Genomic DNA, 57,671 nt, shown 5'->3' on the forward strand with positions numbered 1-57,671 from the left:
CATCCGCGAACGCGGCCACAGCAGTACTGCCAGCTTCAACATTCTCGCCAGAAAGCTGGCCAGGATCGCTTGGGGCGTCTTCAAGAGCGGCCGGGACTTTGACCCGGCCATGCTGAAAGTGGGTCAAGTCTGCTTCGAGCAGGCTTGACCGCGAACATAGCATCTCGGCTCTACAAGAGCCGCTGCCGCCGCACGCGACGACGCGGACAAAACAGTTCCGCGCGCGGTTGTCGTGATCGTGTCACTACTTCGTGCGCCGTTCTCTCAGCGATGTGTCGCAACTCTTTGATTGTTTTGGATGCCGACGGTCGTTAGCGGCATACCGCCGGCTGTTGTTGCGCCGCCGCATGCCGGGCGTGGTTCAGCTGTGCTTTAGTTTGGATCGATCCACAGGGGAGGTGCCCAGATCGGTCGTGAACCGATCCAGGCGCCTGGATCCGTCGTAGTGCCGCGCCACCGTCCGCCCGTGCGTCCACATCTTCGAAGAGCAACCACCCATGGCTCAGATCGTCCACAAGCGTCGCCACCTGCTGTCCCAGGCCCTGATCCTGGCCCTGCTTCCCCTGGCTGCCAATGCGCAGCAAGCCTCAAGCTCGTCTACCAAGGACCTCGACGCGGTCACCGTTACCGGTTCGCGCATCAAGCGCGCCGCGGTCGAAGGCCCGGCCCCGGTCAACGTGATCACCGCGCAGCAGATCCAGAAAGAGGGCTTCGTCAGCGTGTATGACGCGCTGAAGACGCTCACCGAAGCGACCGGTACCGTCGAAGCCGCCTCGCAGTGGGGTTCGCATACGCCCAATGCCAGCGGGCTGAACCTGCGCGGGATGGGGCCGAACCGCTCGCTGCTGCTGGTCAACGGCCGCCGCGTGGCCGATTACCCGCTGCCATACGGCGGTGAAACCAACTTCTCCAACTACGGCAACATTCCGGCCGCGGCGGTGGAGCGGATCGAAGTGCTGACCGGTGGCGCCTCGGCCATCTACGGCTCGGATGCGATCGCCGGCGTGGTCAACGTCATCCTCAAAACCAACTACGACGGTGATGAAGTGCGCGTGCGCGGGGGCACCTCCACCGAAGGGGGACGCGATACCTGGGACCTGTCCTGGGCCGGCGGCAGGACAGGGGACAACTGGAGCGTGACCTATGCGTTGCAGTACACCAAGCGCGATCCGTTGTTCGGCCGCGATCGCCCGCAGATGGACGATGCCGATGATGCACCGTATGCGTCCTGGAACATGGAGCAGCGCAAGGTCGGCTTCCGTCCCACGGCCGGGCTGGCGCTGATCGATCCGACGACGGGCCAGCGCCTGGCGCCGCCCACCGGTACCTGCGAGAAGTTCGACGGTGAGTACTACACGGCCGATCGACTGGTATACAACTACGCCGCCAACCGCATCACCAACACCGGCCGCCTGTGCGGCATGAGCGCCGACTACGCCAACTGGCTGCTGACCGGTGGCGCCGAGAACGTGTCCGGCAACCTGTATGCCACCTTCGATTTCAGCAGCGACCTGCAGGCCTGGACCAACCTGGCGGTGTACCGCTCCGAAGCAATCTGGGGCACCAACCCGCCCAGCGTCTCGCTGATCGACGACGACAACGGCTATTACTGGGATGCCAATCGCAACCGCCCGATCCTGGGCGTGCGCCAGTTCACTCCGAACGAAGTCGGTGGCCTGGACACCCTGCGCAACACCAACCGTGAGCTGTCCTGGGACTGGAGCGCGGGCCTGCGTGGCCGCCTTGCCGATCGATTCGACTGGAGCGCCACGGTGGGCCGTTCCTACTATCGCGTGGAAGAACGGCAGAACGTGGTGGACGAGCAGAAGTCGTATGACTACTTCCTCGGCCCGCGCCTGGGCACCACCGCCGATGGCGAGGCGATCTACGCGTTGAACGAATCGCGCTGGTGGAACCCGCTGACGCCTGACCAGTACTGGCAGATGGGCACAGTGGCCAGGAACCGCGCGTCATCGTGGGTCAACCAGGCCTCGGCGGACATCACCGGCGAGCTGTTCCAGGGCTGGGCCGGCCCGATCTCGTTCGCCGCCGTGGCCGAAGTCGCGCAGCAGGGCTATCACCTCAGCCCGGACCCGCGCGCCGGCATCGACTTCGATCTGCAGAACGTCGATCGCGGTGGCGGCGAGCGCACCCGTTACTCGGCCGGCGTCGAGTTCAAGATCCCGCTGCTGGAGAGCGTGACGGCCACCGCCGCCGCCCGCTACGACCGCTATGGCAACTACAAGGCCGATGGCAGCAGTGAAGCGCTGGATATCGGCAGCCAGAAGGAGACCACCTGGAACGTCGGCCTGGAATGGCGCCCGGTCGAATCGCTGCTGGTGCGTGGCTCGTATGCCACCAGCTTCCACGCGCCGGACATGCACTACCTGCTGGGCCAGCCGAGCAGTTCCGAAGTGCAGACCTATGACCGCCTGCGCTGCATCCAGAGCGGTGCCTACCTGGTCAACAACTGTGGCGTGGGCAACACCGATGTCTGGTACACCTTCGACGTGAACCGTCGTGGCACGCCGCTGCTGCGCTCGGAGACCGGCGATTCGTGGACGGTCGGCTTCGTCTGGGACGTGATGCCCAATCTGTCGGTCAGCGCCGACTACTGGGCGATCAAGCTGGAGGACATGATCGTCGACGTCGGCGCCGACGAGGTGCTGGCCAGCGAGGCCGGCTGCCTGACCGGCAAGAACATCGATGGCACGCCGTGGGCCAATCCGGCCGGTGGCGATTATTGCGCCGGCATCCTGGCCCGCGTGAACCGTGACAGCAACGGCCGCCTGGTATCGATCGAGCGCGGCCCGTTCAACCTGGCCAGCCGGGAAGTGCGCGGCATCGACCTGACTGCTCGCTATCGCCTGGAAACCGCGCAGTGGGGCAGCTTCCAGCTGGGCCTGAACTACACCAACCAGATCTCGACCAAGGAGCAGCGCTACGCCAACGACCCGAATCCGGAACGCCGCGATCGTGACCTGCGCAGCAAGCTGCGCGCGAGCCTGGCTTGGCAGCGCGGCAACTGGAACGCCAACGTCTATGCCGACCGCGTGGGCTCGGTGCCGGGCGTGCGCTATCACTGGGGCGCCGATCGCCTGGACAATCCCGGCGGCTGCCTGCCGTTCGCCGATGGCTACGTGCCCAGTGACAGTCCCGCGCTGAACTGCCTGGAACCGGCGCGGCTGCCGGATGGTTCGGTGAATCCGAACCCCAACGCGGGCCAGCAGACCTCGCGCTACTTCGGCCGGGTTGGGCCGTTCATCACCTGGAACGTCAACGTGGGCTACCAGGTGACCGAGCACGCCAAGGTCAATGTCTACGTCAACAACGTGTTCAACTCGGCCAGCTGGAACCACAAGGACCCGTACAAGCTGGATTATGACTTCGCCCCGACCCGGTTGCTGAGCGCGGTCGGCCGCGAGTTCGCGTTGGAGTATGTGTTCACCTTCTGAGGAGACCGACCTCCGCCGCTGGATCCACGCCATGCGTGGATGCGGAAGCGGACCACCGGGGCGGCGCCCCCTTCAGGCATGCGGACAGGCTGGATTTGACCTTCCCACGGTGGCAAGGTTTAGCCTGTCCGCATCCAGAAGGAAACCCGGGAATCCGATCATGAGCACGCCGCGCGCCGCTGCCGCCCCTGCCAGCCCCTCCACCATCAGCCTGCCCATCGAGGGCATGACCTGCGCCAGCTGCGTGGGCCGGGTCGAGGCAGCACTGTCCAGGGTCGAGGGCGTGGGCAGTGTCTCGGTGAATCTGGCCACCGAGCGGGCGGACATTCGCCCGTCGGGCCCGGTGGATCGCGCGGCGCTTATCCGGGCGGTGGAGCGGGTGGGCTATGACGTGCCTGCGGCTACCACCGAACTGGCGGTCGAGGGGATGACCTGCGCTTCCTGCGTGGGCCGTGTCGAACGCGCGCTGCTGGCCGTGCCGGGCGTCAGCCAGGCCAGCGTCAACCTGGCCACCGAGCGGGCCACGGTGCGTGGCATGGCGGACGTGGCTGCGCTGGTCGCAGCGATCGACAAGGCCGGCTATGACGCACGTGTGATCGAGGCGGGTGTGCAGTCCGATGATCAGGCTGCGGAAAAGAAGGATGTCGAGCGCGCCGAACTGAAGCGCGACCTGATCGTGGCCACCGCGCTGGCACTGCCGGTGTTCGTACTGGAAATGGGCTCGCACCTGATCCCCGGCATGCACGCATGGGTGATGTCCACGATCGGCATGCAGGCCAGCTGGTACCTGCAGTTCGCACTGACGCTCCTGGTGCTGGCCATCCCCGGGCGCCGCTTCTACCAGAAGGGCGTCCCCGCATTGCTGCGCCGTGCGCCGGACATGAATTCACTGGTGGCGGTGGGCACCGCTGCGGCGTTCGGCTATTCGGTGGTGGCGACGTTCCTGCCGAGGCTGCTGCCGGCCGGTACGGTGAACGTCTACTACGAAGCGGCGGCGGTGATCGTCGCACTGATCCTGCTCGGCCGCTTCCTGGAGGCCCGGGCCAAGGGCCGCACCTCCGAAGCGATCAAGCGCCTGGTCAACCTTCAGGCCAAGGTGGCCCACGTGATCCGTGACGGTCGCGCGGTCGACATCCCGGTCAATGAAGTGCAGAGCGGCGACGTGGTGGAAGTGCGCCCGGGCGAGCGCGTGCCGGTGGATGGCGAGGTGGTTGAAGGCCGCAGCTACATCGATGAATCGATGATCAGCGGCGAGCCGATTCCGGTCGAGAAGCTGCCGGGCAGCAGCGTGGTGGGTGGCACGGTCAACCAGAAGGGCGCACTGACGGTGCGAGCCACGGCCGTGGGCGCGCAGACCCTGCTGGCGCAGATCATTCGCATGGTCGAACAGGCGCAGGGCTCGAAGCTGCCGATCCAGGCGGTGGTCGACAAGGTCACGTTGTGGTTTGTGCCCGCGGTGATGCTGGCCGCAGTGGCGACCTTCGCGGTCTGGTTGATTGTCGGGCCCTCGCCGGCACTGAGCTTCGCGCTGGTCAATGCGGTGGCGGTGCTGATCATTGCCTGCCCGTGCGCGATGGGCCTGGCCACGCCGACCTCGATCATGGTCGGAACCGGTCGTGGCGCCGAAATGGGCGTGCTGTTCCGCAAGGGTGAAGCGCTGCAGCTGTTGAAGGATGCACAGGTGGTGGCGGTGGACAAGACCGGCACGCTGACCGAAGGCCGCCCGCGCCTGACCGACTTCGAGATCACGGACGGTTTCGATCGCAGCGCAGTGCTCGCGGCAGTGGCCGCAGTGGAGTCGCGCTCGGAGCATCCCATTGCCCGCGCGATTGTTGATGCCGCGACCGGGCAGGGCATCGTGTTGCCGGGCATGGTCGACTTCGAATCGGTCACCGGCATGGGCGTGCGGGCCAGTGTCGAGGGTGCACGCGTGGAGGTCGGTGCCGATCGCTTCATGCGCGACCTGGGTGTGGACATCACTGCATTCGCAGCATTGGCGGCGGAACTTGGCACGCAGGGCAAGTCACCGATGTACGTGGCCATCGATGGACGCCTGGCCGCGATCATCGCGGTATCCGATCCGGTCAAGCCGAGCACCCCGGCAGCGATCGCGGCACTGCATCGGTTGGGCCTGAAGGTGGCGATGATCACCGGCGACAACGCCGGGACCGCGCAGGCGATCGCGCGCCAGCTCGGCATCGATGAAGTGGTGGCCGAGGTGCTGCCGGAGGGCAAGGTCGAGGCCGTGCGCCGGCTGAAGGCCACGCATGGCCACGTCGCCTTCGTCGGCGACGGCATCAACGATGCCCCTGCGTTGGCTGAGGCTGATGTCGGCCTGGCCATTGGTACCGGCACCGATATCGCGGTGGAGTCGGCCGACGTGGTGCTGATGTCGGGTAGCCTGCAGGGCGTGCCCAATGCCATTGCACTATCCAAGGCAACACTGGGCAACATCCGGCAGAACCTGTTCTGGGCGTTCGCCTACAACACGGCGTTGATTCCGGTGGCGGCTGGCGTGCTGTACCCGGTCTGGGGCGTGCTGCTGTCGCCGGTGTTCGCTGCCGGTGCGATGGCGCTGTCCAGCGTGTTCGTGCTGGGCAACGCGCTGCGCCTGCGCCGCTTCCAGCCGCCGATGGCGGATGCCCACGCCGCGACCCATTGAAGGAGAACCGCATGAACATCGGTGAAGCCGCCAAGGCCTCCCGTGTGTCGGCGAAAATGATCCGCTACTACGAACAGATTGGCCTGATTCCTGCGGCCGATCGCACCGAGTCGGGCTACCGGGCGTACTCGCAGGCAGACATCCATCGCCTGCGTTTCATCCGCCGCGCGCGCGATCTCGGCTTCCAGGTGGCCGAAATCAGTGAACTGCTGGGCCTGTGGAACGACACCGCGCGGCACAGTGCCGACGTCAAGCACCTGGCCGAGCAGCACATCGCCGACCTGGAACAACGCATCGAGAGCATGCGGCAGATGGTCGACACGTTGAAATCGCTGATCCGTTGCTGTGCGGGCGACGAGCGGCCGGAGTGCCCGATCCTGGAGCGGTTGGGTGAAGACGATGAGGCCCCGCTGCCGGTCGATGTAGCGAAGACCGGCGCGGTGCGGCGGCGCGCGCGCAAGCGCTGAGTTTCCATGTCGCGTGCAAAAAAAAACCGCCCGGTGACAGTGCACGGGGCGGGCTTCGCTGTGGCAGAAGAGAGGGGATCAGGCAGTGCGCGGCGGGAAACCCGCATCGTTCAGCGCGGCGAACACCTGCTCCTGTGATGCGGTGGTCTGCACCTTGACCAGGCCGGTCGGCGGATCGGCCACCACACTGGCGTTCGGATCGATCTGCTGGATCGCGCGCGTCACGCTGCGCGCGCAGCCGCCACAGGTCATGCCGTCAACGTGGAATTCCATCTGTAGCTCCTTAGGTGCTCGTGAGGTGGAACCAGTGTGCACCTTCCAACGATGGCAGGGTCAAGCAGATGGCTGAACGGCGGCGCAGGCACCAATGAAAACGGCAGCCGCCTGTACCAGCGCGGCTGCCGTGGAGGACCATTTCCGCCGGGGCGGGCAAGACTGCGCCGGGCAGGCCCGGCGCCGCCTCAGAACTTCCAGTTCACGCCGAAGTACAGCTGGCGGCCGGCGTACAGGTTTGACAGCAGGCGAGCCTGGCTGTCGTTGCCGATGTAGCTGCGCAGCTCGGACTTGGTGGCGTTCAGTACGGCGGCGGTCACCGTCCAGTCCGGGGTGAGGTTGTAGGCCACGTTCAGGTCAAGCTGGCTGTAAGGCTTGGTGTAGGTGGTCATGCCATTGTTCAGGCCGCCGACCACTTCACCACGACGGTTGTACGAGGCGCGCGCCAGGAACTTGTCGTTCTCGTAGAACACCGTAACGTTGGCCTGGTTCTTGGCACTGCCGACCAGCGGCGAGGAGCCGATTTCCTCGCCATCCAGCACGATCGAGGCCAGGTTGGTGTCGTTGTAGGTGTAGTTGGCCTGCACGCCCAGTCCGAAGTCGAACGTGTACTGGCCATACAGTTCCACGCCCTGCGACACGCCATCGCGGCCGTTGGCCTGGGTCTCGTACTTCTGCACGGTGACCGACTGCCCGCCGACGTTCATCTGCTGGTCGCGCACCACCGGCACGGTGAAGTTGTCCACGTTCTTGCGGAACAGCGAAACACCTGCGACCGCGCCCGGCTTGAAGTACCACTCCAGACCCAGGTCGAACTGGACCGCCTTGAACGGTTCCAGCGCCTTGTTGCTGCCCGAGCCGTACCAGCCGGGCGTGTCGGTGCCGCCGGTGACGCGGCGGTCGTTGGCGTACTCTTCGCTGATGTAGCGCAGGCCACCGGGATAGGCGATGCTGGTGTAGCTCGGGCGCGCGACCACCTTCGATGCCGCGCCACGCAGCACCAGGTTGTCGGTGATGTCCCAGGCAATGTTGAAGCTGGGCAGCACGTCGGTATAGGTCTTTTCCAGCGACGACAGGGCATACACCTTGTCGCGCACCTGCGGGTCGGGCAGGCGGACGAAGCCACCCTGGCAGCGCAGGTTCGGGTCGGCGGCCGGATCATCGCAGCTCATCGGTGCGCCGCTGGCGTTGTCGACGAAGTAGTCGTTGAAGCGCTCGACCGAATCGCTGGACTGGGCGAACTGCTTGGTCCGCACCACGCGCACGCCGATGTTGCCGCGTACCCGCTCAGTGCGGAAGTTGGCCTGGAAGTAGCCGGAATGGATCTTCTCGTTGACGTCGTATACGAAGTCTTCTTCGGTGCGGTTGTGCGAGCCACCGTAGGTCTTGTTCAGGTAGTCGATGTAGGCCGGGTAGTTGATGCCCGGGAAAACGTTGGCGTTGAACGCGCCGGTGATGTTGCTGATCGGGTTGGACAGGAAGAAGCCCGGCTGCGCATCGCCTGCGGTCGGATCGCAACCGGCCTGGTAGCGATTGTTGTCATAGTCGGACGGATCCAGGCCCGGGCACACCCAATAGGTGTTGCCGGTGTTGCGGTGGACCTTGCCATCGCGGTACTTGGCGCCGAACTGGATCGAATCCAGCCAGCCGGCCTCGAACAGCTTGGTGACGTCGGCCTGGAAGTAGTTCTGCTTGACCTCGGTCTGCATCCACGACGAATCGGTCGAGCCGGTATCGACTTCGGCCACGCCCGCCATCAACTGCTGCTGCAGGTCGGGCGAGAACTGCACCGACGGCGTGCCGGTCAGGTCCCAGGCGGTGTACTGGTTGCCGGACTGCCACTGGTTGCCGACCTTGCGGCGCGGCTTGGCCGACATGCGGAAATTCATCGACGGACCGCCTTCGGACCAGGTGCGGCCGCCGGTGAACGAGGCTTTCCAGAGCGGGCTGATGTCCCAGTCGATGGTCAGGTCGGCGGTCTGCGACAGCGCCTTTTCCTTGCTGTATCCACCGGTGAGCTGCGGAGTGGGGATGGTGCAGTCGTCCGGGCCCCAGCCGCCGGGCTTGAGGCCGGCGGCCGCCGCTTCTTCTTCGCTGCAGTAGTAGGTCTTTCCGGCCAGCTTCTGGTACTGCGCGCCGGTGACGATGCTGCCACTCGGGTCGAAGTCCAGGCCGTTGAGCAGGCGGCCGCCGGCCCAGTTGCCGTCCTGGTTGTAGCGGGCCAGGTTCCACTCCGGCACCTTCAGCATGTTCTGGGTGTAGTCACCCTGCAGTTCAAAGCGGAAGTAGTTGGCCGTCATCGTGACGTTGTCGACCGGCTTGAACTGGAAGGTCAGCTGGCCGCCCTTGCGCTCGCGCTTTTCTTCCTTCACTGCGAAGTTCACCGAGGTCGGCATGAAGAATTCGCTGTAGTTCTTGCCGGCCTGGTTGTTGAAGCCGGACTGGCCCCACCAGTAGTGGATGCCGTCCTGTTCCAGCAGATTGCCGTTGGCATCGCGGGCGGTGGTGCCGTTGCCGTACCACTGGTAGTCCTCGGTGCTGGCTTCCATGGTGCGGGTGGTGCGGTTCTGCTGGGTGACGCCGACCAGCACGCCGAAGCGTTCGTCCTTGCTGTGCCAGGAGTACAGCGCCGACACCTGCGGATCGACATCGTGGCTGGTGTCGGAGGTGGTGCCCTCCAGGTTCACGTAGCCGGAGTTGGATTCCATGTCCAGCGGACGCCGGGTATGCAGGATGACCGTGCCGCCGATGCCGCCTTCGTCGATGCGCGCTTCCGGCGACTTGAACAGCTCGGCGCTCGACAGCATGTTCGACGGCAGCAGGGTGTAGTTGAAGGAGCGGGTCGCTTCGTTGTTGGTTTCCGAGGAGGCGACGAAGTTGCCGTTCAACTGGGTCAGGGTCAGGTCCGGCGCGAGGCCGCGCACGCTGACACTCTTGCCTTCGCCACCGCTGCGGGTGATGACCACGCCGGGCACGCGCTGCAGTGCGTCGGCCACGTTCTTGTCGGGGAACTTGCCAATGTCTTCGGCGGTGATCACCTCGACCACGGCGTTGGCGTCGCGCTTCTGCTCGAGGCTCTTCTCAATGGCGTAGCGGTAGCCGGTGACCTGGACGCTGTCCAGGGTGGTGGCATCCTGCCCGCCGGTGGACGTGGCCTGTTGCGCGGCGGCGCCAGCCGGAACGACGGCGGCGGCCAGGGCCAGCGCGATGGCCAGCGACAATGCGTCCTGGCCGTGCGTACGTGTTGAATGCTTCATTCCCATCTCTCCCTCTCTCCTGGATTGATCCGGTGACGTGGCACGGACAACTTGAATCGATCTAATTTGAAGTGACTTTGCGGCTGTCGCCGTGCAATGGCAGTAGCGCCGCGCGTGTGGCCTGGTACGTCCTGTTGCTGCTCCCCCAACTCCCGGCCATCGCAGTGTCGTTCTTGGATCGATCTAAGCGATGGGCGGGCGATTTTTAGCACGGGTCGCCCGTGGGCGCATGCTGCTCCGCAATATGGTACTGGCGTGGCGAAGGGATGACGGTTTGCTGAAATCAGTGAAATCGTTTTCGTGCGCAGGGGAGGGTGGGCGGCAGGGCTGCGCCCTGCATCTGTGGGGTAGTGCCGGCCGCTGGCCGGCAACAGCGAAAACCAAAGCCAAAAACGGCTCTGGTTTCCTGTGGGTTGGGCGGGGCGGTGTCGGATTGCGGGGACGCCGTAAACCCGTCCATGGGGGCTTGGCCGCGGCATCCATGCCGCGGACACCCCGCAATCCGACACCGCCCCGCCTTCGACAGTTTCCCGGTGACGGTCGGACTGATCCTGGAACGACATGGGGTCCTGGGGTCAGATCCGTTTTCCTTTGGAAAACGGATCTGACCCCAATCGATTTCGTTATCTGACAGAGATTCATCCACGCCTGGCGTGGATCTACCGCAGATCGCGGAGATCTGTCGAAGGCGGGGTGGGTCCGGTTGCGGGGGCGTGAGCCGCATGGGCCCGAGGCATGCCTCGGGCGGGTTGGGCAGGACGCCCAACCCCGGTCTTGCCGTGTGCGCAGGACTGCGCACACGAGCAAGCGGCGACCGAGCCTACATGGGTGAGGGCGCTTTGCTTGCGAAGCACTGCTTCGCAAGCGCCCGAACGCATAGCCGCCAGCGGCTGGGCCGGACCGCGGAGCGGGATTTACGGCGTCCCCCGCAACCGGACCTACCCCGCCATCCCACGGATCGCCGGCTTTTGCTGTTGCTTCGGCTGTTGCTTCTGAGGTTGCCGGCCAGCGGCCGGCACTACCCGGGTGCAGGGCGCAGCCCTGCCGAACCCCCTCATGCTGCGCCGCAGAATGCATTCGGCTGAACCCGCATGCTCTACTTGAATCGATCTAAATTCACGGTCGCACGGGTCGGGCGTCATTCCAGGGGGAGCTCTCTGCCAGTCACGGCGGGACTCAGTGGAACGCTGCCGGACGGCCCCGGCCGTCTGCCTCCGCGCCATCGACTACAGGAACCCGACATGCGTCCAGTGCCGTCCGCTCCCGCCGTCCCATCATCCTCGCGCCCGCTGGTGCGCCTGGCCTGCCTGCTTGCGCTGTCGGCCACGCCGATGCTGTTGCAGGCTGCCCCGGCAGCGCTGGAGCGCGAGGTCAACACCTTCATCGGCAGCAAGGACGACGGCAATACGTTCCCGGGTGCGTCGGCACCGTTCGGCCTGATCCAGGTCAGCCCGATCGGCAGCCACTACTCGGGCTGGCGCTATGACGATGAGAAGATCCGCGGGTTCGGCCACTCCTTCATCTCCGGCGCGGGTTGCTGGGAACAGGGCGGCCAGGTGTCGGTGCTGCCGGTGACCGGCTCGATCGGTCCGGGCGGTGATCTCGATACCGGCAATGCCAAGCAGTTCGACCACAAGGCCTACGCGTCGACCTACACCCATGACGGCGAGATCGGACAGGCCGGCTACTACAAGGTACGCCTGACCAGCTACGGCGGCATCGATGCGGAAGCCACCGCGCGCACCCGTGCCGCGGCCGAGCGCTACACCTTCAGCCAGCGCAGCGGCGATGGCCACGTCCTCGTCAATGTCGGCCAGGCCAACGAGCGCCATTCGGTGATCGGCAGCGTGGTCGATGTGGTCGGCGACCGTGTGGTGGAAGGCAAACTGGTCACCAAGAGCTTTTGTGGCGGCCACCAGTACACCACCTGGTTCCGCATCGAGTTCGACCGTCCGTTCAAGGCGCATGGCACCTGGGGTGAGGGCGGTGGCCTGCCGGGCGCGCGCCACAGCATGGAAGGCGAGCAGAAGCCGAACGGCGCCTGGCTCAGTTTCGACCTGACCAAGGGCCAGTCGGTGACGGCGGTCAGCGCCATCTCGCATGTGGACGCCGAAGGCGCGCGCACCAACCTGCGCGCAGAAGGCATGCAGAATGGGGTGCTGCTCGGCTTCGACCGCATGCGTGCGCTGTCCCAGCAGTCCTGGCGCGAGCAGCTGGGCCGGGTGCGTGTGCAGGGCGGCACTGCCGACGACCGCGCGGTGTTCTACAGCGCGGTCTACCACGCGCTGCTGCAGCCGATGACCGGCAACGACGCCGACGGCCGCTACCGTGGTTATGACGACAGTATCCACCGCGCCGATGGCTGGACCTATTACGAGTACTTCTCGCTGTGGGATACCTACCGCGCCCAGAACCAGTGGCTGGCGCTGACCCGCCCGGACGTGGCGCGCGACATCGGCCGTACCCTGCTGGCGATCGACGAACAGGTCGGTTGGCTGCCGCGCTGGGGTTATGCCAACTTCGAGACCAACATCATGACCGGCGATCCGGTCACGCCGTTCATGGTCGACCTGTGGCGCTTCGGCGCGCTCCAGGGCCGTGAATCGCAGGCCTGGGATGCACTGCGCCGCAATGCCTTCGGCACGCCGCCACTGAACTCGCGCATGGCCGGACGCTCCGGCAACCCGACCTACCTGACCAAGGGCTATGTGGCCTACGACCGCGCGTTCCCGTCCAAGGGCATGGATGTCGATCCGCACCATGGTGGTTCGGCCACGCTGGAATATGCGCTGGCCGACTGCGCGCTCTCGCAGATGGCCGATGGCCTGGGCCATGCGCAGGATGCGGCGACACTGCGTGAGCGTGGCCGCAACTGGCGCAAGGTGTGGGACCCGCAGGTGCGCGATGCCGAGACCGGCTTCACCGGCTTCCCGCGCCCGCGCACCGAGGATGGCCAGTGGTACACCCCGTCCGACGGCCATTACAGCCCGCGTTCGCACCACGGTTTCCACGAGGGCACGGCGTGGCAGTACCAGTGGCTGGCGCAGCAGGACGTGCCGGGCCTGGTCGAAGCGATGGATGGCCGCGAACAGGCCGGTCGCCGCCTGGATGCGTTCTTCGCGATGGACGCGCTGCAGGCCGATCCGCTCAATGCCGCCCGCAAGGCGTGGGTGGTCGGGCCGTACAGCTACTACAACCAGTTCCGCTACAACCCGAACAACGAGCCGGACCTGCACTCGCCGTGGCTGTACACGCTGATCGGCCAGCCGTGGAAGACTGCCGCCGTGGTGCGTGCCGCGCAGCAGCTGTTCACCAATGCCCCCAATGGCGTGACCGGCAACGATGACCTCGGCACGATGTCGGCCTGGTACCTGTTCAGCGCCATCGGCGTGTACCCGGCGGTGCCGGGCAGCGGCCAGTTCCTGCTGCACACGCCGCGCTTCAGCAAGGTCGAAGTGGACATGGGCAATGGCCGCACCCTGCGCATCGACGCGCCGGGTGCCGATGGCCGCCGCCTGCAATACGTGCAGGGTGTGCGGGTCGACGGCCAGGCGCATGCACCGGTGTGGCTGGACTGGGACCGCCTGCAGCAGGGCCCGCGCCTGCAGTTCGCACTCGACGCGAAGGCGCCGGAGCAGGGCTGGGGCACCGCGGTGAAGGACCTGCCGGTGTCCTGGTGCGCGGCACCGGGCAGCCAGCTGCGCTGAGCCGGACTGTGCCGTTCGCGGTGACCCAGCGAACGGCACGGCACGACACGGCCCTGATCCATTAGGCTTGAGCCTCCAGCGGAGTCCGGGAAGACGATGAACGACAACGGCAGCAGTCCCAGCAAGCGCGCCGGCAAGGCGGTGACGGTGACCGACATCGCGCGTGCGATCGGCGTGTCACGGGCAACCGTGTCGCTGGTGCTGCGTGGCAGCCCGCTGGTCAACGTCGATACCCGGGCCAAGGTCGAGGCCGAGCTGCGCCGCCAGCGCTATGTCTACAACCGTGCGGCGGCCAACCTGCGCCGGCGCACCTCGTCGAGCATCGCGCTGGTGATCAACGATCTCTCCAACCCGTTCTTCGCCGAGTTCGCATCGGGCGTGGACGAGGCGTTGGGCGGGCGTGGCTACGTGACCCTGCTCGGCAGTACGGGTGAATCGCCGGAGCGGCAGCAGGCGGTGCTGTCCACGCTGATGGAGCACACCCCGGCCGGCCTGATCCTGTCGCCGGCCGAGGGCAGCGATACCGCACAGCTGCGGCAGGCACTGGGTGCCAATGCCAACGTGCTGCTGTTCAACCGCGAACTGGCCGGGGCCGACTGGGACTTCCTGACCCTGGACAACCAGCACGGCGCCTATCTGGCCACGCGCCACCTGATCGAGCGCGGCCACCGCCAGATCGCCTTCTTCGGCGGCCACGCCGCATCCAGTTCCTGCCACCAGCGCCGCGCGGGTTTCCAGCAGGCGCTGGCCGAGGCCGGTCTGTCGCTGCCGCCGGGCTGGATGGTCGAATCGGCGCCGAACCGGCTGGAAGCCGCTGCGCGCACCGATGAGCTGTTTGCCGATGGCCATCGCCCGAGTGCGGCGGTCTGCTACAACGACACCGTCGCGCTGGGCCTGATGCTGGGCTTGAACTCGCGCGGCATCCGCCCGGGCGGCGACTTCGCCGTGACCGGCTTCGATGATATTTCCGAGGCGTCGGTCGCGGTGCCGCCGTTGACCACGCTCACCGCCGACCCGCGCGAGCGTGGCCGCCAGGCTGCCGCGCTGCTGCTGCAGCGGCTGGACGAACCCGACGCGCCGCCCCGGCGCACGGTCGCGCCGGTGCAGTTGCGCATCCGCGAAAGCAGTGCCGCACGACCGAACTGATTCCTTCCGCATACCCCTTCCACGCAACAACGACCTTCCGCGCATCGAGGCGCGTAACGCATGCCGATCTCCGCAACGCCCCGTCCATCGGGTTCTTCGGGCAACGCACCCGCCGTCACCAACGGCAAGGCGTTGGCTGTCGTCACCACGATCTTCTTCATGTGGGGCTTCCTGACCTGCCTCAATGACATCCTGATCCCGCACCTGAAGGCGGTGTTCGAACTGAACTACGCCAAGGCGATGCTGGTGCAGTTCACCTTCTTCGGTACTTACTTCCTGATGTCGCTGCCGGCGGGCCGCCTGGTGGCGGCGCTGGGCTACAAGAAGGGCATCGTGGCTGGCCTGGTGATCGCCGGCATTGGCGCGCTGGGCTTCTGGCCGGCGGCCGAGCTGCGCGTGTACGGCGCCTTCCTCGGTGCGTTGTTCGTACTGGCCACGGGCATTACCGTGCTGCAGGTCGCCGCCAACCCGTACGTCGCGCTGCTGGGCCCGGAACAGACCAGTTCCAGTCGCCTGACCCTGGCGCAGGCGCTGAACTCGCTGGGCACGGCCATCGCGCCGATCTTCGGCGGCATGCTGATCCTGTCCAACACGGTCAAGAGCGCTGACGACATCGCGGCGCTGCCGGCCGCCGAGCAGCTGGCCTACCGTGCCGCCGAGGCGCAGGCCGTGCAGGGACCGTACGTGGGTCTGGCGGTGGCGCTGGTGCTGCTGGCGCTGTTCGTGTTCCTGTTCCGCCTGCCGGCACTGAGCGACGCCACCGAGCAGGCCGACCAGGGCCACCACCACAGCTACCTGGATGCGCTGCGCAAGCGCCACCTGCTGCTGGGCGTGCTGGGCATCTTCTTCTACGTCGGCGCTGAGGTGTCGATCGGCAGCTTCCTGGTCAACTACCTGTCGATGCCCAACATCGGTGGCTTCAGCGAACAGGAAGCCACGCACTACGTGTCGGCCTACTGGACGATGGCGATGATCGGCCGCTTCGCGGGCTCCGCGCTGCTGGCGCGCTTCTCGCCCAGCCGCCTGCTGGCGATCTTCGCGCTGGTCAACGTGGCGCTGCTGGTCACGACCATGCTGAGCTCCGGCAGCATCGCGCTGTACTCGGTGGTGGCGATCGGCCTGTTCAACTCGATCATGTTCCCGACCATCTTCGCGCTGAGCATCGAGCGCCTGGGGCCGCTGACCAACAAGGGCTCCAGCCTGCTGATCATGGCCATCGTCGGCGGTGCCGTGGTGCCGTACCTGCAGGGCGTCCTGGCCGACCACATCGGTGTCCAGGCCAGCTTCATCCTGCCGCTGCTGTGCTACGGCTACATCATTTTCTACGGACTGGTCGGCGCACGTACGCCGGCTTCCGCAACGCAGGGAGGCTGAGTCCGGAATGGGTGCCATCGTTTGCTTCGGCGAGATTTTGATCGATCTACTAGCGCAGCCGCCGGCCTCGGCCGATACACCGCGCGCTTTCCTGCAGTACGCCGGCGGAGCGCCGGCCAATGTCGCGGTGGCCGCCGCACGGCTGGGTGCGAAGACCCAGTTCGTCGGCACGCTGGGCCGCGACATGTTCGGCGACTTCCTGGCCGACAGCCTGGTCTCGCACGGCGTTGGCACGGACTACATCGTGCGTACCGATGCGGCCAAGACCGCACTGGCCTTCGTCGCACTGGATGCCAGCGGCGAGCGCAGCTTCAGCTTCTATCGTCCGCCGGCAGCCGACCTGCTGTTCCGTGACAGCGACTTCCAGGCTGCGTGCTTCGACAGCGCACAGTGCTTCCATGTCTGTTCCAACAGCCTGACCGAAGCGGCGATCGCCGAGGCGACCCTCGCCGGCATGGATCGCGCGCGTGCGGCTGGTGCGGTGGTCAGCCTCGACCTCAATCTGCGTCCGGCGCTGTGGCCGGCGAACGAAGACCCGACACCGCGCCTGTGGCAGGCGCTGGAACGCGCCGACCTGGTCAAGCTGTCGCGCGAGGAGCTGGACTACCTGGCCGCGCCGCTGGGTGCCGATGGCGAGGCAGCGGTACTGCGGCGCCTGCTCGCTGCTCGCGCGCGCTGGGTGATCGTCACCGACGGTGCGGCCACGCTGCACTGGTACACGCGCGACAACCACGGCACGGTCACCAGCTTCCGCGTGGCTACCGTCGACACCACGGCGGCTGGCGATGCTTTCGTCGGTGGCGTGCTGGTTGGGCTGCTGGAGCGCGGCGGCGCCGGTGCCGGTTTTGCCGCCTTCTGCCAGGACCCGGAGGCGATCACCGCCACGTTGCGCTTCGGCGCCGCCGTCGGCGCGCTGGCTGTTACCCGCAAGGGCGCGTTCGCCGCGATGCCCTCGTTCGATGAAGTGCAGCAGCTGCTGCAGGCCCAGGACATTACCGCATGAGCACCTCCCCCGACTTCCGTTCGCCCGCGTTCCTGCGCGGGCACATCGCCGATACGATGGCCTTCTACCATCCGCGCTGCATCGATCCGAACGGTGGCTTCTTCCACTACTTCCGGGACGACGGCAGCATCTACGACGCCAACCATCGCCATCTGGTGAGCAGCACGCGTTTCGTCTTCAACTACGCGATGGCCTACCGCGAATTCGGCAACGCCGAGTACCGTGAGGCGGTCGAGCACGGCGTGCGCTACCTGCGCGAGGTGCACCGCAACCCGGCCACCGGCGGTTACGCCTGGACCCTGCGCGATGGCAAGGTCGAGGATGACATGAACCACTGCTACGGCGTGGCGTTCGTGCTGTTGGCCTACAGCTGCGCACTGAAGGCCGGTCTCGAACAGGCCCGCGCATGGATGGACGAGACCTGGCAGCTGCTGGAAGCGCGCTTCTGGGAGCCGCAGCACGGCCTCTACAAGGACGAAGCCGATGGGCAGTGGAATTTCACCGGCTACCGTGGCCAGAACGCCAACATGCACATGTGCGAGGCGATGCTGGCCGCCTTCGAGGCCAGCGGCGAACAGCGCTATGTGGAGCGCGCGCTGCAGCTGGCCGACAACATGACCCGCCGCCAGGCCGCCAAGGCCGGTGGCCTGGTGTGGGAGCACTACGATTCCAACTGGGAGATCGACTGGGATTACAACCTGGATGACCCCAAGCACCTGTTCCGCCCGTGGGGCTTCCAGCCGGGCCACCAGACCGAATGGGCCAAGCTGATGTTGATCCTGGACCGCCATGTGCAGGCCGATTGGCTGGTGCCGACCGCGCAGCACCTGTTCGACGTGGCCGTGGCGCGCAGCTGGGACGAGGCGCGGGGTGGCCTGTACTACGGTTTCGCGCCGGAATCGCGCCGGCAGCCGGGCATGGATGGCGCCCCGATCGGTGGCGACAGTTTCGTCTGCGACGACGACAAGTATTTCTGGGTGCAGGCGGAGACGCTGGCGACCGCCGCACTGATGGCCAAGCGTACCGGCGATGACCGCTATTGGCAGTGGTACCAGCGTATCTGGGCGTATTCGTGGGAACACTTCGTCGATCACCGGTACGGCGCCTGGTTCCGCATCCTCGATGCCGACAATCGCAAGTACAGCGACGAGAAGAGCCCGGCCGGCAAGGTGGATTACCACACCATGGGTGCGTGTTACGAAGTGTTGAACGTGGTGCGTTGAGGTTGGTGCGCCGGGCATGGCCCGGTGCTGCCGTGAGCTGGACTTGCAGGTAGCGCCGGGCCAAGCCCGGCGGAATAACAGGAGCATCCCGTGCATCGCTTTCCCCTCGTTGTCCGCCTGCTCCTGCTGCTGATCGCGGCGTCCGCCTTTCCGGTCGCTGCCGCGCCGCTGCAGGCACAGTGGGAGTTCCGCATGCTGCCCGGCGACGCGCAGGGCGCCGCCCACCCAGGTCTGCAGCAATGGCGGGCGGCGACGGTGCCGGGCAGCGTGCACACCGACCTGCTGGCTCACGAATTGATCCGTGATCCGTATGTCGGTGCGCCCGAGGCCGAACTGCAGTGGATCGGCCTGGCTGCCTGGGAGTACCGCGCGCGCTTCGACGTCGATGCCGCGACGCTGTCCAGGCCCAATGCCGAACTGCGCTTCGATGGGCTGGATACCTACGCCGAAGTCAGCCTCAACGGAAAGCCGCTGCTGCGCGCGGACAACGCACACCGCACGTGGCGTGCCCGGGTCGAAGGCCGCCTCCGTGCGGGCAACAATGAACTGCAGATCGTGTTCCGTTCGCCGATCCGCACCCTGCTGCCGGGCGTGCGGGCAATGCCGCACAAGATCGCTGGCAACTACCCGTCGCCGTATGGCGATGAGCCGAAGGACGCGATGGTCGGCAACTTCGCGCGCAAGCCGGCCTACCACTTCGGCTGGGACTGGGGTCCGCGCTATGTCACCGCCGGCGTCTGGCGCGGAATCGATCTGCAGGCTTGGGACGCGCACCGCCTGACCGATCTTGCGGTGCGCACGGATGCATTGAGCGCGGAGCAGGCGAAGCTGGCCGTGCTGCTGCAAGTGGAGCAGGGCGCGGCGGCGGGCTCGGCCGTGGTGAATGTGGATGTGCAGGATCCGCAGGGCCGCACCGTGGCCCAGGTGCAGCGCACGGTGCTGCTGAAGCCCGGCCAGAACAGCATCGAGGTTCCGGTTGAACTGGCCGATCCGCGGCGCTGGTGGCCAGTCGGCCACGGCGCGCAGGACCGCTACACGGTGCAGGCCCGCCTGGACCAAGGTGGCGCGCCGGAGCTGGCGCGCGAGCAGCGCATCGGGCTGCGCACGGTCGAACTGCGCCGCGAGGAAGACCGCAAGGGCGGGCAGGGCTTTGCCTTCGTCATCAACGGCGTGGAGATCTTCGCCAAGGGCGCCAACGTGATTCCGTTCGATGCCTTCCCCGCGCGCGTCGATGCCGCACGCCTGCGCCAGGTGCTGACGGCCGCGCGCGACGCCAACATGAACATGCTGCGCAACTGGGGCGGCGGCTACTACGAGGACGACGCGTTCTTCGACATCGCCGACGAACTGGGCCTGCTGGTCTGGCAGGACTTCATGTTCGGCGGCGGCATGCAGCCGGGCTACGATCCGGCGTTTCGTGCCAGCGTGGTGGCCGAAGCACGCGACAACGTGCGCCGCCTGCGCCACCACCCCAGCATCGTGCTGTGGTGTGGCAACAACGAGGAAGAAACCGCCTGGAAGGACTGGGGCCATGGTCGCGACCTGAAGGCGGCCGACCCGGCGTTTGCAGCGGAGGTCTGGCAGGGCTATGTCGACCTGTTCGGCAACGATCTGCGCGCGGTGGTGGGCGAGGAAGGGCTGGGCGTGCCGTACTGGTCCAGTTCACCGAGCAACGATCTTGACGAAAAGGCCAACGACTCGACCCGCGGCGACAAGCACTACTGGCAGGTCTGGGGCAATCCGGCGCTGCCGGTGCAGGCCTACCTGCGTGAGACGCCGCGCTTCATGTCCGAGTACGGGCTGCAGGCGTGGCCGTCGGTGGCGACGGTGGACCAGATCGCCACCCGCGCCGAGCAGCGCATCGACAGTCCAGTGATCCGTGCGCACCAGAAGTTCATGGCTGGCGAGGGCAACAGCCGCCTGCTGCACTACATCGAGCTGGGCTACGGTACGCCGAAGGACTTCGAGGACTTCGTCTACCTCAGCCAGGTCATGCAGGCCGATGGCATCGCTCTGGCGGCACTGCACCATCGCGCCTCGCGCCCGTACACGATGGGCTCGCTGTACTGGCAGCTCAACGATGTCTGGCCCGGCGCCTCCTGGTCCAGCGTGGACTATTTCGGCCGCTGGAAGGCGCTGCACTTCGCCGCGCGGCGTTTCTTCGCGCCAGTGACGGTGGCAGCGCTGCGCGACGAGGGCAGCACGCGGGTGCGCCTGATCAACGACGGTGCCGCACTGGATGTACGCTGGCGTCTGCGGGTGATGGACGTGGAGGGCAAGGTGCTGCGTCGTCGCGAGGAAACGGTGACGTTGGCGGCGGCGGGTGTCACCTCGATGGGCGATTTCAGCGATGCAGAGCTGCTGGCCGGTGCCGACCCGACGCGTACGGTGGCGGTGTTCGAGTTGCTGCAGGACGGCAACGTGAGTGCGCGGCAGGTGGTCGGTTTCGTTGAGGCCAAGGACCAGGTGTTGCCGCGGCAGAAACTCAAGGCCACGTTGTCCATCGAAGGGGACCACTATCGTCTGCGGCTGGAAAGCGCGGCGTACGTGCGCGCGGCGTGGATCGACTTCGGCGCGCTGGATGTGCAGGTCGAAGACAATCTGCTGGACCTGTTGCCGGGCGAAACCCGCGATATCGCAGTGCGCGGCCCGGTGGATCTGGTTGCCCTGCGCGAAGCGCTGAAGGTGAAGACCCTCAACGATCGTTGAGGGGTATCGCGCTTTGGTAGGTGCCAACCAAGGTTGGCATCTACCCGGCGCTTTACAGCTGGATCTGCTGGAAATTCTCGACCCGTTCGTGGCCGTTGGCGGCCTGGCCGGTACGCGGCATCGGGTAATCATCCAGGCGATCGATCAGGCGGGTCTGCAACCCGGCTTCGCGGGCGGCATCCAGTTCTTCCACCACATCGGACAGGAACAGGATCTCGCCGGCCGGTACGCCGATGGCCTGCACGATGCGGCGGTAGCTGTCGGCCTCGCGCTTGCCGCCGATCTCGGTATCGAACCAGCCCGACACCAGTGGGCTGAGGTCACCGGCATCGCTGAAACCGAAGAACAGCTTCTGCGCCGGCACCGAACCGGAGGAGTACACGTACAGCGGCAGGCCGGAAGCGTGCCAGCCCTTCAGCACCGGCGCTACTTCCGGGTAGAAGTGCGCGGTGTAGTCGCCACGGCGGTAGCCTTCGTCCCAGATCAGTCCCTGCAGCGCCTTCAGTGCGGTGTGCTTGCGGTCCTGGTCGATCCAGCCCTGTAGCGTCTCGGCCACCAGGCTGTCCTGGCAGGCACCGCCGATCTCGGTAGCCACCGCATCCAGCCAGCGGCGGACGTCCGGCTGCTGGCCATGCTCGGCGACAAACGCGGGCAACGCCTTGCGCGCATAGGGGAACAGCACGTTCTTGACGAACGAGATGCTGCTGGTGGTGCCTTCGATGTCGGTCAGGATGACGCGGGCTTGCATGGATCAGGACGCCTGGGTGGGTACGTAACGAGGGAACTTCTGCGCGATGTCGGTGCCGGTGAAATGGCCGACCCAGCCGTCCGGCTCGGTGAAGAAACGGATCGCCACGAAGCTGGGTTCCTCGCCCATGTCGAACCAGTGGGTGGTGCCATCGGGCACGGCGATCAGGTCGTCCTTCACGCACTCGATCTCATAGACCTTGTCACCCACGTGCAGGGTGAACAGGCCGGAGCCGGCGACGAAGAAGCGCACCTCGTCTTCCTTGTGGAAGTGCTCGTCGAGGAACTTCTTGCGCAGCTCGGCGCGGTTCGGGTTGTCCGGGGCGATCGAGGCCACGTCCACGCTCTTGAAACCGCGCTCGGCAACCAGGCGGTCGATGTCGGCGCGGTAGGCGGCGAACACTTCCTCCTGGCTGGCGCCCGGTGCGACCGGTGCGGTGGCCTGCCAGCGCTCGAAGGTGACGCCGATCTTCCGCAGCTCGGCAGCGATGACCGCGCCGTCCTGGGTGTCCAGCAGCGGTGATTCGGGGCGGGTGTCGTCGTAGATGCGCAGTCGGCTCATGGCGGCAGCTTGAACGTCTCGGGGGGAGGACAGGGTATCAGGGTGGCGGCGAGGTGCAGATTCCGGATCGGCATCTGCACCTGCGCGCCGGTTCAGCCGCGCAGCTTGCGCAGCTCCAGTTCGCAGTGGAACAGGAATTCGAAGGCTTCCAGATGGCGACGTGCTTCGGCCATGTCGCGGCCCCAGGCGTACAGGCCGTGGCCATCGATCAGATAGCCCCACAGGTTCTGCCGGTCGAGCAGGTCATCGACCTGCTTCGACAGCACGTTCATGTCCTGGGTATTGGCGAACACCGGCACCTCGATGGCCATCTCGTGGGTGCTGTTGCCGGCAAAGGCCTTCAGCAGCTCGTAGCCTTCCAGGCGGATATGACCCTGCGGCGCGTACAGGCGCGAGGCGATGGTCTGCACCGGCGAGTGCGTATGCAGCACGCAGCCGACGTCCGGGAAGCGGCGGTACAGCTGGGTGTGCAGCAGGGTCTCGGCGGACGGGCGCAGCGGACGGCCGACGGCCTGGCCGTCGAAGTCCACCACCATGATGTCGTCCTCGATCAGGCGGCCCTTGTCCTTGCCCGAGACGGTGATCGCCGCGTGGCGGTCGTCCAGGCGGTGGGAGAAGTTGCTGCTGGTGGCCGGAGTCCAGCCGGCGTGGGCCAGTTCGCGGACGTTGTCGATCAGCAGCTGGGCCAGTTCGCTCAGGCGCGCGGTGTCGTACGGGAAGGTGGGGGCGTTCATGTCGGCGATTTTACTGGATTCGGCCAACGGCTGAGCCCCTCGTGGTTGGTCGTATAGAGCGGTTCATGGGCGGGGCGGGGCAGGTGGGCCGTGCAGGGGACGCTGCAAGTACGTCCCTGTAAGCTCGATGGCGCCATCCATGGCGCCAACGCCCCTGCACGGCCCACCCGCCCCGCCTCTGACAGGTTCCGGTGTACGGCCGGCCACGGAGTGAAGAAGGAAAAGCGAAAAGCGGGTCGCTTCGCTGCGCTTGCTCGGAGCGGAGCATGGCTCCGCTCTACAGAATCATTCATTCCGGAGCATTCGTTCATGAGAACGTTTCATCCACGCATGGCGTGGATCCACCGGACGCACCGGGATACTGTCAGGGGCGGGGAGGCATGGGTTCGCGGGGGTGTCCGCGGCATGGATGCCACGGCCAAGCCTCCAGGGATGGATTCACGGCGTCCCCCGCGAACCCATGCCTCCCCGCCAAGCCCTCAGCCCAGCTGTTGCCGTTGCTGTTGCCGTTGCTCCGGCTTCAAAGGCGGGTGCAGGGCGGCAGGCCCTGCAATGCAAAACCCCTTACTTCCCCCGCAGGCGGCTGTGCCTGAAGCCGTAGCAGAAATAGATCACGAAGCCGACGAAGGTCCATACGCCCATCAGCATCCAGTTGTGCATCGTCATCGCCGACAGCAGCGCCAGGCAGCTGAGCACCCCCAGACTGCAGATCAGCCACGCCATCGGCATGCGGAACGGGCGTGGCAGGTCCGGCTGGGTGCGGCGCAGGATCAGCACGCCGGCGCACACCGCCGCAAAGGCGATCAGCGTGCCCATCGAGGTCAGCTCGCCGAGGATGTCCAGCGGGAACAGCGCCGCCAGCAGCGCGATGCCGATGCCGGTGATCACCGTGTTGATGTGCGGGGTGCGGTACTTCGGGTGGATCCTGGTGAACACCGGCGGCAGCAGGCCGTCGCGGCCCATGATCATGAAGATGCGCGGCTGGCCGATGATCATCACCAGTACCACCGAGGACAGGCCGACCAGCGCGCCGACCTCGACCACCCAGCGCAGCCAGCCCAGCTGCGGATGCGCCGCGACTGCGGTCACCACCGGCTCGTCGGTGCCCAGCAGCTGGAACGGCACCAGGCCGGTCATCACCGCCGCCATCGCGATGTAGAGCACGGTGCAGATCACCAGCGACAGCATCATGCCGATCGGCATGTCGCGCTGCGGGTTCTTCGATTCCTGCGCCGCCACCGATACCGCCTCGAAACCGATGTAGGCGAAGAACACCATCGCCGCGCCACGCAGCACGCCTTCCATGCCGTACTTGCCGGGGCCTTCGTTGGCGGGGATGAACGGGGTCCAGTTGCTGGTGTCCACGTACTTCCAGCCGACCACGATGACCAGCACGATCAGGCCGGTCTTGAGCACGACCATCGCCATGTTCATCGCCGAGGACTTGCTGATGCCGACGTAGCACAACCAGGTCAGCAGCAGCACCAGTGCGGCGGCCGGCAGGTTGGCGATCGCGCCGGTCGGACGCAGCTGGGCGTCGAGCGGGGCGCTGACCAGGGCCGCCGGTAGATGGATGTCGAACTGGCTGAGCAGGCTGAGGAAATAGCCGGTCCAGCTGACCGCGACCGCCGAGGCGGACACGCCGTACTCGAGCACCAGCATCCAGCCGATGAACCAGGCCGAGAGCTCGCCGAAGGTGGCGTAGGTATAGGTGTAGGCGCTGCCGGAGACCGGCACCATCGAGGCGAACTCGGCGTAGGCCAGCGCGCAGAAGGCGCAGCAGATGGCGGCCAGCACGAAGGACAGCATGATCGCCGGGCCGGCGTGGTTGGCGGCGGCCTGGCCGGTGATGACGAAGATGCCGCCGCCGATCACCGCGCCGATGCCCAGGGCGGTCAGGCCCCAGGGGCCGAGGTGGCGGCGCAGGCTCAGGCCGTTGGCGTCTTCATGGGCGGCATGCGGGTGCTTGGTGGCCCACAGTTGCTTGAACATGTGTGGTGGTCTTGTCGAAGTGCGCCATGAGCGGCGCACGGGAAAACGGACGGGCCGGCGCGAGGCCGGCCCGGAGGCGGATCAAGGCGACTTGGCGAGCTTGCTGTTGCGCATGCCATAGCCGAGGTAGATCAGCATGCCCAGCACGGTCCAGCCGACGAACAGGTGCCAGTGCACCACGAACGCCTGCCAGAACAGGAACAGGCAGGCCGCGGCGCCAAGCGGGCAGATGATCCACACCGCCGGCACGCGGAACGGGCGATGGAGTTCAGGCTTGCTATAGCGCAGCACCAGCACGCCGATGCAGACGGTGGCGAAGGCCAGCAGGGTGCCCATCGACACCAGTTCGCCCAGCACGTTCAGCGGCACCAGGCCCGCCAGTGCGGCGGCGATCACGCCGACGACGATCGTGGCCCAGTACGGGGTGCGGAAGCGGGCGTGGACCTTGCCGAAGAACTTCGGCAGCAGGCCGTCGCGGGAGATGGTGTAGGCGATGCGGGTCTGGCCCATCATCATCACCAGCACCACCGAGGACAGGCCGGCAATGGCGCCGACTTCCACGAACGTCTTGAGCCAGGACAGGGTCGGGTAGGGCTCCAGCGCGGTCGCCACCGGCTTGTCGGTGCCCAGCAGGTGGTACGGCATCATGCCGGTCAGCACCGCACAGACGATGATGTAGACGATGGTGCATACGGCCAGCGAGCCGAGCAGGCCGATCGGCATGTTGCGCTGCGGATCCTTGGTCTCACCGGCGGCGGTGGAGACCGCATCGAAACCGATGTAGGCGAAGAACACGATGGTGGCGGCGCGGAAGATGCCACTCCAGCCGAACTCACCCGGCACGCCGGTGTTTTCCGGAATGAACGGGTGCCAGTTGGCCGGGTCGATGTGGGCCGCGCCGATGCCGATGAACAGGCAGATGACGGTGACCTTGATCGCCACGATGATCGCGTTGACGAACGCCGACTGGGTTACGCCCACGTACAGCAGGCCGGATACCGCCGCCACGATCAGCACTGCCGGCAGGTTGAACAGCTTGCCGGAGGAGACGAACTCGCTGCCGGTCCAGGCGATGGGCGCGGCGCTGAGCATGTCCGGGAAGGGCATGTGCAGCGTGGTGGTGATGAAGCTGATCAGGTAGGCCGACCAGCCCACCGCGACCGACGCCGAGGCGAACAGGTACTCCAGCACCAGGCACCAGCCGATGAACCAGGCCATGCCTTCGCCGAGGGTGGCATAGGAATAGGAGTAGGCACTGCCGGAGACCGGCATCATCGCCGCGAACTCGGCATAGCACAGGCCTGCCAGCGCACAGGCGAAACCGGCCAGCACGAACGACAGCATGACCGCCGGGCCCGCGTGGTTGGCTGCGGCCTGCCCGGTCAGCACGAAGATACCAGCGCCGATCACCGCACCCACGCCAAGCAGGATGAGGTGTTTAGCCGTGAGGGTCCGTTTCAACGTGGCTTCGCCGTCCAGGCTGCCTTCGATGGGTTCGCCGGCATCGACGTGCCCGGCCGGCTCGACCGGCTTGACCCTCAACAGAGCTTTAAGCATGCAGTACTTCCTAGTGATCGGATGGGGTGGGCGGCCGATACGTTGCCGGCTGCCTTGAATGGTGAAGGCCGTGCGAACGGCCCGCTGTACCTTAGCCAAAGCTGAAGCCAACGCACAAGCGCAATCGCAACAATGAACGGCGATAATGAGCAGTATTTTTCCGAACCGCCCCCATTCATGAGCCAGACCGCCGAAACCCTTGCCGCGCTTGACGATCGCCTGCGCGGCCTGCTCCGGGACTACGCGCACCGCGAACCCGCCCACGACGCCCTGGCTGCCGAATTCGGCACATTGCTGGATGATCCGGAAGATCCGTTCCGGCGTGAGCGGCTGGCCGGCCACTTCACCGCCAGCTGCTGGCTGGTCAGCGCCGATGAGCAGCGCCTGCTGCTGACCCACCATCGCAAGCTGCAGCGCTGGCTGCAGCTGGGCGGCCACGCCGACGGCGACCGCGACCTGGCCCGGGTGGCGCTGAAGGAAGCCGAGGAAGAGTCCGGCCTGAGCGGCCTGGTGCTGGAAGACCCGGCCATCTTCGATCTGGACAAGCATTGGATTCCGGAGCGCAAGGACGTGCCGGGACACTGGCACTACGACGTGCGCTTCGTGATCCGGGCGCTGGGTGGCGAGGCCTTCGTGCCCAGCGAGGAATCACTGGACCTGGCCTGGCGGCCGGTGACCGAGGTCGCGGCCGACCCGGAGTCGGATGAGTCCATGCAGCGCATGGCGCGCCGCTGGTTGGCACGTTGATGCTCTCGGACGGCTGTGCAGCGTTTGTTGCGGCTCATGCCTGTGGTGAGGCGAAGCAGAATGCGGCACTCGCGATGATCAAGGCTGCATTGCCAGTCATCACATCCATCGACTGGGAGCGCGTGCCATCGCGCCTGGAGGTCCCCGCGGTGGGGCGGGAGCGGCTGGCGCAGGAGTTGAGCGCCATCGCAGATGCTGTTGGCTTGCCAAGCGAGGCAGCGTTGACGGTTGTCCAGGTGGATGGGGCGGTACCTTCGCTGGGCAGCCGCCTGCAGGACTGGCTGGTTCATGCCGACGAGCTGGATTTCGTCGATACGCTGTTCCTGTCGATGGAAGACAGGGTTCTGATCCATTGGGACTTTTACAAGAACCTCCACGCCGTAAGGTTCTGAGGTGTCCCATCCACGCATGGCGTGGATGGCGCGATGCCGGAAGCAATCCGCCGGGTCATGCCCGGCGACGCCTTGCTCAATACAGAATGCGAGTCCGCAGCGTGCCTGGAATCGCGGCCAGCTCGTCGCGCACGGCGGCGGCCTGCGCTTCGCTGGCGGTGATGTCGATCACCACGTAGCCCACCTTCGGGTCGGTGCGCAGGAACTGGCCGTCGATGTTGACGTTGTGGCGCGAGAAGATCTCGTTGACCCTGGACAGCACGCCCGGCACGTTCTGGTGGATGTGCAGCAGGCGCAGGCTGTCTTCGTGTTCGGGCAGGGTCACTTCCGGGAAGTTGACCGCCGACAGGGTGCTGCCGTTGTCGCTGTAGCGCACCAGCTTGGCCGCCACTTCCACGCCGATGTTGTCCTGCGCTTCCAGCGTGCTGCCGCCGACGTGCGGGGTGAGGATCACGTTGTCGTGGCGGGTCAGCGGTGATTCGAAGATATCGCCGTTGCCCTTCGGCTCGACCGGGAACACGTCCAGCGCGGCGCCACCGACGTGGCCGCTGGCCAGGGCCGCGTCCAGCGCATCGATGTCGACCACGGTGCCGCGCGCGGCGTTGATCAGGTGCACGCCCTTGCGCATCTTCGCCAGCTCGGTGCTGCCGATCATCCACTGCGTGGACGGCGTCTCCGGCACGTGCAGGGTGACGATGTCGGCGCGTGCCAGCAGGTCGTCCAGGCTGGCCGCTGCACGGGCGTTACCCAGTGCCAGCTTGGTTTCCACGTCGTGGAAGATCACCTGCATGCCCAGCGATTCGGCGAGCACGCCGACCTGGGTGCCGATGTGGCCGTAACCGATGATGCCCAGCGTCTTGCCGCGCACTTCATGGCTGCCGCTGGCCGACTTCGACCAGCCGCCGCGATGGCATTCGGCGTTCTTCTGCGGGATGCCGCGGGTCAGCATGATCGCCTCGGCGATCACCAGCTCGGCCACGCTGCGGGTGTTGGAATAGGGCGCATTGAACACCGGGATGCCGGCCAGTTCGGCCGCATCCAGGTCGACCTGGTTGGTGCCGATGCAGAAGCAGCCCACCGCGATCAGGCGCTTGGCCTCGGCCAGCACTTCGGCGCTGAGCTGGGTGCGCGAACGGATGCCGACGATGTGCGCCTCGGCGATGCGCGCCTTCAGTTCGTCCTCGGGCAGTGCCTTGGTGTGCGCCTCGATCTGGCTGTAGCCGGCGGCGCTGAACACCTCCACGGCGGTCTGGCTGACCCCCTCCAGCAACAGCACGCGGATATCCTGCTTGGGGAACGAGGTCTTCTTCGGCGACATGGGGCGACACGGCCAGTGGGACAGGGGCTGACCACTATGCCAGATCGCAACGCCCATGGTGCAGTGCGCAATTGGTTGCATCCGTAGCTATCTGCCCGGCTGCGGGGCTGGACGCTGGCGCGTGCCGCTGGCACGCTTGCCCGCTCTTCACGCACCGCGCTGGACCGTCATGACCGATTCCCGCATTGCCTCGCTGCAGCAGGCCTGTCCCGGCCTGAAGCTGAAGACCGACCCGGCCGACCTGGAGCATTACGGGCGCGACTGGACCCGGCGCTGGACGCCTGCGCCGTTGGCGGTCGCACTGCCGGCCACGGTCGAGGAAGTGCAGGCGGTGATGCGCTGGAGTGCCGCCGAGGGCGTGGCGGTGGTGCCGTCGGGCGGCCGCACCGGTCTCTCGGGTGGCGCGGTGGCGGCCAACGGCGAGCTGGTGCTCAGCCTGGAACGGATGAACAAGGCGCTGGCCTACGACGCGGTCGATCGCACCCTGGTGGTGCAGGCCGGCATGCCGTTGGAAGCCGTGCACAACGCCGCGCTGGACCACGGCCTGATCTACCCGGTGGATTTCGCCGCGCGTGGTTCCTGCACGATCGGCGGCAACATCGCCACCAATGCCGGTGGCATCCGCGTGATCCGTTACGGCAACACCCGCGAGTGGATTGCCGGGCTGAAGGTGGTCACCGCCAGCGGCGAACTGCTCGAGCTCAACAAGGGCCTGATCAAGAACTCCAGCGGCTATGACTTCCGCCAGCTGCTGATCGGTTCGGAAGGTACGTTGGGGGTGATCGTCGAGGCGACGGTGAAGCTGACCGATCCGCCGCCGGCCAGCAACGTGATGCTGCTGGCGCTGCCCAGCTTCGAAGTGCTGATGCAGGTGTTCGCCGCGTTCCGCGCGCGGCTGCAGCTGCAGGCCTTCGAATTCTTCACTGATCGCGCGCTGGAGCACGTGCTGGCGCATGGTGCGCAGGCACCGTTCGACGAGGTGCACCCGTATTACGTGGTCACCGAGTTCGCCGCCAACGACGAAGCGCAGGAAGCGGCGGCGATGGCGGCCTTCGAGGATTGCATGGGCAACGGTTGGGTCAGCGACGGTGTGATCAGTGCCAGCGACGCCCAGGCGGCCCAGCTGTGGCGCCTGCGCGAAGGCATCACCGAGTCGCTGGCGCGCTACAAACCTTACAAGAATGATGTCTCGGTGCGGATATCGGCGATGCCGGCGTTCCTGGCCGAGACCCAGGCACTGATCGGGCAGGCCTACCCGCACTTCGACGTGGTCTGGTTCGGCCACATCGGCGACGGCAACCTGCACATCAACGTGCTCAAGCCGGACGACACCAGCGACGCCGACTTCGTGGCGCAGTGCGAGCAGGTGACCAAGCTGCTGGCGCAGGTGCTGGCCCGCTTCGATGGCAGCATCTCGGCCGAGCACGGCATCGGACTGGTCAAGAAGGGCTACCTGGACAGCACCCGCGGCCCCGCCGAGATCGCGCTCATGAAGGCGGTCAAACGCGCGTTCGATCCCCAAGCGCGGCTGAATCCCGGCAAGCTGTTCGACGCCTGAGCCGGGCAAATCCTTCACGCACCCGTTACGCTCCACGCATCCTCACAACCGGCTTCGAACGATGACCCGTCCGCTTCTGCTGCTCGCCCTGCTGTCCCTGCCGCTGGCCGGCTTTGCTTCCAGCTTCGCCGGCACCTCGGCCGGTTCGGCCACCGGTGCTTCCTCCGGCTCCTCGGGCAGCAGCTCGGGCGACGACAAGGTGGTGCAGGCTGCGCGCGACGATGCCGCTGCGTTCGTCGCCAGCGACGGCCAGATCCGTGGTGCCCGCCTGCAGGCCGCGCTGGTCCACCTGCGTGAGCAGAGCGCCACCGCACAGCAGCAGAGCGACCTGGAACTGGCCCGCGCGCTGCTGGCCCGTTGATCCGGCCTTCGGGTAGTGCCGGCCGCTGGCCGGCAACTCCATGACATCTGCACGGAACGCCGCCACGCTTGGCGTGGCTCTACTGCTGATCGCCCACGTCGCGCCCGCAGCCGATCGCCTGCAGCTCGACCCGGCGGGGCTGAGCCCTGCAGAGCAGCAGCTCGCCAGCCAGACCCTGGCCGACGTGCAGTCACTGCTGCCGGAGGGCCTGCGGCGCGCTTTGCCGCCTCAGGTGCAGGTGCGCTGGCGTGATGACCTTCCCGCCGAGGTGCATGGCCGCGCTTTCGCGGGCCGCATCACATTGCGCCGTAACCTGCTGGATGACAGCATGCCCGGCAGCCGCCGTGCGCGCCGCAGCGCATTGGTGCATGAACTGACCCACGTCGCCGACCGTGGCGGTGCGAACTGGTCGCAGAGCATGCGATGGCGTGACCTCGCGGGTTGGCAGCGCAAGCCCTGGCATCTCGGCCGTGGCGACAACGACTTCCGTGACCGCAGTCCCGATGCGTATGAACTGAAGGGCCCGGCCGAGTACCTGGCAGTGAACGCCGAGCATTTCGTGCTCGACAGCGAGTTCGCCTGCCGGCGCCCGGCACTGGCGCAGTGGTACCAGGCCCATTTCGGAACGCCGCCATCGCTGCCGCAGTCGCACTGCGCGAACGCGTTGCCATTGCTGCAGGCCGAATCGGAAGAGGGGGCGGCATCGCTGCTGCAGCTCGACCCCGCGCGTGTCTACGCCGTGGATTACCTGTTCGCCGAAGGCAGCGCCCAGCCGATGAGCCGCTGGGGCCACAGCATGCTGCGATTGGTGATCTGCAGGCCCGGGCGTGCACCGGGGCCGGACTGCCGGCTGGATCTTGAATACCACCGCGTGCTGTCCTTCCGCGCGTTCGTGGGCGACGTACAGATATCCAACTGGCGCGGCTTGACCGGCGGCTACCCGTCGCGGCTGTTCGTGCTGCCGCTGCAGCAGGTGGTGGACGAGTACACCAAGGTCGAACTGCGCGGCCTGCAGTCGCTGCCATTGCGGCTGCAGCGTGATGAGATCGCCAGCCTGCTCGAGCGCACCGCCCAGGTGCACTGGAGCTATGACGGGCGCTATTACTTCGTCAGCAACAACTGTGCGGTGGAGACCGCCAAGCTGCTGCAGGCCGGAGTGCCGCGGCTGGGCGAGGCCGGGCTGGCCCAGCTGAGTCCGCGCGGTCTCAAGCGCCGGCTGGCGCGGCTGGGCATACTCGACGAGCGGGTACTCACGGACCGCAACGCAGCGCAGTCACAGGGCTATTACTTCGCTTCCGCGCGCGACCACTACCAGCAGTTGTTCACAGTGGCGGCGACCCAGCTGAGCTTGCCCGCCCGCGATGTGCGCGGCTGGTTGAAGCTGCCGGCAGAACAACGGGCACCCTGGCTGCTGAAGGGCGACCTGCGCGCCAGTGCCGGCCTGCTGTTGCTGGAACAGGCCGCACAGCGGCGTGCCGAGCTGCGAGCACGCGATGTGCTCAAGCGGCAGTTGCTGGCTGCTGCGGACAGCGCCGAAACCCGTAGCCTGCGCGGCCTGCTGGCGCAGAGTGGGCAGTGGTTGCGCCCGGGGACGCTGCTGCAGGACGGCGGCTATGGGTTGCCGCTGGGCGACGAGCAGGTGCTGCTGTCTGCGGCCGTGGCCACTGCCAGTGCGCAGGCGGTACCGGCATGGCAGGCATTGCGTGTGCAGCTTCGCCAGCAGTTGCCGGCGCGGCAGCGTGAGGAAATGGATGCGATCGACGCCAATCTGGCCGCGCTGGGAGCACACCTGCGCACGCAGGCCGCTGGTCCGGCTACTGGCGCGGCAGTTCGATGACGAAACGGCTGCCGCCGCAGCTGCCGGGCGTGCAGTAGGCACGGCCACCATGTGCATCGGCGATGGCCTTGACCACCGCCAGGCCGAGCCCGCTGCCACCGCCCTGGCGCGAACGTGAGCCGTCGGCGCGCATGAACGGAGTGAAGATGTCGGCGTGCAGTCCGGGATCAATGCCCGGGCCTTCATCCTCGATGGCCACCTGCACATGGCCCGGCGTGTCATGCACGGCGATCCGCACCTTGCCTGGGCTGGCATAGCGACGCGCGTTCTCCAGCAGCGCCAGCAGGGCCTGGCGCAGGCGCGTGGGATCACAGTGCGCGTTGTGTTCCTCGCGGCTGGTTTCCAGTTCCAGCACGAAGCCCGCAGCGCGGAACTGCGGGTCGACCAGCGTCATCACCGAATGCACCTCGGCCACCACGTCGGTGCGTGCGCGACGCACGTCCAGCCGTGCGTTGTCGGACAGGCTCAGTACGCGCAGATCTTCAATCAGGCGGGACAGCCCTTCGACCTGGGCGAGCAGGCTGCGGAACTGCGACTCGTCCGGCTGGAACACGCCCTCGGCCAGTCCCTGCAGGCGGCCGCGCAGGATCGTCACCGGAGTACGCAGCTCATGTGCGATGGCCGCATGCCACATCGCGCGCTCGCTCTCCATGTGCTGCAGGCGGCGCGCCATCGCATTGAAGTCTTCAACCAGGGTCGCCACTTCGCCCGGCGAATTCTCCTCGACGCTGGCGCGCGCCCCAAGGTCACCGCTGGCGAGCGCACGCACGCTGTCCACCAGCGAATTCAACGGCGACAGGATGCGGTGGGCGAGGCGGAACGAGGCGGCGATGGCCAGCGCCAGACCAGTCAGGATCACGCCCACCATCCATGCCAGCTCCGGCCCGGTCGGCAGCCAGCTTTCCGGCTCTTCGGTACTTCCGGGGAAGAACTCGACCAGCACCGCGTACAGCAGCCACGACGAGAGGATCATCATCACGATGACGCCGATCACCATCAGTGACATCGAGACGATGATGTGGCGGCTGAGCCCGGAACGGCGCAGTCGGGCCATCAGCGGTCAGCCATCAACCGGTAGCCGACGCCGCGCACACTGGCCGGAACATTGACCATGCCCACTTCGTCCAGCTTGCGGCGCAGCTTGCTGACATGGCTGTCGACGGTGCGCTCCAGCGCTTCGCTTTCCGGCAGGCATTCGTGCATCAGCTCGCTGCGGCTGAAGATGCGGGTCGGTGCCAGCGCCATGCAGTGCAGCAGCTTGAACTCGGTGAGCGTGAGCAGCACTTCGTGACTGTAGCCTTCGCCCTCCACGTGCACGGCGTGGGTGGCCGAGTCGATCAGCAGCGGGCCGACGCGCAGCGCAGTGGGCGCGTCCACGCGCGAGGCGCGCAGCGTACGCCGCAGCACCGCGCGCACGCGCGCCGCCACCTCGGCCGGGTTGAACGGCTTGACCACGTAGTCGTCGGCACCCATGCGCAGCGCGGTCAGCTTGTCCAGGTCCTGGTCCAGCGCAGTCAGCATGATCACCGGCGTCTCACCACGCTGGCGCAGCTGGGTCAGCACGCTCCAGCCATCCAGGCGTGGCAGCTGTACATCGAGCAGGACCAGGTCGGGGCGGGCGCTGCGATGCAGGTCCAGTGCGCTATGGCCATCGGCCGCGCGCAGCGTGCGCAGTCCTTCGCGTTGCAGGTAGGCGCTGAGAATATCGGCGATCTCGGCCTCATCCTCGACGATCAGGACGAGAGCGGCGAGGGCGGGGGAGGCATGCATGCAGGGGCGGGGCCGTAAGGTGCTTGTCTCCATCGTATCTCCACAGTTCCTCCATCGAAACCCCATCATCGCCACGCACACTGCGCGCTTCAGAACCTATCCGCCGCCCGCGCGGCATTGTGCACAGCAATGAGAACCTTCAGGACTCCGGTCGCGTTGATCGCGGCCCTCGCCCTGGCCATGACGGCCTGCTCCACTCCCGAAGCCACTCCCGAAGCCGCACCGCGTGTCAGCGTGGTCACCGTCGGCCCGCAGGTGGTGCAGCGTGACGACGAACTGCCCGGCCGCGTGGCCGCCGTGCGCACCGCGCAGATCCGTGCGCAGGTGGGCGGCATCGTGCAGCGCCGGCTGTTCGACCAGGGGGCCGAGGTGAGCGCCGGCCAGGCCCTGTTCCAGATCGACCCGGCCGCGTTCCGGGCCGACGTCGATTCGGCACTGGCTGCCCTGCAGCGCAGTGAGGCCGCGCTTGGCCGCAGCCGCGTGCAGTCGCAGCGCCTGCATGCGCTGGCCGCCGCGCAGGCCGTCAGCCAGCAGCATCGCGACGACGCCCACGCCGAATACGAACAGGCCCGCGCCGCAGTCAACGAAGCGCGCGCGATCCTGTCGCGTCGCCAGCTCGACCTGCGCTATGCGACGGTCAGTGCGCCGATTGCCGGCCGTATCGACCAGGCGCTGGTGACCGAAGGTGCGCTGGTCGGCGTGGCCGATGCCGAGCCGATGGCAGTGGTGCAGCAGATCGACCAGGTCTACGTCGATGTGCGCCAACCGGCGGCGCAGCTGGAGTCTCTGCAGCGGACTGCCGCCGGTGGCGGCGAGCGGCCGGTGACGATCATCGGCGCCAGCGGCAAGCCACTGCCCGAACGCGGTCAGCTGCTGTTCTCCGGCATCAATGTCGATGCGCGAACCGGTGATGTCATCCTGCGCATCCTGGTCGACAACCCGCAGCGGAAGCTGCTGCCCGGCATGTATGTGCGTGCAAGAGTGCCACGCGGTGCCCCGGCCAGTGCATTGACCGTGCCACAGCAGGCGCTGCTGCGCAGCGCCGGTGGCCAGGCCTATGCCTGGGTGATCGGCGCCGACGGCAAGGCGGTGATCCGCACGCTGGAAGTGGAGGGCAGTGTTGATCGCCAGTGGCTGGTGCGTTCTGGCCTGAAGGCGGGCGAGAAGGTGGTGGTCGAGGGCCAGGAACGCCTGCAGGAAGGCGTGGTGGTCGATGCGCGCGACTGGCAGATGCCGGTTGCCAGCGCCGGTGCAGTGCAGGCCGGCAGCAAGGGCTGAGCCTGTTCCGGGCCGGTCCCTCCAGGAAAATCCAACATGGCACGTTTCTTCATCGATCGCCCGGTGTTCGCCTGGGTGCTGGCGATCTTCATCATCCTGGCCGGCGCGCTGGCGATCCCACGGCTGGCGGTGGAGCGCTATCCAGCAGTCGCCCCGCCCAGCGTCAGCATCTATGCCAGCTACCCGGGTGCCAGCCCGCAGACGCTGAATGATGCAGTGGTTGGCCTGATCGAGCGCGAGCTGTCCAGTGTCAAGCACCTGCTGTACTTCGAGTCGTCGGTGGACACGTCCGGCGAAGCGTCGATCACTGCCACCTTCAAGCCCGGCACCAATCCGGAGCTGGCGCAGGTGGACGTGCAGAACCGGATCAAGGCGATCGAACCACGGCTGCCGCGCAGCGTGCGCCAGAACGGCCTGTTCGTGGAGGCCGCTGATTCCGGCTTCCTGATGCTGGTCGGCCTGCGTTCGCCCGATGCCAGCGTCAGCGAGGCCGCGCTGGGCGACTTCATGGCGCGCAACATCATCGAAGAGCTGCGCCGTATCGATGGCGTCGGCCGCGTGCAGTTGTTCGGTGCCGAGCAGGCGATGCGCGTGTGGCTGGACCCGACCCGGTTGACCGGCTACGGCCTGACCATGGGCGATGTGGCAACCGCCATCGAGCAGCAGAACCTGGAGATTTCGCCAGGACGCATTGGTGATTCGCCGGGTGTTCCAGGCCAGCGCATCACCGTGCCGCTCAGCGCCGACGGTCAGTTGTCTACGCCGGAACAGTTCGCGGCGATCGTACTGCGTGCCGGCGCCGACGGTTCACGGGTGGTGCTGGGTGATGTCGCCCGCGTCGAGCTGGGCGCGCAGAGCTATGCCTGGGGCACCCGCGAGGATGGTCATCCTGCCACCGCCGCCGGCGTGCAGCTGCGCCCGGGCGCGAACGCGGTGCGTACCGCTGCGGCGGTGCGTGAACGCATGGCTGAGCTGGCACCGCTGCTGCCGCGCGGGGTGGAAGCGAGCATCCCGTTCGACACCGCGCCGTTCGTGAAGATCTCGATCCAGAAGGTGGTGCAGACGCTGCTGGAGGCGATGCTGCTGGTGTTCGCGGTGATGTACCTGTTCCTGCAGAACTGGCGCTACACGCTGATTCCAGCGCTGGTCGCACCGATCGCACTGCTGGGCACCTTCGCGGTGATGCTGGCCCTGGGCTTCTCGATCAACGTGCTGACCATGTTCGGCATGGTGCTGGCGATCGGCATCATCGTCGACGACGCGATCGTGGTGGTCGAGGGCGTGGAACGGATCATGGCCGAGGAGGGCCTGCCGCCGCGCGAGGCCACCATCAAGGCGATGCGTGAACTGACCGGCGCAGTGATCGGCATTACCCTGGTGCTGACTGCGGTGTTCATCCCGATGGCGTTTGCCAGTGGTTCGGTGGGCGCGATCTACCGCCAGTTCACCGTGGCGATGGCGGTGTCGATCCTGTTCTCGGCGCTGCTGGCCCTGAGCCTGACGCCGGCGCTGTGCGGGACCCTGCTGCGCCAGGCCACCCACGGCCATCGCGGTCGCGGCGGGCTGTTCGGCGCCTTCAACCGGGGCTTCGAGCGGATGACCGGGCGTTACCAGCGTGGTGTGGCGTCGCTGCTGCAGCGGAGCGGGCGGGTGATGGGCGTGTTCGCCGCACTGGTGGCGGCATTGCTGCTGGGCCTGCACTGGCTGCCGGGTGCATTCCTGCCGGAAGAAGACCAGGGCTACTTCATGACCTCGATCCAGCTGCCGGCCGAGGCGACGGCCGAGCGTACGCTGGCCGTGGTCGAAGCCTACGAACGGCACGTGGCCTCGCGCCCGGGCATCGGCTCCAACCAGTCGATCCTCGGCTACAGCTTTTCCGGTTCCGGCCCGAGTGCGGCGCTGACCTACACCATGCTGAAGGACTGGGGTGAGCGCGCAGGCGCAACCGCGGCCGGTGAGGTGGAGGCCGCGCAGAAGGCGATGGCCACGATTGCCGAGGGCGAGGTGATGAGCGTGATGCCGCCGGCCATCGACAGCCTGGGGCGCTCGTCCGGGTTCTCGCTGGCCCTGCAGGCGCGCACCGGGCAGAGCCAGTCCGAACTGCGTGCGGCCCTGCAGCAGCTGCTGAAGCTGGCCGAGGCCAGTCCGCTGCTGTCGGAGGTGCATGCCGATGGCCTGCCGGCAGGTACCAGCGTGCGGCTGGACATCGACCGCGCCAAGGCCGAGGCGATGGGCGTGGGGTTCGAGCAGATCAGCAGTACGCTGTCTGCGGCGATGGGCTCGCAGTACGTCAACGATTTCCCCAGCAAGGGGCGGCTGCAGCAGGTGATCCTGCAGGCCGATGCGCCGCACCGGATGGAGCTGGAAGACGTGCTGAAGCTGTACGTGCGCAACAGCGAGGGCGGCATGGTGGCGTTGTCGGAACTGGTGACGCCGTACTGGACCGAGGCGCCGCTGCAGCTTCAGCGCTATCTCGGCTTCCCGGCATTGAACCTGTCCGGCGCACCGGCCTCCGGCGTATCGACCGGCCAGGCCATGGCGGAGATGGAGCGGTTGGCGGAGAAGCTGCCGTCCGGCTTCGCCCTGCAGTGGACCAGCCAGTCGCTGCAGGAGCGTGAGTCGGGGGCGCAGGCGCCGTGGCTGTTGCTGCTGTCGATGCTGGTGGTGTTCCTGGTGCTGGCGGCACTGTACGAGAGCTGGTCGATTCCGTTGGCGGTGCTGCTGGTGGTGCCACTGGGCCTGCTTGGCGCGGTCGCCGCGGTGCTGTTGCGGGGCATGCCCAACGACGTGTTCTTCAAGGTCGGGATGATCACCGTGATCGGGCTGTCGGCGAAGAACGCGATCCTCATCGTCGAATTCGCGCGCCAGCTGCAGCAGCAGGGTCGCGGCCTGGTTGAAGCAGCGCTGGAGGCAGCGCGGCTGCGACTGCGGCCGATCGTGATGACCTCGCTGGCATTCGCGCTGGGCGTGGTGCCGCTGATGCTGGCGCAGGGCGCGTCGAAGGAAACCCAGCAGGCGATTGGAACCGGTGTGTTCGGCGGCATGGTCAGTGCGACCGTGCTGGCCGTGTTCTTCGTGCCGGTCTTCTATGTAGTGGTGCAGGGCGCGCGGCAGTGGATCGCGCAACGCCTGCGCAGGCGCCGGCCGATGCCGGGAGGAACCGTGGATGGAACGGAACATCGTTGAAGATCTGCATGAGCAGCAGTTGCTGGCGCTGGAGCAGCGCCTGTGCGCAGCGCTGCTGGAGAACAATCACGATGCGCTGGCCGCGCTGGTATCGCCGGCCTTGTTCATGATGGACGGCCACGGCGGCCGCATGCTCGAGCTGCCGTGGCTGGGCGATTGGCTGGCGGGTAGCCTGCAGGTGCGAGGCCTGCAATTGCACGCAGCTGAAACGCTGCTGTGTGGTCGCCTGGCACTGCTGTCCAGCGACGTACGGATGTCGGTCTGGCAGCAGGGCCGCGAGCGCGAAGTGAAGCTGCGCCTGTTGCGGGTCTGGACCTGCAGTTCCGGCGGCAGTGGCGCGCAGCTGCTGTCGATGGCGGTGCTGGCCGCATGAGTGCGGTCAGGCCGTTTTCAGGCCCTGCTCACCACGAGGTGGTAGGGTCGAGCATTCCTGTAGTGTCGACAAGGAGTCGAGCCATGCGTGTAGTTCCCAGTCTGTTGGCAGCCTCCCTGGGGTTGGTCCTGGCCGCGTGCCAGCCGGCCCAGGCACCCGCGGCGGGCAGCAATGACGCCCCGCCTGCCACGCCGCAGCCGAGCGCCAACACGGAAGGTGGCAGCGAGACCGCCTACCAGTGTGGTGATCTGAGTGTGGGCGCGACATTCAATGGCGAGGATGCTGCCACGCTGGTGATCGGCGAGCGTAGCTTCGCCATGACCTCCGAGCGCGCGGCATCCGGCGCCAAGTACAGCGATGGCCTTGGCAACAGCTTCTGGACCAGGGGCAGCAATGATGGCCTGCTGAGCCTGAAGGGCGAACCGGATCGCGAGTGCCATGCGGTGGAAGCTACCGAAGGCGATGGCAGCGCCGGCAATGCCGCGTTCCGTGCCACCGGCAATGAACCTGGATGGCTTGCAGTCGTCGATGGCGATATGCCGGGCCTGCAGGTGGAAGTTGACTATGGCGAGCGCCGCTTCGACGTGGCCAAACCCACCCAGGGCGCTGATGGATGGAGCGGGAAGGCGTCCGACGGCACCGACGTCAAGCTCAGCTTCCAGCGCACCACCTGCCAGGATGACATGAGCGGCGAGACATTCGAGGCCAAGGCGATGCTGGCTGTCGGTACCCGCCAGTACCATGGCTGCGGCAACTTCGGTGCGAAACAGCCGTAAGTTACCTGTAGAGCCGAGCCCACGCGCGGCTGCAGTAGCTGTCCAGCCCACAGCAGCCGAGCGTGGGCTCGGCTCTACACAACCGCTGCCACCGATGATCCGTCCGCTGCCTGCGGCGAACACGCCGCAGGCAGGGAGCGGCAGGCGATCGGCGCAGGGTGCTCAGTCGGCACGGCCGGCGAATTCACCGGTGGCGGTGTTCACCAGCACGCGCTCGCCGTTGACGATGTACTCCGGCACCATGATCTCGATGCCGGTGTTGAGCTTGGCCGGCTTCGGGCGCTTGGTGGCGGTGCCACCCTTCAGTTCCGGCGGCGTCTCGATCACTTCCAGCACCACGGAGGCCGGCAGCTGGATCGCCACCGGCTGCTCGTCGATCACCTGCACGTAGATGCCGGTCAGGCCGTCGGTGATGTAGCCGGCGTCGTCGCCGATCACGTCCGCGTCCAGGGTGTAGGGGGTGTAGTCCTCGTCATCGAGGAACACGAAGGCATCGCCGTCCTTGTACGAATAGGTGGACTGGCGGCGCAGCAGTTCGACCTCGACCAGGTTGTCGTCGGCATCGAAGCTGGCGTCGAGCTTGTTGCCGCCCGGCACGCTGTACATGATGAAGCGGAAGCGGACGTTGCCGCCGCGACCCTGCGGCGAGCTGCGCTCGATGTCGCGGATCTGGTACACGCCGTTGTTGTACTCGACGACGTTGCCCTTCTTGATGTCGTTGGCTTTCATGGTGATCTAGGTCGTTGGGGGAGGGCGCCGTCCCGGCGCCCGGGGGAATCACTTCGGAGCGAGGCGGGTAGCGCCGTCCAGGCGGATGGTCTCGCCATTGAGGTAGGTGTTGCCAAGGATGAAGCCGACCAGGCTGGCGAAGTCTTCCGGCTTGCCCAGGCGCGGCGGGAACGGGATCGAGGCGGCCAGCGACTGCTGCACGGCTTCGGGCATGCCATCGACCATCGGCGTCCAGAATACGCCTGGGGCGATGGTGTTGACGCGGATGCCGAAGCGCGACAGTTCGCGTGCCATCGGCAGCGTCATCGACACCACGCCGCCCTTGCTGGCGGCATACGCGGCCTGGCCGATCTGGCCTTCATAGGCGGCGATGCTGGCGGTGTTGATGATCACACCGCGCTCGCCGTCGGTGCCGGCTTCATTGTGCTGCATGCGGTTGGCCGCGGCCTTGGCGACGTTGAAGCTGCCGACCAGGTTGACCATCACCGTGCCCTGGAAGCCGGCCAGCGGCATCGGGCCTTCCTTGCCGAGCACGCGACCGGCGCCGAGGATGCCGGCGCAGTTCATCGCCACGTTCAGGCCGCCGAGGAAATCGTGGGCCTGGTCGATGGCTGCAGCCACGGCCGCCTCATCGCTGACGTTGACATTGAAATAGCGGGCCTTGTCGGCACCCAGCCCGGCAACGGCAGCTGCACCCTTGTCGTCGTTGAGGTCGAACAGGGCCACCTTGCCGCCCTGGGCGACGAGGTGCTGGGCCACGGCCAGGCCGAGGCCGGAGACGCCGCCAGTGATCACGGCACGTACGGAAGACAGCTGCATTGCACGGTCCTGCTGGTTCGAGAACCGCCGATTCTAACGGAAGCGGCGACGTCGCCGTTGTGCACTGCGCCGCCGCAGCAGGGCGGCGCAGCGCGACGGTCAACCTGCGGCGGCCAGCGCCTGCCCGGTGCGGCTGGCGGTGGCGCGACCGAGCAGGCCAGCCAGCCAGCGGCCGGTCTCGGCCAGTGCCGGCAGGTCCACGCCGCTGTCCAGGCCCAGGCCCTGCAGCAGGTAGACCACGTCTTCGCTGGCGACGTTGCCGCTGGCACCCTTGGCATACGGGCAGCCACCGGCGCCGGACACGGCGCTGTCGACCACGCGCACGCCTTCTTCCAGGCAGGTGGCGATGTTGGCGATGGCCTGGCCGTAGGTGTCGTGGAAGTGCACGGCCAAGGCTTCCATCGGAATCTCGGCCGCCACCGCCTGCAGCATCGCCCGTGCCTTGCGCGGGGTGCCGACGCCGATGGTGTCGCCCAGCGAGATTTCGTAACAGCCCATCTGGTGCAGCGCGCGCGCCACGCGCACCACGTCGGCCAGCGGCACCTCGCCCTGGTAGGGGCAACCGAGCACGGTGGAGACGTAGCCGCGCACGCGCACGCCATCGGCGGCTGCGCGGCGCAGGATCGGCTCGAACCGGGCCAGCGACGCGTCGATGCTGGCATTGGTATTGGTGCGGTTGAACGCCTCGGACGCGGCAGTGAACACCGCCACCTCCTCGACGCCGACCGCTCGGGCGCGGTCGTAGCCCTGTTCGTTCGGCACCAGTACCGGGTAGTGGATGCCGGGGCGGCGCTGGATGCCGGCGTAGACCTCGGCGGCATCGGCCAGCTGCGGAATCCACTTCGGGCTGACGAAGCTGGTCGCCTCGATGCTGCGCAGGCCGGTGGCCGACAGGCGGTTGATCAGTTCGATCTTGTCGGCGGTGGACACCAACTGCTTTTCGTTCTGCAGGCCATCACGCGGGCCGACCTCGACAATGCGGACGTAATCGCTCATGCGGCTGTCCCATCGGCGGGGCGGTGGCAGACCGCCTCGATGTTGTTGCCGTCCGGGTCGAGCACGAAGGCGGCGTAGTAATCCGGGTGGTACCACGGGCGCAGGCCCGGGGCGCCGTTGTCGCGGCCACCGGCGGCGAGGGCGGCGGCGTGGAAGGCGTCCACCTGCGCGCGGCTGGCGCAGGCGAAGGCCACGTGCACGCCGTGACTGGCGGTGCCGCCATTGCCGAGCCAGAAGAACGGCTTGCCGTCGCTGCCGAAGCCGATGTGGTCGTGGTCGCCGGTCTGTTCGGCGCTCACTTCCATCACCACGCCGATCTGCAGCGGCGCCAGTGCCTGCAGGAAGAAGGTCCTGCTGCGCGCCAGGTCGGCGCTGGTCAAACCAAGATGATCGAGCATGTTCAGGCTTCCGTGACCCAGTGAGGGGCGCGCTTGTCGAGGAAGGCGCCCAGGCCTTCCTGGCCCTCGGCGGACACCCGCAGGCGCGCGATCAGGGCCGCATTATCCCGATCCAGGGTGTCGCGGTCATGGCTGTCGCGGACCTGCCGGACCAGCTGCTTGGCGGTGGACGAGGCGATCGGGCCGGCCTTGTCGAGCAGGGCCAGCTGGCGCTCCAGCGCCTCGTCCAGGCGCTCGGGCTCGACCAGCTGGTGGACCAGGCCGATGCGCAGCGCAGTCTCGGCATCGAAGTGCTCGCCGGTGGCGAACCAGCGACGGGCCTGGCGCGGACCGATGGCCTCGATCACATAGGGCGAGATCACCGCGGGCAGCAGGCCCAGGCGGCTTTCGGTCAGGCCGAAGCGCGCCGAGCTGCTTGCGATGGCGATGTCGCAGCAGGCGACCAGGCCGACGCCGCCACCGAAGGCCGCGCCATGGACCCGGGCCAGGGTCGGCTTGGGCAGCTCGTCCAGGGTGCGCATCAGTCGCGCCAGGGCCAGCGAGTCCTCGCGGTTGTCGGCCTCGCTGGCGGCGGCCATGCCGCGCATCCACTGCATGTCGGCACCGGCCGAGAAGGAGGCGCCGTGGCCGGCCACCACCACGGCCCGGATCGATTCGTCGCGTCCGGCGGCCTCCAGCGCGGCGGTCAGCCGGGCGATCAGGCTGGCGTCGAAGGCGTTGTGCAGCTCCGGCCGGTTCAGCCAGAGGGTGAGGACGGCGCCGCGGCGCTCGATCTGCAAAGCATCGTTCATGGGATTCCAGGGTCACTCCATACCTGTATGGATCATAGCGGGCCATTGGTCATGGGCCATGACGCGACGCGGGAATGTTAGAATCGAGAACCATTTACATCCAGCAGAGAACACGCTAGATGACGCTGTCCGAACTGCCGCTGCACACCTCGGCCGTGGTCGAGTCCGTGCAGGACCTGCATGCCAACGATGCCATTGCCCGTCGCCTGCGCGAGCTGGGTTTCGTGAATGGCGAGGAAGTACGCCTGGTGGCCAAGGGCCCGGTGGGAGGCGAACCGCTGCTGGTGCAGGTCGGGTTCACCCGGTTCGCGCTGCGGATCAGTGAAGCCAAGCGCGTCGTGGTCGACGCCGCCAGCCAGGAACGACGTGCATGACCGCTACTGTCTCCGCCGCACCGCTGCGCATCGCGCTGGTCGGGAACCCCAACAGCGGCAAGACCGCGCTGTTCAACCAGCTGACCGGCAGCCGGCAGAAGGTCGCCAACTACACCGGCGTCACCGTAGAGCGCAAGGAAGGCCGCCTGCGTGCGCCGTCCGGCCGCGAATTCGCCGTGCTCGACCTGCCGGGGGCCTACAGCCTGCATCCGGCCAGCCTGGACGAGGCGATCACCCGTGACCTGTGCCGGGGCTTCTACCCGGGTGAAGCTGCGCCGGACGTGCTGCTGTGCGTGATCGACGCCACCAACCTGCGCCTGCACCTGCGCTTCGCGCTTGAGCTGCGTGAGCTGGGCAAGCCGATGGTGGTCGCCCTGAACATGGTCGATGCGGCCCAGCGCCGTGGCATCCAGGTGGACGTGGCCGCGCTGGAGCGCGAGCTGGGCGTACCGGTGGTGGAGACCGTGGCGGTGCGCAAGCAGGGTGCCAGGGCCCTGGTCGAGCGCCTCGATGCGATGGTGCCGCACCTGGATGCGCCGGTGCCGGGCCCGGAAGGTGGCATCGACTACCACGCCAAGGTGCGCGAGATCCTGTCGGTGGCCGTGCGGATGCCGGCGCGGACCGCGAAGATCGACGACGCGCTGGACCGCTGGCTGCTGCACCCGGTGTTCGGGCTGATCAGCCTGGCGGTGGTGATGTTCCTGATCTTCCAGGCGGTGTACGCGTGGGCGACGCCGTTGATGGATGGCATCGAGGCTGGCTTCGCCTGGCTCGGTTCTCTCGTTGGCAGCGTGTTGCCGGAGGGTCCGCTGGCCAGCCTGCTGACCGACGGCATCATCGCCGGCGTCGGTGGCGTGGTGGTGTTCCTGCCGCAGATCCTGATCCTGTTCTTCTTCATCCTGGTGCTGGAGGAATCCGGCTACCTGCCACGTGCGGCGTTCCTGCTCGACCGCATGATGGCCGCCGCCGGCCTGTCCGGCCGCTCGTTCATCCCGCTGCTGTCCAGCTTCGCCTGCGCGGTGCCGGGCATCATGTCCACGCGCAGCATCCAGGACCCGCGCGACCGCCTGGCCACCATCCTGGTCGCACCGCTGATGACCTGCTCGGCGCGCCTGCCGGTGTACGCGCTGCTGATCGGTGCCTTCATTCCGCAGAAGACGGTGTGGGGCGTGTTCAACCAGCAGGGCCTGGTCCTGTTCGGCCTGTACGCGGCCGGCATCCTCAGTGCGCTGGCGATGTCGTGGATCATGAAGAAGTGGCGCCGCGACAAGAGCGAGCATCCACTGATGCTGGAACTGCCGTCGTACCGCCTGCCACATGTGCGTGACCTGGCGGTCGGCCTGTATGAGCGCGGCATGATCTTCCTCAAGCGTGTCGGCGGCATCATCCTGGCGCTGACCATCCTGCTGTGGGTGTTGCTGTCGTTCCCGGCGGCACCGGCCGATGCCACGATGCCGGCCATCGACTACAGCTACGCCGGCCGGATCGGCCATGCGATGGCGGTGTTCTTCGCACCGCTGGGCTTCAACTGGCAGATCTGCATCGCGCTGATTCCGGGCCTGGCCGCGCGTGAGGTGGCGGTGTCGTCGCTGGCCACCGTGTATGCGCTGTCGGCCGCCGATGACGATGCCGCCAGCCAGGCGCTGACCCCGTTGATCAGCGATGGCTGGTCGCTGGCCACGGCCCTGTCGCTGCTGGTCTGGTACATCTACGCCCCGATGTGCATCTCGACGCTGGCTACCATCAAGCGCGAGACCAACTCGTGGAAGCAGATGGGCTTTGCCGCGTTCTACCTGTTTGCTGCGGCCTATGTGGCCGCGCTGATCACCTACCAGGTGACCAGGGCGCTGGGAGGCGGCTGATGGATACCGGCCTGCTGATCCAGTACCTGATCATCGCGGTGGCCGTGCTGGTCAGTGCCTGGGTGGTGCTGAAGAAGCAGTTCCCGGGCACCGTGCGCACGCTGCGCGGGACGCTGGCGCTGGCCCTGCTGAAGCCGGGGCGCGCGGCCTGGCTGCAGGCACTGGGGCGCAGGGTCGCGCCGCCGGCCAGTGGAGGCGGCGGCGCCTGTGGCGGTTGCGACAGCTGCGGGCCGACCAAGAAGTAGCGTCGAGCCATGCTCGACGGCGGCTGTCCGGAGGGTGCGAACTTTCCACCTGTGGGTGCGAACCCTGGTTCGCACGCGCCGGGGTTCAGACCTCTCTGCGGATGATCGCGCGGAAGTTCCCGTCCTGATTCAATCGCCGCACCGATTCGCGGTTTCCATGGGCTGCTGCGAAACCGGCCACGTCGGCCAGGGCATCGAGCAGCAGGGCCTTCAACGCGTCGCGGTTACCGGCCTCCAGCAGGTCATCAAGATCCTGCTGGATGAAGGTCCGGCGCAGGCCCGGCGTTTCTTCGATCCGCCAGTCGACATGCGGCGTGGGAATGCTGGAGCGGTACCGGAAAGCCGTTTCAAGATCGTCAGGCGCGAGGGGATACGCGAGCAGCTCTGGAAAGTAGAGTCCAGCATTCACATAAAAGCCCCGGCTTTCGCTGGCGCGCTGGTGATTCACGACAAGCAGGGCGGCATCCAGCAAGCGGTAGCGCGTGGTCGACGTCCCGGCATAACCGGTCTTCCTGGCGCATTTGCTGAAGACGGTCGAGGATTTCATGGGTTGTGCCCGGGCTGAGGGAAGGGCCACAGACTTGAAGGGGAGCGTTGCCGCGTCCAGTGGCAAACCCGTCACCGCCGGTGTCGCGCGGGCTGACAGAGGCGTGCAGATGACGCCGCACGTCGCGAGGAATGCGCGCCATCGCGCGAGGGGCATGCAGCATCGCAGCGATGGCGCTTGCCGGAGCGGGCGTGCTGCCGCTAGCCTTCAGACATGAACCAGACTCCCCTGCGATTGCTCATTCACGGCGCCTCCGGGCGCATGGGCCAGGCCCTGCTGCGGCTGGCCGCCGAACATCCCGATACCCTGCAGATCGTGGCTGCGGTGACCGGCCGTGCGCCGGCGCAGCGCGTGGTCGACGGCGTGCCGTTCTTCGCGGCCAGCGAACTGCCCGGTGCGCCGGTGTTCGACGTGGCGATCGACTTCAGCCTGCCGGAGGGCTTCGACCCGCTGCTGGCGCTGTGCGTGGATCGCGGGGCAGGGCTGGTGTCGGGTACCACCGGCATTTCCAGCACGCAGCGCCAGGCGCTGGATGCGGCAGCGGCGAAGATTCCGCTGGTCTGGGCCTCGAACTTCAGCCTGGGCGTGGCGGTACTGGACGAGCTGGTCGAGCGTGCGGCACAGGCGCTGGCCGGCTGGGACTGCGATATCGTCGAATCGCACCACACGCAGAAGAAGGACGCACCTTCGGGCACCGCGCTGACCCTGGGCGCGGCCGCGCAGCGGGGCGGGGCGGAGCCGCACTACGCCAGCCTGCGTGCTGGCGACATCGTTGGCGAGCATCTGGTGCAGTTCACTGGGCTGGGCGAGCGCATCGAGCTGGTACACCGGGCCACCAACCGCGACATCTTCGCCCGCGGCGCCCTGTTCGCCGCCCGCCAGCTGCAGGGCCGGGCCCCCGGCAGCTACCGGGTGCGGGACCTGCTGGCGTGAGGCGGTAGTGCCGGCCGCTGGCCGGCAACCTTGGGTTACGGGACGCCAAAGGGATTGCCGGCCAGCGGCCGGCACTACCCGGTAGCGGGTGCCGCATACGCGGCCGGATTGAAATGAATGCGCAATCGCCTGTTCATGAAGCGCGATAACCGCTGGCGCGAGCGCCCCGGCAGCGCTACAATTCGCACTCGCCGAATCACGAAAGCCGGACCGGTCCCAGACCGTACGTCCGCGCTTTTTTGCAACCGGATTTCCGTGAAGCGCAGGCGTGACTTCGGCAGCCCCCTCGGTAGCCAAAGTGAGATTCCCGTGACCCAAGCCGCAATCCTCGTCCTCGAAGACGGCACCGTATTCGAGGGCGAATCCGTAGGCGCGCCCGGCCTGTCCGTCGGTGAAGTGGTGTTCAACACCGCCATGACCGGCTATCAGGAAGTGTTGACCGACCCGTCCTACGCCCGGCAGATGGTCACGCTGACCTATCCGCATATCGGCAACACCGGCATGACCGACCAGGACGATGAAGCGTCCAAGGTGTGGTCGGCCGGCCTGATCGTGCGCGACGTTCCGCGCCGTCCCAGCAACTGGCGCAGCCAGGTGTCGCTGCAGGACTGGCTGATCCAGCGTGGCGTGGTCGCCATCGCCGGCATCGACACCCGCAAGCTGACCCGCATCCTGCGCGAGAAGGGCGCGCAGAACGGTGCGCTGATGGCCGGCGACATCGACGTGGAAAAGGCACTGGAAGCTGCCCGCAAGTTCCCGGGGCTGAAGGGCATGGATCTGGCCAAGGTCGTCACTACCGAGAAGACCTACACCTGGACCGAGGGCCAGTTGGACCTGGATGCCAATGCCTTCGTCAGCGTGCCGGCCCGGTTCAAGGTCGTGGCCTACGACTTCGGCGTGAAGACCAACATCCTGCGCATGCTGGCCGAGCGCGGCTGCGAAGTGACCGTGGTGCCGGCGCAGACCCCGGCCGCCGAAGTACTGGCACTGAAGCCGGACGGCGTGTTCCTGTCCAACGGCCCGGGTGACCCGGAACCGTGCGACTACGCCATCGACGCGATCAAGACCTTCATCGACGTGAAGATCCCGACCTTCGGCATCTGCCTGGGCCACCAGCTGCTGGGCCTGGCCTCGGGCGCGCAGACCATGAAGATGGGCCACGGCCACCACGGTGCCAACCACCCGGTGCAGGACCTGGACAGCGGGCGGGTGATGATCACCTCGCAGAACCACGGTTTCGCGATCGATGAAGCAACCCTGCCGCCGACCCTGCGCGTGACCCACCGTTCGCTGTTCGACGGCACCAACCAGGGCGTCGCCCGCACCGACGTGCCGGCGTTCTCGTTCCAGGGCCACCCGGAAGCATCCCCGGGCCCGCACGACGTCGGTCCGTTGTTCGACCGTTTCGTGGCGCTGATGGAGCAGGCCAAGGCGTGATCAGTACGCCGCCGGCCCCGGTGGCGTCGCGATGGACCGTAAACCCCGCATCGCTGCTGCCACTGGCGCGGCGCTGCGGATCAAGATTCCTGATCGACAGCGTGCGATCACTCCCCCTTGTCACGCTGTACTGACTTAGAGAAGAAAATGCCCAAGCGCACTGACCTCAAGACCATCCTCATCATCGGTGCTGGCCCGATCGTCATCGGCCAGGCCTGCGAGTTCGACTACTCCGGCGCCCAGGCCTGCAAGGCCCTGCGCGACGAGGGCTACCGCGTGGTGCTGGTCAACAGCAACCCGGCCACGATCATGACCGACCCGGAGATGGCCGACGCCGTCTACATCGAGCCGATCAACTGGCAGACGGTCGAGAAGATCATCGCCAAGGAAAAGCCCGATGCGCTGCTGCCGACCATGGGTGGCCAGACCGCGCTGAACTGCGCGCTGGATCTGGCCGACAACGGCGTGCTGGAGAAGTACAACGTCGAACTGATCGGCGCCAAGCGCGAAGCGATCCGCATGGCCGAAGACCGCGAGCTGTTCCGCGTGGCCATGGGTGAGATCGGCCTGGAGTGCCCGACCGCCGCCGTCGCCCACACCCTGGACGAAGCGCTGGAAATCCAGACCCGCGTCGGCTATCCGACCATCATCCGCCCCAGCTTCACCCTGGGCGGCAGCGGTGGCGGCATCGCCTACAACCGCGAAGAGCTGGTCGAGATCGTCAGCCGCGGCCTGGAGCTGTCGCCGACCACCGAAGTGCTGGTGGAAGAGTCGGTGCTGGGCTGGAAGGAATTCGAGATGGAAGTGGTCCGCGATACCGCGGACAACTGCATCATCGTCTGCTCGATCGAGAACCTGGACCCGATGGGCGTGCACACCGGTGACTCGATCACCGTGGCGCCGGCACAGACCCTGACCGACAAGGAATACCAGCGCCTGCGCGATGCCTCCATCGCCGTGCTGCGCAAGATCGGCGTCGATACCGGTGGCTCGAACGTGCAGTTCGGCATCAACCCGAAGACCGGCCGCGTGGTCGTCATCGAGATGAACCCGCGCGTGTCGCGTTCCTCGGCGCTGGCTTCCAAGGCCACCGGCTTCCCGATCGCCAAGGTCGCCGCCAAGCTGGCCGTCGGCTACACCCTGGACGAACTGAAGAACGAAATCACCGGCGGCCTGACCCCGGCCTCGTTCGAGCCGTCCATCGACTACGTCGTCACCAAGATCCCGCGCTTCGCCTTCGAGAAGTTCCCGGCGGCCGATGCGCGCCTGACCACCCAGATGAAGTCGGTGGGCGAGGTGATGGCGATGGGCCGCACCTTCCAAGAGTCGGTGCAGAAGGCCCTGCGTGGCCTGGAGACCGGCAAGGTCGGCTTCGACCCGACCGGCCTGGACCTGGGCAGCGAAGACGACCTGCAGACCCTGCGCCGCGAGCTGAAGGCCCCAGGCCCGGAGCGCCTGTTCTATGTGGCCGATGCGTTCCGCGCCGGCATGAGCGTGGAAGAGATCTACGCACTGTCGTTCATCGATCACTGGTTCCTGGACCAGATCGAGGAAATCATCGCGGCGGAAGGCGAAGTCGCTGCCGGTGGCATCGACGCGCTGGACGCCGCACGCCTGCGCAAGCTGAAGCGCGCCGGCTTCTCCGACGCGCGCCTGGCGCAGCTGACCGGCACCAACGAAGCCGCCATCCGCGCGCTGCGGCGTGCGCACAAGGTGCGCCCGGTCTACAAGCGCGTGGACTCCTGTGCCGGTGAATTCTCCACCGGTACCGCCTACCTGTACTCGACCTATGAGGACGAGTGCGAGGCCGCGCCGAGCAACCGCGACAAGATCATGATCCTCGGCGGTGGCCCGAACCGCATCGGCCAGGGCATCGAGTTCGACTACTGCTGCGTGCACGCGGCGCTGGCGCTGCGCGAGGATGGCTATGAAACCATCATGGTCAACTGCAACCCGGAGACCGTGTCGACCGACTATGACACCTCCGACCGCCTGTACTTCGAACCGCTGACCCTGGAAGACGTGCTGGAAATCGTCGAACTGGAACAGCCGAAGGGCGTGATCGTGCAGTACGGCGGCCAGACCCCGCTGAAGCTGGCGCGCGCGCTGGAAGCCAACGGCGTGCCGGTGATCGGCACCAGCCCGGACTCGATCGATCTGGCCGAAGACCGCGAGCGCTTCCAGCAGCTGGTCGACACGCTGGGCCTGAAGCAGCCGCCGAACCGCATCGCCCGCAACGACCAGGAAGCCCTGCTGCTGGCCCGCGAGATCGGCTACCCGCTGGTGGTGCGCCCGAGCTACGTGCTGGGCGGCCGTGCGATGGAAATCGTCTACGGTGAAGCCGACCTGGCCCGCTACGTGCGCGACGCGGTGAAGGTGTCCAACGATTCGCCGGTGCTGCTGGACCGATTCCTCGACAACGCCGTCGAGTGCGACGTCGACATCATCGCCGACAAGGACGGCAACGTCCTGATCGGTGGCGTGATGGAGCACATCGAAGAAGCCGGCGTACACTCGGGCGATTCCTCGTGCTCGCTGCCGCCGTACTCGCTGTCGGCTGAAACCCAGGCCGAACTGCGCCGCCAGGTGGTGGAGCTGGCCAAGGCCCTGAACGTGGTGGGCCTGATGAACACCCAGTTCGCGATCCAGACCAGCGACGAAGGTGCCGACACCGTCTACCTGCTGGAAGTGAACCCGCGTGCCTCGCGCACCGTGCCGTTCGTGTCCAAGGCCACCGGCATGGCGCTGGCCAAGATCGCCGCCCGCTGCATGGCCGGCAAGACCTTGGCCGAGCAGGGTGCGACCAAGGAAATCGTGCCGGACTACTACTCGGTGAAGGAAGCGATCTTCCCGTTCGCCAAGTTCCAGGGCGTCGATCCGATCCTCGGGCCGGAGATGCGCTCCACCGGTGAGGTGATGGGCGTGGGCCGCACCTTCAACGCCGCCTTCGCGCGTGCGCAGGAAGCCGGCGGCATCAAGGCGCCGCCGGTCGGCAAGGCCTTCGTGTCGGTGCGCGACCCGGACAAGAAGCGCGTGCTGCCGGTGGCCAAGGCGCTGCTGGCGCGTGGCTACAGCCTGGTTGCCACCCGTGGCACCGCTGCGTGGCTGCAGCAGCACGGCATGGATTGCGAGATCATCAACAAGGTGGTCGAAGGCCGTCCGCACATCGTCGATTCGATCAAGAACGGCGAGATCGTCTACATCGTCAACACGACCGAAGGTCGTTCGGCGATCAACGACTCGTTCTCGATCCGCCGCGAGGCGCTGCAGCATCGCGTCACCTACTCGACCACCATAGCCGGCGCCAAGGCGCTGGTGGATTCACTGGAATTCCGCGGCACCGGCCCTGTCTGGTCGCTGCAGGAGCTGCACAAGGAGTTGAATGCATGAGAGCCCCCATCACCATGAAGGGCGCGCAGAAGCTGCGAGACGAACTGGATCACCTGAAGTCGGTCAAGCGCCCGAAGGTGATCGCCGCGATCGCCGAAGCGCGCGAGCATGGCGACCTGAAGGAGAACGCCGAGTACCACGCCGCGCGCGAGGAACAGGGCTTCATCGAGGGCCGCATCAAGCAGCTGGAAGGCGAGCTGTCGCATGCCGAGATCATCGACGTGAGCAAGCTCAATGCCGGCTCCAAGGTGGTGTTCGGCGCCAGCGTGACCCTGGCCGACGTGGAAACCGACGAAGAGAAGAAGTACCAGATCGTCGGTGACCTGGAGGCGGACATCAAGCAGGGCCTGATCGCGATTTCCTCGCCGGTGGCGCGCGCGATGATCGGCAAGCTGGAAGGCGATTCGATCGTGATCGACGCCCCGGCCGGCCAGCGCGAGTACGAGATCGTCAGCGTCAGCTACGTGGACTGACCACGTGGCGACGGCGACCCTGCTGTTGCCTGCACGCAGCCGCTTTGCCGCGGCTGCGCTGCCGGACGATGTGGCACGTGCGCTCGGCCGTGCCACCACGGTGCAGGTCGCGCCAGGCGAACGCGCGCAGCTGGCACGCCATTTCTCGGTTGCCGCGCCGCACTGGCCGGTGGCCGCGCTGACCCGCCAGCGGGACGTCGGCGATGCCGCCGGCGCCAGCTGGCTGCGTGCCGATCCGGCCTGCATGGTGCCGGACATGCATGGCGCGCGGATGATGGCCTACGGCGAAACGCTGCGGCCGACGCTGGCCGACAGCCTGGCCCTGCTGCCGGTGCTGCAGCCCTTGTTTGCCGATGCCGGGTTCGTGCTTGACGCACCGGACCCGTCGCGCTGGTACCTGCGGCTTCCGATCGACCTGGTGCTGCCAGACTTCGGCAGTCCGGACGAGGTCCTCGGCGATGACCTGTTCTCGCACCTGCCGGAAGGCGAGGGCGGCCGCCGTTGGCGGGCGCTGATGACCGAGGCGCAGGTGCTGCTGCACAACCATTCCTGGAACCAGCAGCGCGCCGCGCAGGGACAGCAGCCGATCAATTCGCTGTGGTTCTGGGGCGGTGGCGTGATGCCGGTGTCGGTCAGCACCCCACACGCGCAGGTGCGCAGCCGCGACGCGCTGTTGCAGGGCCTGGCCCTGGCGGCTGGCGTAGCCGTGGATGGCGAGCAGGCGGTGGATGCACTGGTCGATCTGCGCCAGCTGCGCTCTCTGCAGCAGCTCGGCAATGATGCGATCCGTCCGCTGTTGGCCGCGCTGAAGCGCGGCGAGCTGCAGCGGCTGGTGCTGGATTTCGAGGACGGCCTGCAGTTCCAGCTGGATCGAGGCCAGCGCTGGCAGTTCTGGAAGAAGCCGCGCCAGCTGCACGACTGAGCGGGGCCTCGGCCGAGCGGGGTCGGATCCGTTTTCCATCGGAAAACGGCGCTGCCTCCCAAGGGTATGCCGGGGTTGCCGGCCAGCGGCCGGCCCTACCGCAGGTAGCGGCGCCTCAACGGACCTCGCTGACCACCGTCGGCAGTGTCCAGTGCCCGCCGAGCATATTGCGACACTGGCCCGTCGTGAAATCGCTGCTCTTCACGAAGCGCTCCCCGTCCCACACCCAGTCATTGGCGGAGATGCAATCGCCGACGCCGCGCCCGCGAAAACGACCGCTCAACGTAGCGTCGTCGCGATCGAAGTCTTCCGCATCGGACGTGACGAAGCGTGCTTCGTACGGCGCCTTGTCCTGCACTACCCAGTAGCCGCTGCTGAAGTTGTAGGCACCCACGAAGCAGCGGGTGCTTGCCAGCACATGCTGGGCGTCCAGCCGCTGGATCTCGATCTCATCTTCCTCGCCATCGCTCAGGCGACCGCACTCATCCGGCTTCGGCAGGCTGGCAATCAGCGCCTTGCGCAGGCCCGGTGCCTTCGCCAGCGCCGCGTCCGAGGCGCGCGGTGCCACCAGCGTGCCGCGCATGATCACCGGCACCGGCAATGCCGCAGGCACGCTCGCTTCGGGCTTGTCGCCACGCCGCACCAGCGCACCGGGCGTGCCCAGCCGGCCCTGGGCCTCGTCCATCTTCAGCAGTACGGCCGCTGCACCGCTGTCGGAGATCGGCCACGCCTTGCCCTTGCCGTCGATGATCTCGATGCGTGCCTGGCGCGGCAGTGCGGCGACCAGTGCATCGGTTTGTGCCTGCTGCAACAACACTCTGTCCCCGTCGCCGGTGTCGCGCACCGGGCCCAGGTCCTTGCCGTTCAGGCGCAGGCGCAGCGCCCCGGCCGGCGTCGCGCTTTCGCCATCCTCGCCATTGCGCAGCCGCGCGAGCACCTTCGTACCCGGGCCGCCCGTGCGTTCCAGCATCAGGCTGAGCAGGTTGCCGGGTTGTTCCGGACTGTAGCCGGCGGCGCGACAGGTGCGGGTGTTGTCACAGGCCAGCGACCAGTCGTTGTGTTCGAATTCGACCCCGGGCCTGGCCTCAGGCGTGGCGGAGTGGGCGGCCGGGGCCACGGTGAGTGCCATCAGCGCGGTCAGCAGGGTGCGGGTCATGGATGGAAGTCCGTTCCAGGGCAGGCAAGCATGGAAGATGCGGTCGTGAAATCCGAATGCTGCTGGCCGGAGAGCCAAGGTGCCTCGTCAGCAGCCGCAGCCGACCGGGGGAGCGGTGCACGTTATGATGTGCGGGTCTTTCGTAACCGGCGATGCCGATGTCCCTTGCCGCCGATGCTGCGCAGCCGTCCCCTGATACGCCGATGATCCGCCGCCGCGATGCGGTAATAGCCGGCAATTGGCCGGACGGCACGCTGCCGTTGCTGGCGCGGCTCTATGCCAGCCGTGGCGCAGCTACACCGGAGTTGGCGCAGCCGAAGCTGGGCAATCTGCACGCGCCTGAGCTGCTGACCGGCATCGATGATGCGGTGGGTCTGCTGATCGAGGCCATCGCCAACGACAAGCGCATCCTGGTGGTTGGCGATTTCGATTGCGATGGCGCCACCGCCTGTGCAGTCGGCGTGCGTGGCCTGCGCATGCTCGGCGCGCAACACGTCTTCCACGCGGTGCCGAACCGCATGGTGCATGGCTATGGCCTGTCACCGTCGCTGGTGGAAGAGCTGGCCACGCTGCAGCCGGACCTGCTGGTCACGGTCGACCACGGTATTGCCTGCCATGCCGGTGTCACCGCGGCCAAGGCGCGCGGCTGGCAGGTGCTGGTCACCGACCATCACCTACCCGGGCCGCAGCTGCCGCCGGCCGATGTCATCGTCGATCCCAATCTCGACGGTGATGCCTTCCCCAGCAAGTCGCTGGCCGGCGTCGGCGTGATCTTCTACGTGCTGATGGCGCTGCGCCGGCAGATGCGCGAGGCCGGCGTCTTCGCCGATGGCAAGGGGCCAGACCTCACCACGCTGCTGGACCTGGTGGCGGTCGGCACCGTCGCCGACCTGGTGGCGCTGGATCCGAACAACCGCGCACTGGTCAGCGCGGGCCTGCGCCGCCTGCGCGCGGGGCAGGGCTGTGTCGGCCTGCGTGCGCTGATCGAAGCCAGCGGCCGTGATGCCGCGCGCCTCACAGCCACCGACATCGGCTTCGCGCTCGGCCCGCGCCTGAATGCCGCGGGCCGGCTGGAAGACATGGCGCTGGGCATCGCGCTGCTGCTGACCGAAGACCCGCGCCAGGCACGCGAGATCGCGCAGACGCTGGAGCAGATCAATTCGGAACGGCGCGCCGTGCAGCAGTCGATGACCGATGACGCCGAGCAGGCGTTGACCCGGGTGGTGCTGGACATGGCCGGTCAGCGACCGGTGGCGGCCTGCCTGTTCGATGCTGACTGGCATCCGGGCGTGGTCGGCCTGGTCGCGTCGAAGATGAAGGATCGCCTGCATCGCCCGGTGATCGCCTTCGCTCCGGCCGAACCCGGCGCCGACACCCTGCGAGGCTCGGCGCGCTCCATTCCCGGCCTGCACATCCGTGACGCCCTGGCGCTGGTCGATGCGCGCCATCCGGGCCTGGTCGAACGCTTCGGTGGCCACGCCATGGCGGCCGGGCTCAGCCTTCGGCGTGACCACGTCGATGACTTCAAGGCCGCCTTCGTCGCGGTGGTGCTGGAGATGCTCGATCCGGCGGCACTGCAGCAGCAGGTGCTCAGCGACGGCGAACTGGCCGCGGACGAGCTGGACCATCGCCACGCCGATGCGTTGCGCCTGGCCGGGCCGTGGGGCCAGGGTTTCCCCGAGCCACTGTTCGATGGCCACTTCGAAGTGGCCAACTGGCGCGTGCTGAAGGAGCGTCACCTGAAGCTGGAACTGCGCCTGCCGGGCGTGCCCGGCACGATCAACGCGATCCACTTCGGCGGCTGGCACGGCAACGCGCCATCACGTCACGTCCACCTGGCCTATCGTCTCGCCTGCGACGACTATCGCGGCGGCAGCGCCATCCAGCTGATCGTGGAGCACTGCCTGAGCGCATAGAAAAAGGGGACGGAGGGGATTAAGCCGCTTTTGCCTCGTTTGCCAGTTGCGACTTAATCCCCTCCGTCCCCTTTTTGGGTTTCCCAACCCCGTTACGGCTGCTGGTGCGTTCAAAGGTCCACGATCCCACTGGAGTCCGGTCATGGTCTTCGCCCGTTGCTGCACTGTGTTGTTGCTGGCCCTTGTGGCCTGGCCCGTTGGCGCACAGTCGCCGACGAT

Annotated in this window: 45 protein-coding genes (1 of these 45 running past the window's edge); 28 read left to right on the forward strand and 17 right to left on the reverse strand. The window is 67.0% G+C overall.

Annotation, left to right across the window (positions count from 1 at the left end; genetic code table 11):
• The first annotated feature begins 497 nt into the window (after window positions 1-497).
• The 3 genes from KXV01_RS07005 (at window position 498) to cueR (ending at window position 6,584) form a co-directional block, all read left to right on the forward strand.
• A complete protein-coding gene (locus KXV01_RS07005) occupies window positions 498-3,455 on the forward strand; it encodes a TonB-dependent receptor (protein WP_263467630.1) in 2,958 nt (985 codons plus the stop codon).
• A 160-nt stretch (window positions 3,456-3,615) separates the two neighbouring features.
• Entirely contained in the window at window positions 3,616-6,117 is a 2,502-nt protein-coding gene (locus KXV01_RS07010) for a heavy metal translocating P-type ATPase (RefSeq protein ID WP_263467631.1), read from the forward strand.
• Window positions 6,118-6,128: 11 nt separating this feature from the next.
• On the forward strand, window positions 6,129-6,584 hold the full coding sequence (gene cueR, locus KXV01_RS07015; protein ID WP_049438337.1) for a Cu(I)-responsive transcriptional regulator: 456 nt from the start codon (window positions 6,129-6,131) through the stop codon (window positions 6,582-6,584).
• A gap of 78 nt (window positions 6,585-6,662) precedes the next feature.
• Here cueR and KXV01_RS07020 read toward each other — a convergent pair whose 3' ends face one another.
• Together KXV01_RS07020 and KXV01_RS07025 are read right to left on the reverse strand one after the other, a co-directional pair.
• Window positions 6,663-6,857: a heavy-metal-associated domain-containing protein gene (locus tag KXV01_RS07020; protein WP_049438338.1), complete on the reverse strand. Its 195-nt coding sequence runs from the start codon at window positions 6,855-6,857 to the stop codon at window positions 6,663-6,665.
• 188 nt (window positions 6,858-7,045) lie between these two features.
• Complete coding sequence (locus KXV01_RS07025; RefSeq protein WP_263467632.1) at window positions 7,046-10,120, reverse strand: TonB-dependent receptor; 3,075 nt, start codon at window positions 10,118-10,120, stop codon at window positions 7,046-7,048.
• Window positions 10,121-11,355: 1,235 nt separating this feature from the next.
• Between KXV01_RS07025 and KXV01_RS07030 the strand changes: the two genes are divergently transcribed.
• The 6 genes from KXV01_RS07030 to KXV01_RS07055 all read left to right on the forward strand — a co-directional run bounded on the left by KXV01_RS07030 (window position 11,356) and on the right by KXV01_RS07055 (window position 21,276).
• Window positions 11,356-13,821 (forward strand): GH92 family glycosyl hydrolase, encoded by a 2,466-nt coding sequence (locus KXV01_RS07030; protein ID WP_099495724.1) that lies wholly within the window; start codon window positions 11,356-11,358, stop codon window positions 13,819-13,821.
• 96 nt (window positions 13,822-13,917) lie between these two features.
• Window positions 13,918-14,967, forward strand: a complete 1,050-nt coding sequence (locus KXV01_RS07035; protein WP_099495725.1) for a LacI family DNA-binding transcriptional regulator — start codon at window positions 13,918-13,920, stop codon at window positions 14,965-14,967.
• Between the two features lie 60 nt (window positions 14,968-15,027).
• On the forward strand, window positions 15,028-16,341 hold the full coding sequence (fucP, locus tag KXV01_RS07040) for an L-fucose:H+ symporter permease (protein ID WP_049415184.1): 1,314 nt from the start codon (window positions 15,028-15,030) through the stop codon (window positions 16,339-16,341).
• 7 nt (window positions 16,342-16,348) lie between these two features.
• A complete protein-coding gene (locus tag KXV01_RS07045; protein ID WP_049439928.1) occupies window positions 16,349-17,344 on the forward strand; it encodes a carbohydrate kinase in 996 nt (331 codons plus the stop codon).
• Window positions 17,341-18,567 carry an AGE family epimerase/isomerase gene (locus KXV01_RS07050; RefSeq protein ID WP_263467633.1) on the forward strand — a complete coding sequence of 409 codons (1,227 nt, stop codon included), beginning with the start codon at window positions 17,341-17,343 and terminating at the stop codon, window positions 18,565-18,567. Before KXV01_RS07045 ends, KXV01_RS07050 begins: the two co-directional genes overlap by 4 nt.
• A 90-nt stretch (window positions 18,568-18,657) precedes the next feature.
• On the forward strand, window positions 18,658-21,276 hold the full coding sequence (locus tag KXV01_RS07055) for a glycoside hydrolase family 2 protein (RefSeq protein ID WP_263467634.1): 2,619 nt from the start codon (window positions 18,658-18,660) through the stop codon (window positions 21,274-21,276).
• Between the two features lie 52 nt (window positions 21,277-21,328).
• Here KXV01_RS07055 and mtnC read toward each other — a convergent pair whose 3' ends face one another.
• The 5 genes from mtnC to KXV01_RS07080 form a co-directional block, all read right to left on the reverse strand.
• Complete coding sequence (mtnC, locus tag KXV01_RS07060; RefSeq protein ID WP_049415198.1) at window positions 21,329-22,024, reverse strand: acireductone synthase; 696 nt, start codon at window positions 22,022-22,024, stop codon at window positions 21,329-21,331.
• 3 nt (window positions 22,025-22,027) lie between these two features.
• A complete protein-coding gene (locus KXV01_RS07065; RefSeq protein WP_053500751.1) occupies window positions 22,028-22,585 on the reverse strand; it encodes an acireductone dioxygenase in 558 nt (185 codons plus the stop codon).
• 92 nt (window positions 22,586-22,677) lie between these two features.
• On the reverse strand, window positions 22,678-23,319 hold the full coding sequence (locus KXV01_RS07070) for a methylthioribulose 1-phosphate dehydratase (protein ID WP_099487761.1): 642 nt from the start codon (window positions 23,317-23,319) through the stop codon (window positions 22,678-22,680).
• Between the two features lie 564 nt (window positions 23,320-23,883).
• Window positions 23,884-25,311: an amino acid permease gene (locus tag KXV01_RS07075; protein ID WP_021204531.1), complete on the reverse strand. Its 1,428-nt coding sequence runs from the start codon at window positions 25,309-25,311 to the stop codon at window positions 23,884-23,886.
• 81 nt (window positions 25,312-25,392) lie between these two features.
• Window positions 25,393-26,868 carry an amino acid permease gene (locus KXV01_RS07080; protein ID WP_099485328.1) on the reverse strand — a complete coding sequence of 492 codons (1,476 nt, stop codon included), beginning with the start codon at window positions 26,866-26,868 and terminating at the stop codon, window positions 25,393-25,395.
• 132 nt (window positions 26,869-27,000) lie between these two features.
• Between KXV01_RS07080 and KXV01_RS07085 the strand changes: the two genes are divergently transcribed.
• Together KXV01_RS07085 and KXV01_RS07090 are read left to right on the forward strand one after the other, a co-directional pair.
• Window positions 27,001-27,615 (forward strand): NUDIX hydrolase, encoded by a 615-nt coding sequence (locus KXV01_RS07085; protein WP_080352975.1) that lies wholly within the window; start codon window positions 27,001-27,003, stop codon window positions 27,613-27,615.
• A complete protein-coding gene (locus KXV01_RS07090; protein ID WP_099485329.1) occupies window positions 27,615-28,007 on the forward strand; it encodes a hypothetical protein in 393 nt (130 codons plus the stop codon). The genes KXV01_RS07085 and KXV01_RS07090 overlap by 1 nt, the downstream gene beginning before the upstream one ends.
• Window positions 28,008-28,083: 76 nt before the next feature.
• Here KXV01_RS07090 and serA read toward each other — a convergent pair whose 3' ends face one another.
• Entirely contained in the window at window positions 28,084-29,325 is a 1,242-nt protein-coding gene (gene serA / locus KXV01_RS07095; protein ID WP_049441186.1) for a phosphoglycerate dehydrogenase, read from the reverse strand.
• 169 nt (window positions 29,326-29,494) lie between these two features.
• On the opposite strand from serA, the gene KXV01_RS07100 reads away from it, so the two are divergent.
• The 3 genes from KXV01_RS07100 (at window position 29,495) to KXV01_RS07110 (ending at window position 33,081) form a co-directional block, all read left to right on the forward strand.
• A complete protein-coding gene (locus tag KXV01_RS07100; protein ID WP_099485330.1) occupies window positions 29,495-30,883 on the forward strand; it encodes an FAD-binding oxidoreductase in 1,389 nt (462 codons plus the stop codon).
• 61 nt (window positions 30,884-30,944) lie between these two features.
• Window positions 30,945-31,244: a DUF2388 domain-containing protein gene (locus KXV01_RS07105; RefSeq protein WP_099495369.1), complete on the forward strand. Its 300-nt coding sequence runs from the start codon at window positions 30,945-30,947 to the stop codon at window positions 31,242-31,244.
• A 40-nt stretch (window positions 31,245-31,284) separates the two neighbouring features.
• Complete coding sequence (locus KXV01_RS07110) at window positions 31,285-33,081, forward strand: DUF4105 domain-containing protein (RefSeq protein WP_263467635.1); 1,797 nt, start codon at window positions 31,285-31,287, stop codon at window positions 33,079-33,081.
• Here the strand turns inward: KXV01_RS07110 and KXV01_RS07115 are convergent.
• Complete coding sequence (locus KXV01_RS07115) at window positions 33,059-34,135, reverse strand: ATP-binding protein (protein ID WP_049413288.1); 1,077 nt, start codon at window positions 34,133-34,135, stop codon at window positions 33,059-33,061. The genes KXV01_RS07110 and KXV01_RS07115 overlap by 23 nt on opposite strands.
• Window positions 34,135-34,851, reverse strand: coding sequence for a response regulator (locus KXV01_RS07120; protein ID WP_099495370.1), 717 nt, complete (start codon window positions 34,849-34,851; stop codon window positions 34,135-34,137). Before KXV01_RS07120 ends, KXV01_RS07115 begins: the two co-directional genes overlap by 1 nt.
• A gap of 129 nt (window positions 34,852-34,980) precedes the next feature.
• On the opposite strand from KXV01_RS07120, the gene KXV01_RS07125 reads away from it, so the two are divergent.
• The 4 genes from KXV01_RS07125 to KXV01_RS07140 all read left to right on the forward strand — a co-directional run bounded on the left by KXV01_RS07125 (window position 34,981) and on the right by KXV01_RS07140 (window position 40,464).
• Window positions 34,981-36,129 carry an efflux RND transporter periplasmic adaptor subunit gene (locus KXV01_RS07125; protein ID WP_099487504.1) on the forward strand — a complete coding sequence of 383 codons (1,149 nt, stop codon included), beginning with the start codon at window positions 34,981-34,983 and terminating at the stop codon, window positions 36,127-36,129.
• A 36-nt stretch (window positions 36,130-36,165) separates the two neighbouring features.
• Entirely contained in the window at window positions 36,166-39,315 is a 3,150-nt protein-coding gene (locus KXV01_RS07130; RefSeq protein WP_099487502.1) for a multidrug efflux RND transporter permease subunit, read from the forward strand.
• On the forward strand, window positions 39,296-39,688 hold the full coding sequence (locus KXV01_RS07135; protein WP_049415518.1) for a nuclear transport factor 2 family protein: 393 nt from the start codon (window positions 39,296-39,298) through the stop codon (window positions 39,686-39,688). The genes KXV01_RS07130 and KXV01_RS07135 overlap by 20 nt, the downstream gene beginning before the upstream one ends.
• Before the next feature lie 83 nt (window positions 39,689-39,771).
• Window positions 39,772-40,464, forward strand: a complete 693-nt coding sequence (locus KXV01_RS07140; protein WP_099487500.1) for an MliC family protein — start codon at window positions 39,772-39,774, stop codon at window positions 40,462-40,464.
• Between the two features lie 162 nt (window positions 40,465-40,626).
• On the opposite strand, the gene yeiP is transcribed toward KXV01_RS07140, so the two are convergent.
• The 5 genes from yeiP to KXV01_RS07165 all read right to left on the reverse strand — a co-directional run bounded on the left by yeiP (window position 40,627) and on the right by KXV01_RS07165 (window position 44,197).
• Window positions 40,627-41,193: an elongation factor P-like protein YeiP gene (yeiP, locus tag KXV01_RS07145; protein WP_005409468.1), complete on the reverse strand. Its 567-nt coding sequence runs from the start codon at window positions 41,191-41,193 to the stop codon at window positions 40,627-40,629.
• 48 nt (window positions 41,194-41,241) lie between these two features.
• Window positions 41,242-42,012: an SDR family oxidoreductase gene (locus KXV01_RS07150; protein ID WP_099487498.1), complete on the reverse strand. Its 771-nt coding sequence runs from the start codon at window positions 42,010-42,012 to the stop codon at window positions 41,242-41,244.
• Window positions 42,013-42,111: 99 nt separating this feature from the next.
• Complete coding sequence (locus KXV01_RS07155) at window positions 42,112-43,008, reverse strand: hydroxymethylglutaryl-CoA lyase (RefSeq protein WP_263467636.1); 897 nt, start codon at window positions 43,006-43,008, stop codon at window positions 42,112-42,114.
• Entirely contained in the window at window positions 43,005-43,406 is a 402-nt protein-coding gene (locus KXV01_RS07160) for a VOC family protein (protein WP_164284484.1), read from the reverse strand. The genes KXV01_RS07155 and KXV01_RS07160 overlap by 4 nt, the downstream gene beginning before the upstream one ends.
• 2 nt (window positions 43,407-43,408) lie before the next feature.
• Window positions 43,409-44,197 (reverse strand): enoyl-CoA hydratase/isomerase family protein, encoded by a 789-nt coding sequence (locus tag KXV01_RS07165; RefSeq protein WP_049416286.1) that lies wholly within the window; start codon window positions 44,195-44,197, stop codon window positions 43,409-43,411.
• A gap of 119 nt (window positions 44,198-44,316) precedes the next feature.
• Between KXV01_RS07165 and KXV01_RS07170 the strand changes: the two genes are divergently transcribed.
• Genes KXV01_RS07170 through KXV01_RS07180 form a run of 3 tightly spaced genes read left to right on the forward strand, consistent with a single transcriptional unit; the run spans window position 44,317 to window position 46,678 of the window.
• The gene (locus KXV01_RS07170) at window positions 44,317-44,571 is read left to right on the forward strand and encodes a FeoA family protein (protein ID WP_005416370.1); all 255 of its coding nucleotides are present in this window, start codon (window positions 44,317-44,319) and stop codon (window positions 44,569-44,571) included.
• Window positions 44,568-46,433, forward strand: a complete 1,866-nt coding sequence (locus tag KXV01_RS07175; protein WP_164284480.1) for a ferrous iron transporter B — start codon at window positions 44,568-44,570, stop codon at window positions 46,431-46,433. Before KXV01_RS07170 ends, KXV01_RS07175 begins: the two co-directional genes overlap by 4 nt.
• The gene (locus tag KXV01_RS07180; protein ID WP_049416281.1) at window positions 46,433-46,678 is read left to right on the forward strand and encodes a DUF6587 family protein; all 246 of its coding nucleotides are present in this window, start codon (window positions 46,433-46,435) and stop codon (window positions 46,676-46,678) included. The genes KXV01_RS07175 and KXV01_RS07180 overlap by 1 nt, the downstream gene beginning before the upstream one ends.
• Window positions 46,679-46,763: 85 nt before the next feature.
• Here KXV01_RS07180 and KXV01_RS07185 read toward each other — a convergent pair whose 3' ends face one another.
• Window positions 46,764-47,225 carry a DUF4304 domain-containing protein gene (locus KXV01_RS07185; protein WP_049416279.1) on the reverse strand — a complete coding sequence of 154 codons (462 nt, stop codon included), beginning with the start codon at window positions 47,223-47,225 and terminating at the stop codon, window positions 46,764-46,766.
• Window positions 47,226-47,438: 213 nt separating this feature from the next.
• On the opposite strand from KXV01_RS07185, the gene dapB reads away from it, so the two are divergent.
• The 5 genes from dapB to KXV01_RS07210 all read left to right on the forward strand — a co-directional run bounded on the left by dapB (window position 47,439) and on the right by KXV01_RS07210 (window position 54,380).
• Window positions 47,439-48,158, forward strand: coding sequence for a 4-hydroxy-tetrahydrodipicolinate reductase (gene dapB / locus KXV01_RS07190; protein ID WP_099487494.1), 720 nt, complete (start codon window positions 47,439-47,441; stop codon window positions 48,156-48,158).
• A 309-nt stretch (window positions 48,159-48,467) separates the two neighbouring features.
• A complete protein-coding gene (gene carA, locus KXV01_RS07195; RefSeq protein WP_049441159.1) occupies window positions 48,468-49,595 on the forward strand; it encodes a glutamine-hydrolyzing carbamoyl-phosphate synthase small subunit in 1,128 nt (375 codons plus the stop codon).
• Between the two features lie 147 nt (window positions 49,596-49,742).
• Complete coding sequence (gene carB, locus KXV01_RS07200; RefSeq protein WP_111097148.1) at window positions 49,743-52,985, forward strand: carbamoyl-phosphate synthase large subunit; 3,243 nt, start codon at window positions 49,743-49,745, stop codon at window positions 52,983-52,985.
• On the forward strand, window positions 52,982-53,458 hold the full coding sequence (gene greA / locus KXV01_RS07205) for a transcription elongation factor GreA (RefSeq protein ID WP_005409483.1): 477 nt from the start codon (window positions 52,982-52,984) through the stop codon (window positions 53,456-53,458). Before carB ends, greA begins: the two co-directional genes overlap by 4 nt.
• Window positions 53,459-53,462: 4 nt before the next feature.
• Window positions 53,463-54,380: a phosphoglycerate mutase gene (locus KXV01_RS07210; RefSeq protein WP_263467637.1), complete on the forward strand. Its 918-nt coding sequence runs from the start codon at window positions 53,463-53,465 to the stop codon at window positions 54,378-54,380.
• Window positions 54,381-54,495: 115 nt separating this feature from the next.
• Here the strand turns inward: KXV01_RS07210 and KXV01_RS07215 are convergent, their stop codons facing one another.
• On the reverse strand, window positions 54,496-55,536 hold the full coding sequence (locus KXV01_RS07215) for a DUF1176 domain-containing protein (protein ID WP_111097147.1): 1,041 nt from the start codon (window positions 55,534-55,536) through the stop codon (window positions 54,496-54,498).
• A 158-nt stretch (window positions 55,537-55,694) separates the two neighbouring features.
• Between KXV01_RS07215 and recJ the strand changes: the two genes are divergently transcribed.
• Together recJ and KXV01_RS07225 are read left to right on the forward strand one after the other, a co-directional pair.
• A complete protein-coding gene (gene recJ, locus KXV01_RS07220; protein WP_111097146.1) occupies window positions 55,695-57,452 on the forward strand; it encodes a single-stranded-DNA-specific exonuclease RecJ in 1,758 nt (585 codons plus the stop codon).
• A gap of 142 nt (window positions 57,453-57,594) precedes the next feature.
• Window positions 57,595-57,671: the beginning of a VIT domain-containing protein gene (locus tag KXV01_RS07225; protein ID WP_263467638.1), read on the forward strand. Its footprint extends 2,836 nt past the window's final position; 77 of the gene's 2,913 nt are visible here — the first part of the coding sequence; the start codon lies at window positions 57,595-57,597; the stop codon falls past the right edge of the window.

It is taken from the genome of Stenotrophomonas sp. Ps181 (assembly GCF_025697425.1).
Taxonomy (GTDB): Bacteria; Pseudomonadota; Gammaproteobacteria; order Xanthomonadales; family Xanthomonadaceae; genus Stenotrophomonas; species Stenotrophomonas sepilia.

Bases quoted from the DNA above. Each gene is read 5' to 3' on its own strand.
- KXV01_RS07005 (WP_263467630.1), top strand. From the start codon at position 498: ATGGCTCAGATCGTCCACAAGCGTCGCCACCTGCTGTCCCAGGCCCTG.
- KXV01_RS07010 (WP_263467631.1), top strand. From the start codon at position 3,616: ATGAGCACGCCGCGCGCCGCTGCCGCCCCTGCCAGCCCCTCCACCATC.
- cueR (WP_049438337.1), top strand. From the start codon at position 6,129: ATGAACATCGGTGAAGCCGCCAAGGCCTCCCGTGTGTCGGCGAAAATG.
- KXV01_RS07020 (WP_049438338.1), bottom strand. From the start codon at position 6,857: ATGGAATTCCACGTTGACGGCATGACCTGTGGCGGCTGCGCGCGCAGC.
- KXV01_RS07025 (WP_263467632.1), bottom strand. From the start codon at position 10,120: ATGGGAATGAAGCATTCAACACGTACGCACGGCCAGGACGCATTGTCG.
- KXV01_RS07030 (WP_099495724.1), top strand. From the start codon at position 11,356: ATGCGTCCAGTGCCGTCCGCTCCCGCCGTCCCATCATCCTCGCGCCCG.
- KXV01_RS07035 (WP_099495725.1), top strand. From the start codon at position 13,918: ATGAACGACAACGGCAGCAGTCCCAGCAAGCGCGCCGGCAAGGCGGTG.
- fucP (WP_049415184.1), top strand. From the start codon at position 15,028: ATGCCGATCTCCGCAACGCCCCGTCCATCGGGTTCTTCGGGCAACGCA.
- KXV01_RS07045 (WP_049439928.1), top strand. From the start codon at position 16,349: ATGGGTGCCATCGTTTGCTTCGGCGAGATTTTGATCGATCTACTAGCG.
- KXV01_RS07050 (WP_263467633.1), top strand. From the start codon at position 17,341: ATGAGCACCTCCCCCGACTTCCGTTCGCCCGCGTTCCTGCGCGGGCAC.
- mtnC (WP_049415198.1), bottom strand. From the start codon at position 22,024: ATGCAAGCCCGCGTCATCCTGACCGACATCGAAGGCACCACCAGCAGC.
- KXV01_RS07065 (WP_053500751.1), bottom strand. From the start codon at position 22,585: ATGAGCCGACTGCGCATCTACGACGACACCCGCCCCGAATCACCGCTG.
- KXV01_RS07070 (WP_099487761.1), bottom strand. From the start codon at position 23,319: ATGAACGCCCCCACCTTCCCGTACGACACCGCGCGCCTGAGCGAACTG.
- KXV01_RS07075 (WP_021204531.1), bottom strand. From the start codon at position 25,311: ATGTTCAAGCAACTGTGGGCCACCAAGCACCCGCATGCCGCCCATGAA.
- KXV01_RS07080 (WP_099485328.1), bottom strand. From the start codon at position 26,868: ATGCTTAAAGCTCTGTTGAGGGTCAAGCCGGTCGAGCCGGCCGGGCAC.
- KXV01_RS07085 (WP_080352975.1), top strand. From the start codon at position 27,001: ATGAACGGCGATAATGAGCAGTATTTTTCCGAACCGCCCCCATTCATG.
- KXV01_RS07090 (WP_099485329.1), top strand. From the start codon at position 27,615: ATGCTCTCGGACGGCTGTGCAGCGTTTGTTGCGGCTCATGCCTGTGGT.
- serA (WP_049441186.1), bottom strand. From the start codon at position 29,325: ATGTCGCCGAAGAAGACCTCGTTCCCCAAGCAGGATATCCGCGTGCTG.
- KXV01_RS07100 (WP_099485330.1), top strand. From the start codon at position 29,495: ATGACCGATTCCCGCATTGCCTCGCTGCAGCAGGCCTGTCCCGGCCTG.
- KXV01_RS07105 (WP_099495369.1), top strand. From the start codon at position 30,945: ATGACCCGTCCGCTTCTGCTGCTCGCCCTGCTGTCCCTGCCGCTGGCC.
- KXV01_RS07110 (WP_263467635.1), top strand. From the start codon at position 31,285: ATGACATCTGCACGGAACGCCGCCACGCTTGGCGTGGCTCTACTGCTG.
- KXV01_RS07115 (WP_049413288.1), bottom strand. From the start codon at position 34,135: ATGGCCCGACTGCGCCGTTCCGGGCTCAGCCGCCACATCATCGTCTCG.
- KXV01_RS07120 (WP_099495370.1), bottom strand. From the start codon at position 34,851: ATGCATGCCTCCCCCGCCCTCGCCGCTCTCGTCCTGATCGTCGAGGAT.
- KXV01_RS07125 (WP_099487504.1), top strand. From the start codon at position 34,981: ATGAGAACCTTCAGGACTCCGGTCGCGTTGATCGCGGCCCTCGCCCTG.
- KXV01_RS07130 (WP_099487502.1), top strand. From the start codon at position 36,166: ATGGCACGTTTCTTCATCGATCGCCCGGTGTTCGCCTGGGTGCTGGCG.
- KXV01_RS07135 (WP_049415518.1), top strand. From the start codon at position 39,296: ATGGAACGGAACATCGTTGAAGATCTGCATGAGCAGCAGTTGCTGGCG.
- KXV01_RS07140 (WP_099487500.1), top strand. From the start codon at position 39,772: ATGCGTGTAGTTCCCAGTCTGTTGGCAGCCTCCCTGGGGTTGGTCCTG.
- yeiP (WP_005409468.1), bottom strand. From the start codon at position 41,193: ATGAAAGCCAACGACATCAAGAAGGGCAACGTCGTCGAGTACAACAAC.
- KXV01_RS07150 (WP_099487498.1), bottom strand. From the start codon at position 42,012: ATGCAGCTGTCTTCCGTACGTGCCGTGATCACTGGCGGCGTCTCCGGC.
- KXV01_RS07155 (WP_263467636.1), bottom strand. From the start codon at position 43,008: ATGAGCGATTACGTCCGCATTGTCGAGGTCGGCCCGCGTGATGGCCTG.
- KXV01_RS07160 (WP_164284484.1), bottom strand. From the start codon at position 43,406: ATGCTCGATCATCTTGGTTTGACCAGCGCCGACCTGGCGCGCAGCAGG.
- KXV01_RS07165 (WP_049416286.1), bottom strand. From the start codon at position 44,197: ATGAACGATGCTTTGCAGATCGAGCGCCGCGGCGCCGTCCTCACCCTC.
- KXV01_RS07170 (WP_005416370.1), top strand. From the start codon at position 44,317: ATGACGCTGTCCGAACTGCCGCTGCACACCTCGGCCGTGGTCGAGTCC.
- KXV01_RS07175 (WP_164284480.1), top strand. From the start codon at position 44,568: ATGACCGCTACTGTCTCCGCCGCACCGCTGCGCATCGCGCTGGTCGGG.
- KXV01_RS07180 (WP_049416281.1), top strand. From the start codon at position 46,433: ATGGATACCGGCCTGCTGATCCAGTACCTGATCATCGCGGTGGCCGTG.
- KXV01_RS07185 (WP_049416279.1), bottom strand. From the start codon at position 47,225: ATGAAATCCTCGACCGTCTTCAGCAAATGCGCCAGGAAGACCGGTTAT.
- dapB (WP_099487494.1), top strand. From the start codon at position 47,439: ATGAACCAGACTCCCCTGCGATTGCTCATTCACGGCGCCTCCGGGCGC.
- carB (WP_111097148.1), top strand. From the start codon at position 49,743: ATGCCCAAGCGCACTGACCTCAAGACCATCCTCATCATCGGTGCTGGC.
- greA (WP_005409483.1), top strand. From the start codon at position 52,982: ATGAGAGCCCCCATCACCATGAAGGGCGCGCAGAAGCTGCGAGACGAA.
- KXV01_RS07215 (WP_111097147.1), bottom strand. From the start codon at position 55,536: ATGACCCGCACCCTGCTGACCGCGCTGATGGCACTCACCGTGGCCCCG.
- recJ (WP_111097146.1), top strand. From the start codon at position 55,695: ATGTCCCTTGCCGCCGATGCTGCGCAGCCGTCCCCTGATACGCCGATG.